Below are 57671 nucleotides of genomic sequence, written 5' to 3' on the forward strand. Positions count from 1 at the left end.
CTGCAGGGGGGACCCTGTGGGAGAGTAGGACGCCGCCGAACAATTTTTAGCCTCAACCCCCGGACCATGTCCGGGGGTTGAGGCATTTTTGCGTTGTGCGTCAGGTCGCTGCCCGATGCCGCAGTCCCGGCGCACCGGCCCGAGCACCTGCTCATATGGCACGAGCCCCTGGACCCAGTGCGCCGCGTAGGCGCCTGCTGAGGCTCTTTAGGGTGAGTCCATGCGCTATGAACTGGTCATCTTCGACAACGACGGTGTGCTCGTCGACAGTGAGCCGATCTCGAACACCATCCTCGCCGGCTATCTGACCGAGCTGGGGCACCCCACCTCGTACGAGGACTCGCTGCGCGACTACATGGGAGCGGCTGTGCACCGCGTGCACGACCTCGTGCTGGAGCGGACCGGCCGGCGACTGCCCGAGGACTTCGACGACACGCTGCATGCGCGCGTCTTCGCCGCTTTCGAGCGGGAGTTGGTGGCTGTCGACGGGGTGACCGAGGTGCTGGGGAAGCTCGTGGCCGAAGGGGTGCCGTATTGCGTCGCGTCGTCGGGGAGTCATGAGCGGATCCGCGTCGGGCATCTGAAGACCGGTCTGGACCTCTGGTTCCGGGAGGGCAATGTCTTCAGTGCACAGGACGTGGGCCGGGGGAAGCCGGAGCCGGATCTGTTTCTGCACGCCGCCGAGCGGATGGGCGTTGCCCCGGAGCGCTGTGTCGTCGTCGAGGACAGCCCGCTCGGGGTGACCGCGGCGAGGGCGGCCGGTATGGACGTCTACGGGTTCACGGCGATGACCGCCGCCGAGAAGTCGGCCGGTGCGAAGGGGTACTTCGGGTCCATGGCCGAGCTGCCCGAACTGCTCGTCTGATCCGACCGATTGGTCGTGTGATCGATCTACCGCTGGGTAGGGCAGCGGCCTACGCTGTCCGGCCATGACGGATGCGCGGTTGGGGCGGCGGTTGCGGCGTGGTCGCGCCTCGTTGGCGTTGAGCTTCTTCGCGCAGGGAGTGGCGTTCGCTCTGCTCGTGACGCGGATACCCGCGGTGCAGGACCGGTACGGGATATCCGACGCCATGCTGCCCGTCTTCCTCGCCGCGGTGCCGATTCTCGCCGGCGTCGGAAGTGTGGTCACCGAGTGGCTGGTGCGGCGGATCGCCCCCAGTGCCGTACTGCGGTGGTCCCAGCCGGTGGTGATGCTGGCGCTGCTGGGGGTGGCCGCCGGGACCGACGTGTGGCAGGTCGCTGTCGCCCTCGGGATCTTCGGGCTCGCGGTCGGTGCACTGGACGCGTCCATGAACATGCTCGGAGTGAGCCTTCAGCGGGCGTACGGGCGCAGCATCATGCTCGGGTTCCATGCGGCGTACAGCCTCGGTGGGATCGCCGGCGCCTCGCTGGCGTGGGCGGGCGCGCACTGGGACCTGTCGCTGCTGGCCTCGTATCTGCCGGTGATGGCTGTGCTGTTGCCGGTGGTGCTGGTGGGGAGCCGCTGGTACGCGGATCAGGAGCCGGTGCCGCGGACACCCACGCGGGCGGGGGAACGCGAGGGGGCAGGCGTCGGGTTCCGGCTGCTGTTGCCGTTCTGCCTGGTGATGGCCTTCGCCTACATCGGGGACTCCACGGTCTCCAACTGGAGCGCGAAGTATCTGCAGGACGTGCTCGGGAGCTCGGAGGAGGTCGCGACCGTCCCGTACAACGCGTACATGGTGACCACGCTGCTGGGCCGGGCGGTGGGTGACCTGGGGGTGCGGCGGTTCGGTGCCGTGGCGGTCGTGCGGTGCGGGACGGTGCTGGCGGCCGCCGGATTCGCCGTGGTGGCGATGGCGCCCGGGGCCGTGGTGGGGATTCTCGGCTTCACTCTGCTGGGGTTCGGCCTGTGTGTGATCGTGCCGCAGACGTTCGCCGCGGCGGGGCGGCGGGCGGTCGAGGCCGGGGGGCCCGGGGCGAGCGATGCGGCGGTGGCCAGGCTGAACGTCTTCAACTACGTCGGCTTCCTGGTCGGTTCACCGCTCGTCGGGGCGCTCGGGGACGCCTGGAGCTATCGGTGGGCGATGGTCGTGCCGATGGTGTTGGTGCTGGTGACGTTGCGGTACGCCCGCTCGTTCGGTGCGGAGCCGGCCGGATACGGTGGCGGGCATGAGCGGCCGCGGATTGTTGATGTGGGACGAGGCGGTAACGAAGTATGACTTCGGGAGCAGCCATCCGATGGATCCGGTGCGGCTCGCGCTGACCATGGGGTTGGTGCGGGCGTACGGGTTGGACCGTGCGCTGGACGTGGTGTCCGCGAAGTCTGCCGGGGACTCCACGCTCCGGCTCGTGCACCGTGAGGACTATGTGGCGGCGGTCAGGGCGGCTTCGGCGGATCCGAGGTCGGCGGACCAGTCGTACGGGCTCGGCACGATGGACGATCCGGCCTTCGCGGGGATGCACGAGGCGTCCGCGCTGATCGCGGGGCAGTCGGTCGGGGCCGCGGAGGCGGTCTGGCGGGGTGAGGCCGCGCACGCGGTGAACTTCGCGGGTGGTCTGCACCATGCGATGCCCGGTTCCGCCTCGGGGTTCTGCATCTACAACGACGCGTCGCTGGCGATCGCGCGGTTGCTGGAGCTGGGTGCGGAGCGGGTCGCGTATGTGGATGTGGACGTGCATCACGGGGACGGCGTCCAGGCGGCGTTCTGGGATGATCCGCGCGTGCTGACGGTCTCGATGCACGAGCATCCGCGGATGCTGTTCCCCGGCACCGGCTGGCCGGAGGAGACCGGCGGGGACGGCGCGGCGGCGGGCAGCGCGGTCAATGTGGCCCTGCCGGCCGGGACCGGCGACGAGGGCTGGCTCCGGGCCTTCCACGCGGTGGTGCCGGAGCTGCTGGCCGACTTCCGGCCGGAGGTCCTGGTGACGCAGCACGGCGCGGACACGCACTTCGAGGACCCGCTGGCGCATCTGGCGGTGTCGCTGGACGCACAGCGGGCGGTCCAGGAGTCGTGCCATGCGCTGGCCCACGACCATGTGGACGGCGGCAGGTGGGTCGCGCTCGGGGGCGGCGGGTACGCGGTGGTGGACGTGGTCCCCAGGTCCTGGACGCATCTGGTGGGGATCGCCGGACATGCGCCGGTGGACCCGGAGTCGGTGATCCCGTCGACGTGGCGGGACGAGGTGTACGCGCGGACGCGGCAGCTGGGGCCGGGACGGATGACGGACGGCCGTACGCCGACGTGGCGCGAGTGGGAGGCGGGGTACGACCCGGCGGACCGCCTGGACCAGGCGGTGCTGGCGACACGGCGGGCGGTGTTCCCGCTCAGGGGGCTGCTGGCGTAGGCGGACCGGCCCCGACCGGCACCGGGCGGTGGGAGCTGCCCGACCGGCACCGGGGGAGCGGCAATGTGCGGCTGCGCGGCAACGAGCGGCCGCGCCGCACTCCACGGTTCGCCCCTTGCCCCGGTTGCTCCCTTACCCCCGTTACGCCAACCGTGCGGTCACTCCCTCCTTTTCGTACGGGCCCGCGTCCGCTGCGGGAGCATCGGGAGCGTGTTGAGTACCGGAGCGCTGCGGGCGCATCTTCTGGCGGCCCGGTTGGCCGGAGCCGTCGCCACGTCGCGGGAGGCGAGTCTGCGCAGTTACCGGCTCTTCGCCGCGCGTGATCCCCGTGCCACCCTCGGACTCCTTCCCGAACGGGACTGGAGCGAGCGGGAATTGATCGCTCTGATGGCCGACAGGTGTGGTGTTTCGGACGATCCCGCCTGTGTCGACGGGTCCGATGTCATCGACCCCGAGCGGACGCTGACCGCACTCGCCGCCTTCGCCGAACGGCTCGGTGCCGTTGCTGCTCGTGGGGGAGTTGTGTTGCTCGGGACCGGGCATCCGCACCGGCTGCTCGGGTTCTACGCCGGGCTGGCAGACGCTTTGTCGGCGGCGGGCTGCGTCGTTCTCACCCCCGCGCAGGGGCGATGTGTCGACATAACGACCCGGTTCGGCGTACGCACGTACAACCTCCAGTACGTACGGGGCGTCGCGATGGTGCGCGAGACCGGCGCTCGGGGCGCCGGGAGTGAGACCGGCGCACACACCCATTCCCCCCTGCCGGTTCGGGCCGCATTGGAGGGTGTCGCGGAGGGCCGGGGGCCCCTGCCGGACCTGGTCGTCGGTGACCACGGCTGGGTCTGTGGGGCAGGTCAGCTGGGGATTGACGCGATCGGGCTCGCCGACACCGACGATCCGGCGCTCTTCGTGGGGGAGGCGGAGGGGCAGGTGTCCGTGGTCGTTCCGCTCGATGACGCTGTGCGGTCCGATTACTACCTCCCGCTGACGCGCTATGTACTCAATCGAGCGTGTCTGTCACAGTAGGCGGCCGAGCGCTGCTCCTCTTCCCCACTCGCACCACCCGCCCCTACTCTGGGGAGTGAGCGCACAGCGACGAAGAGTCACCGGAGGGGAAGCCGGTGTGCGTCATGTGCGGAAGGTACAGGTGGGTCATGGCTGCTGGCAGCGAGAGGCCTCTCAACGAGGTCAAGTTCCTTACCGTGGCGGAGGTCGCCTCGGTGATGAGGGTGTCGAAGATGACCGTGTACCGGTTGGTGCACAGCGGTCATCTGCCGGCCATCCGGGTGGGGAGGTCCTTCCGGGTACCGGAGCAAGCGGTTCACGAATACCTCCGCGAATCCTTTGTGGGGGTGGAATCCGCGTAGCCCGAGCAGGGCGGCTGCCCTCGGATTACAAGCTCGGGGCTGGGGCGGGTAGGCTAGGCCGATGTAGGTCGTGTGGGCCCAGACGCCCCGCACCGAGTGAAGAGAAGTGAGCGAGGGTAGTCGTGGGCTCTGTTATCAAGAAGCGGCGCAAGCGGATGGCGAAGAAGAAGCACCGCAAGCTGCTCAAGCGCACCCGCGTTCAGCGTCGTAACAAGAAGTAATTCGTTACGGCAGCTGTACGTGTCATCGCGGCCCCTCCACCGTTTCGGTGGAGGGGCCGCGGTGCGTCCCTTGGCGAAACAGCGTCGTGCAGTCATCACAGCGCAACACCGAACCGCTACGGTGACGGATAAGGGTGGGGTGGACCTAAGGGAAGGCGCTGATCTTGGGCAAGGTCGTGCTCGTCACCGGTGTGGCCCGGCAGCTCGGAGGGCGGCTGGTACGGCGCATCCTCCGGGATCCCGGCGTGGATCGGGTGATCGGTGTCGATGCGGTGGACCCCGAGCACCACTTGGGCGGCGCCGACTTCGTACGCGCCGACATCCGCCAGCCGGCCATAGCGCGGGTGCTGGCCGAGCACGACGTCGACACGGTCGTGCACATGGACGTGACGGGTACGCCGTTGGGCGCAGGCGGCCGGACGACGGTCAAGGAGACCAACGTCATCGGCACCATGCAGCTGCTCGGCGCCTGCCAGAAGTCGCCGACCGTCAAGCGGCTGGTGATCAAGTCCAGTACGAGCGTGTACGGCTCGGCGCCCCGCGACCCCGCGGTGTTCACCGAGACCACCCCGCCCAAGTCCCTGCCCAGCGGCGGCTTTGCGAAGGACGCGGTCGAGGTCGAGGGATACGTCCGCGGGTTCGCCCGCAGGCGCCCGGACGTCGCCGTGTGCGTCCTGCGGTTCGCGAACATCCTCGGCCCGTGCGCCGACTCCCCGCTCGCCGAGTTCTTCTCGTTGCCCGTCATGCCGACCGTCTTCGGCTACGACCCGCGGCTGCAGTTCGTCCATGAGGACGATGTGATCGACGTGTTGCGGATCGCGCTCGACGAGCCGCGGCGCGGCACGCTCAACAGCGGCACGTTCAACGTCGCGGGCGACGGTGTGCTGCTGCTCTCGCAGTGCTCACGGCGTCTCGGGCGGCCGACACTGCCGGTTCTGCTGCCCGCGGTCACCTGGGTCGGCTCCGCGCTGCGTACGCTCGGTGTCACGGACTTCTCGCCCGAGCAGATCCGCCTGCTGACGCACGGCCGGGTGGTGAGTACGACGCAGATGCGCGAGACCCTGGGCTTCCAGCCGAAGTTCACGACCGCGGAGGCCTTCGCGGACTTCGCCCGCAGCCGCGGGCCTGGGCTGCTGCCTCCGGAGGTCCTGGCGGACGCCGTGGACCGGGTGGCGGCCGCGCTGCCGGTCGGCGCCGGCCGGTCCGCCGGTCCGGACCCCTCCCTCCAGACGACTCAGAGCGACGCCGAATAAGGAGCGCAGCCAACGATGGCGGACGCCAAGGTCATTCCGTTCGACGACGACCGTTCGCGCGGCAGCGCGCAGCGTGCTGCGCGGCGACGCCCCACGGGCGGCACGAGCCGGCGCAAGGCCGATCCCGGCGGTATGCGGGAGATGCCCGTGAGCCCGCTGCCCGCACAGCAGCCGGCGCAGAAGACGTCGGACGCGGCCGACCAGGAGTCGCCGGTGCAGCCGCCGGCCGAGCGGGGTGGCGGCTGGGACCGGCGGATCGCCGGCGGGCTCGCGTTCCTGCGCCGCCGGATCACCGGGGACTACGAGGTCGACGAGTTCGGCTACGACGAGGACCTCACCGACCAGGTCCTGATGTCGATGGTCCGGCCGCTGTACGAGAAGTACTTCCGCGTCGAGGTGAAGGGGATCGAGAACATTCCCTCCGACGGCGGAGCGCTGGTGGTGGCCAACCACTCGGGCACGCTGCCGCTGGACGGTCTGATGATGCAGGTCGCCGTCCACGACAACCATCCGGCGGGCCGTCATCTGCGGCTGCTCGCCGCAGATCTGGTCTTCATGCTGCCGGTGGTGAACGAACTCGCCCGCAAGGCCGGACACACGCTGGCGTGCTCCGAGGACGCCGAGCGGCTCCTCCAGCGCGGTGAGGTCGTCGGGGTGATGCCCGAGGGCTTCAAGGGCATCGGGAAGCCGTTCAGCGACCGCTACAAGCTTCAGCGGTTCGGGCGGGGCGGGTTCGTCTCCACGGCGCTGCGGGCGGGAGCTCCGATCGTGCCGTGCTCGATCGTGGGGGCGGAGGAGATCTACCCGATGATCGGCAACGCGAAGACGCTCGCGCGGCTGCTGGGCTTCCCGTACTTCCCGATCACGCCGACGTTCCCGTGGCTGGGTCCGCTGGGCGCGGTGCCGCTGCCGACGAAGTGGACGATCCAGTTCGGGGAGCCGATCCCGACGGACGGGTATCCGCCGGAGGCGGCGGAGGACCCGATGCTGATGTTCAACCTGACGGACCAGGTGCGGGAGCAGATCCAGCACACGCTCTACAAGCTGCTGGTGCAGCGCCGGTCGGTGTTCTTCTAGGCCGGTGTTCTTCTGAACCAGTCTTCTTCCGGGCCGGTTCCCGGACACACCGGAGGGGGCTGGATTACTCCAGCCCCTCCGGCCTTGCTGTGTGTCAGTTGTCGTCCTCGGCCTCCAGGCCGAGGCCCGGCAGGATTCCCGGCAGCAGCGGCGGGATGGTGATGTCCGGCTGCGGCGGGAGTGGGTCCCTGCCCGAGGGCGAGGGGCTGTCGCCGTTCGTCGGAGGGTCGAACAGATCGCCCGGGTCGCCGCCGAGCAGACCGTCGTCCGACGCCGCGCCGGAACCCGAGGGCTTCGGCTTGCCGGCCTCACCGGGACGGGACTCGCCCGTGCCCGGAGCGGACGGTGTCGTACGACTGCTGCCCGGGCTCGACGGGCGGCCCGAGTCCTGCGAGGAGGCGCCGGGACGCTGCCCGCCGCCACGGCTCTGCTCCGGGGCGCGGGGCAGCAGCGACTGGAGCGGCTCGACCTCTTGGTCTATGGCGTCGAACACGTCGTTGACGTCGTCGCCGACATCGGTCAGTTGGGCCGGCAGCCGGTCCCGCAGCCCGTTCCACGCGTCACGGTGGGCGCGGGAGAACGAGTTGAGCTTCTGGATCGGGCCGAGCGAGCCGTCCCGTTCGTACGCCTCGTGGAGCAGCCGGTGGCCCTCGCCCGCGTCGTGCCGCACGCCGGTGAGGGCGCGGCGGACCTCGCCCAGTGATTCGTGGTCCAGGGCGCCGGCCCGTCCGCGCTCCATGAGGCGGCGGGCCTCACTGAGCCGGGTGGATGCCTGGTCGAGGTACAGCTCGCCGCGGTCGGACTCGCCTTCCGCCATACCGAGCCGGATGTCCTCCATGCCGCGCTTCAGCCCGTACAGCGTGTCACCTGGAAGGGCGTCGGAACTGGCAGCGGCCACTCCGCCGAAGGCCCCCGCGGCGACACCGACGGTCAGACCGCCGGCCGCAAGACCCTTCGACCAGCGGGAGCGTGGTCGCAATTTCCGGAGCGGGGAGGCCCGATGGGCGCCGCGGCCGGTCGTCCGCTGCTCGGGCACCGTAGTGCCCGCGGACCTGCCTCCCGAGGCCGTGCCTTCCTGGAACATGGCTTCCATGGCGGCCACGAGCTGCGCTCGCTGCACCACTTTGACCTCGGGATCCATTACCGGTCCCGGCAGCTCGCCGAGACCGTTCGCCAGCGCCAACAGCCGTCCGTGCTCGGTCGGTTCGACCGCATCATCCGGCTGCTCGGCCGCCTGATCTTCCAAGGCCTGGGCGAAGGCGTTCGCCCGCCGGTGCGCCGAAACGTTCGCGATCACTGGCGGCACCTCCTCTCGTCATGACGGTCGACTCCCCTCGGGGTCCGGAAGGTTGCACACCTTGAGCGCAACCACCCGATCGAGTGAGTGGCTGCGGGCATGGCGTGACCACAGGGAGCCTGCATCCCGCACAACGAGCGTCGCGGCACTTGGGTTACGCGCGAAAGATGATCGGACCAGTGCGTCATCGTGGCGTCACCGATTGTGAGTTGGGTCGGTCAGCGGGCGTCGTCGGGCAGGAGGCGGGCCAGGGTGCGTACGGCGCGGTACTGGAGGGTCTTGATCGCACCCTCGTTCTTGCCCATCACCCTGGCGGTCTCCGCGACCGACAGGCCCTGCAGGAAGCGCAGAGTCACGCATTCCTGCTGCTGAGGATTGAGTTTCTTGACGGCTTCGAGCAGCGCGGCGTTGGACAGGGACTCCAGGACGGAGTCCTCCGGGCTGCGTTCGACCTCGTTGGCGTCGAGCATCTCGCCGGTCGTGACCTCCAGCCGGAATCGGCTGGACTTGAAGTGGTCGGCGACCAGGTTCCGCGCGATCGTCACCAGCCAGGCGCCGAAGTCACGGCCCTGCCAGGTGAAGGTGGAGATGCGGCGCAGGGCCCGCAGGAACGTCTCACTCGTGAGGTCCTCCGCCGTCGCCTTCCCGCCCACCCGGTAGTAGATGTAGCGGTAGACGGTGTCGCTGTACTGGTCGTAGAGACGGCCGAATGCTTCCGCCTCGCCCGCCTGGGCGCGCTCGACCAGCTCCATCATGCGGGCGCTGTCGCTGTCGGCACTGGGCCGGCGTGCGGTGGTCGAGGCACCGGAGCCGCCCCGGCTGCTCCGTCTGCCGACGGCCCGCCCGTCGCCCGACCTCCTCCCCTCGACGACGGCGCTCCGCCCCGGCACCTGTTCGATGCCGTCGGCCAGGGCGTAGCAGGGAGCGGCGGGGCCGCTGGTGGCGAGGCGGGGCATGGCAAGGGCGGGGCCGGCGTACGCGGTGGGGACGAAACCGCGCAGGTGGTCGAGGACCGCCGCGCGGAGCGTAGCCAGGCCCGAGGCGTCAACCCCGACGTGTGGGTACACGGGACTCCCAGAGGCAGAGCTTCCATCACGTGCAGTGCGGGAATGTTCACCCGTCGTGGCGACTGGTGGGTTCCCGTATGCGTTTGAGGAGAATAACGCTTCGTACAGGCAGTGCTACACCCAGTTGCTCAAATCATCGTTTCCGTCGCTTCTGTTACCCCTCGGCGACGGTTCAAGTAGCAGATCGTGAACGCTTGTTGATCGAAAAGCTTCGCGATCTGACTCATCACAGGGTGTGCCGCAGCCTGTTCCTTGCGGTCGGGAGCGTCCCGGATCGTCGCTCTGCGTATCAGCGGCGGCGGCGGTGCAGGGCGACCGCGGCCGCCGTACCACCGGCGATGGCGCCGACACCGGCCGCCGCCGGGATGCCGACCTTGGCCGCCTTGCGGCCGGTCCGGTAGTCACGCAGTCGCCATTCGCGTTCGCGTGCGTGCTTGCGCAGCTTCGTGTCCGGATTGATCGCATACGGATGCCCGACGAGCGAGAGCATCGGGATGTCGTTGTGCGAATCGCTGTAGGCGGCGCAGCGGGCGAGCTCCAGGCCCTCGGCCGCGGCCAGGGCGCGTACCGCCTCGGCCTTCGCCGGGCCGTGCAGCGGCTCGCCGACGAGCTTGCCGGTGTAGACGCCGTCGACGGACTCGGCGACCGTGCCCAGCGCGCCGGTCAGGCCGAGGCGGCGGGCGATGATCGTCGCGGTCTCCACCGGGGCGGCCGTCACCAGCCAGACCTTCTGGCCCGCGTCCAGGTGCGCCTGCGCGAGCGCACGGGTGCCGGGCCAGATGCGGTCGGCCATGTACTCGTCGTAGATCTCCTCGCCGATGCTCATCAGCTCGGAGACGCGGTGGCCCTTGACGATGGACAGGGCGGACTCGCGGACGTCCTGCATGTGCTCGGGGTCCTCGACGCCGGCGAGCCGGAACCAGGTCTGTTGCCAGGCGAATCTGGCCAGCTCACGGCGCTGGAAGAACTTCCGCTTGTACAGGCCGCGGCCGAAGTGGAAGATCGCGGCGCCCTGCATCACGGTGTTGTCGAGATCGAAGAAGGCGGCGGCCCGGTCGTCCCCGAGGACGGGGAAGTCGGGTTCGGCGGGCGGGGCGAAGCCGTCCAGCGTGCCGAATTCGTCGAGCTGCTGCGACGTCTTGCGCGCTGCCTCGGCTGCTGCCTCGCCTGCGAGCACGCTCCTTGCGGTGGCGGAGCGCCTACGGGGGGTGAGCCATCCCAGTGCGGCCATGGCGTGAGCATAGCCAGTCTGTTCGGGACTTCCCGACACGCCGGTGTGCCATGGCGTGAACTCTGCGCGACCGCTTTGTTGAACGGGTGGTGCCAATGTGCCGCGGGGGTGGGGTTCGGGTGGCCGCGCAGGCCGTGCGCGGGCGGACAATGGCTGCATGAGTCCTCTGCTGCGGCGTGCCAAGAAGAAACCCGGCGAGCGAGTGGTGACATTGATCGGCAAACCGGAGTGTCATCTGTGCGACGACGCCCGGACGGTCGTCGAGAAGGTGTGCGCTGAGACGGGCGCGTCGTGGGAGGAGAAGGACATCACCCAGGACGAGGCGCTGCACCGGGCGTACTGGGAGCAGATCCCGGTGGTGCTCGTCGACGGCGAGCAGCACACGTTCTGGCGGGTGGACCCGGGGCGGCTGCGGCGCGCGCTGGGAGCCTGACTCCGGCCGGCGGCCGGCTGCGCGCCCCGCGCGGCCACGGAGGGCCGTTCGGGGGATGCTCCGGCGCTGTCACGGCTCTATCCGGACGCGAGGGGGACAGGGCACAGTAGACGGTCTCGGGGCGTATACGTGAGGAGTGTGTACGGTTTTGCCCCCTTCGGGTCTCCAGCAGGCCGATGCGGTTCGAGGTTCCAGGTTCACGCGAGCGAAATGCGTGACCCCGGTCACTTTGCTCGGACAAAACGGACACCATCTTTGTGCACGCGTTCACAAAGACATAGCCTGCATTCGACGGGGCGGTCTTGGAACACACGGCCGCCTGCAGCCTCGCTCATCCCGCAGGAGCACCGTGGCAACTGGCCGAAATCACCGACCGGCGACCCGTAGCCGAGGAATCCCCGAGGCCACCGTCGCCCGGCTTCCGCTGTACCTCCGCGCCCTCACGGCGCTGTCCGAGCGTTCCGTGCCGACCGTCTCCTCCGAGGAGCTGGCCGCCGCGGCGGGCGTGAACTCCGCGAAGCTGCGCAAGGACTTCTCCTACCTCGGCTCGTACGGCACCCGGGGTGTCGGTTACGACGTGGAGTACCTCGTCTACCAGATCTCCCGTGAGCTGGGCCTCACGCAGGACTGGCCCGTGGTGATCGTCGGTATCGGTAATCTCGGCGCCGCGCTCGCCAACTACGGCGGCTTCGCCTCCCGTGGCTTCCGGGTCGCCGCGTTGATAGACGCTGACCCGACGATGGCGGGCAAGCCCGTCGCGGGCATCCCCGTCCAGCACACGGACGAGCTCGAGAAGATCATCAGCGACAACGGCGTGTCGATCGGCGTCATCTCCACGCCCGCCGGTGCCGCCCAGCAGGTGTGCGAGCGGCTGATCGCCGCCGGTGTCACCTCCATCCTCAATTTCGCCCCCACCGTCCTCTCCGTGCCCGACGGTGTCGATGTGCGCAAGGTCGACCTCTCGATCGAGCTGCAGATCCTCGCCTTCCACGAGCAGCGGAAGGCCGGCGAGGAGGCCGAGGCCGCGGCAGGCCGGAAGGGACCCGACGGGGACATGCCCGCCGTGATGCCGGCATGAGTCTCCTGGTCGTCGGACTGAGCCACCGCAGCGCGCCGGTCAGTGTGCTGGAGCGGGCGTCGCTGTCCGCGGACGCGCAGGTCAAGCTGCTGCACGACACGCTCGCCGCGGAGCCGGCCGTGGAGGCCGCGGTGCTGGCCACCTGCAACCGCATCGAGCTCTACGCCGACGTGGACAAGTTCCACGCGGGTGTGGCCGAGCTGTCCACCCTGCTCGCGCAGCACAGCGCGGTCGGGCTCGAGGAGCTCACTCCCTATCTGTACGTGCACTACGAGGACCGGGCGGTGCACCACCTGTTCTCGGTGGCGTGCGGGCTGGACTCGATGGTCGTGGGCGAGGGGCAGATCCTCGGCCAGATCAAGGACGCGCTCGCGCTGGGGCAGGAACTGCACACCGCCGGGCGGCTGATCAACGACCTGTTCCAGCAGGCGCTGCGGGTCGGCAAGCGCGCCCACAGCGAGACCGGGATCGACCGGGCCGGGCAGTCGCTCGTGACCTTCGGCCTGGAGCAGCTCGCCGAGGGCGCGGACGTCGAGCAGTGGGCGGCGGACAAGCGGGTGCTGGTGATCGGCGCCGGCTCGATGTCCTCGCTCGCCGCGACGACGCTGGCACGCCTCGGTGTGGGCGAGCTCGTCGTCGCCAACCGGACGCTGGACCGCGCCGAACGACTGGCCTCCGTGCTCTCGGAGACGGACGGGGTGACCGCGCGGGCGGTGCCCATGGCGGCCGTCGCCGACGAACTGACACGTGCCGATGCGGTGGTGTCCTGCACCGGAGCGACCGGTCTCGTGCTGACGGCGGAGTCGGTCGCGACCGCGCTGGCGGAGCATGTGGTGCCGGTGGGAGCGGACGCCGCGTCGGCGGTCCAGGACCTGCGGGCGCCCGACGGAAGTCTGGTCGCGCGGCTGGCGGAGTTCGCCGCGCGCGACGGGCGGGTCGCCGACCTGACCGTCGGCGCCGAGCCCCGGGTCCTTGCCCCCGATGCCGCGACGCAGGCCGGGGCCGCGAGCGGCGAGCCCGCCTGTCCCGTGGGACTCGACGAGCTGCACGTCGCCGAGACGCTGGCCCAGCACGGCGCCTGGATGGAGAACGCCGAGCGGACCCTGCCGCGCAACCCCGCACCCGTGCGCACCAACGGCGCGGTGCGCATCGGACTGCTCGATCTCGCCATGCCGCGGGACATCGATCACGCCGTCCACCGGCTCCCCGGTGTACGGCTCGTCGACATCGAATCGCTCGCCGAGGCGTCCGCCGACGCCCCGATGGCCGCCGATGTCGATCAGGTGCGCCGCATCGTGTCCGACGAGGTCGCCGCGTTCGGCGCCGCCCAGCGGGCGGCCCGCATCACGCCGACCGTCGTCGCGCTGCGCACCATGGCCGCCGATGTCGTCGCCGGTGAGATCGCGCGCCTGGAGGGGCGGCTCACCGGTCTCGACGAGAAGCAGCGCGCCGAGATCAACCAGACCGTCCGCCGCGTCGTCGACAAGCTGCTCCACGCGCCCACCGTGCGCGTCAAGCAGCTTGCCAGCGAGCCCGGCGGCGCCGGGTACGCCGACGCACTGCGGACGCTCTTCGACCTCGACCCGGAGACGGTCGCCTCCGTCAGCCGGGCCGACATGAATGACGCAGACGTCAAGAACCGAGGGCGAGTATGACCGAGAGGGCACTGAGACTCGGGACCAGGCGCAGCAAGCTCGCCATGGCCCAGTCCGGGCAAGTGGCTCAGGCGGTGCGCCAGTTGACCGGCCGTGCCGTCGAGCTCGTCGAGATCACCACGTACGGGGACACCTCCCGTGAGCATCTCGCGCAGATCGGCGGTACGGGGGTCTTCGTCACCGCGCTGCGGGACGCCCTGCTGCGGGGTGACGTCGACTTCTGCGTTCACTCGCTGAAGGACCTGCCCACCACGCAGCCCGACGACCTCACGATCGCGGCGGTGCCGCGGCGCGAGGACGCGCGGGACGTGCTGGTGGCGCGCGACGGCCTGAGCTTCGACCGGCTGAGCGACGGTGCCCGCATCGGCACCGGTTCGCCGCGGCGGATGGCGCAGCTGAACGCATACGCCCGCGCGCACCACCTGCGCATAGAGACCGTGCCGATCCGGGGCAACATCGACACCCGGATCGGATATGTACGAAGCGGGGAGCTGGACGCGGTGGTTCTCGCCGCCGCCGGGCTCAACCGCATCGGAAGGAGCGAGGAGGCGACCGACTTCCTGTCGGTCGACTTCGTCCTGCCGGCCCCCGGCCAGGGGGCCCTGGCGATCGAGTGCACCGCACAGAACGCGGAACTCGCCGCCGTACTCGCCGAGCTCGACGACCCGTACACCCGGATCGCCGTGACCGCCGAGCGTTCCCTGCTCGCCGCCCTGGAGGCCGGCTGCAGCGCACCTGTGGGTGCGCTTGCCGACCTGTTGGCCGACGGACAGGTTGTCACCGAAATGCGCCTGCGCGGCGTCGTCGGCACCACCGACGGCTCGACGCTGGTGCAGCTGTCCACCACCGGTCCCGTACCCACGTCGCACGGCGACGCCATCGCGCTCGGTCGCGAACTCGCGTCCGAGATGCTCGCCAAGGGTGCGGCCGGTCTTATGGGGGAGCGAGCACTTTGAGCCCCACCGCCAATCCGACTTCGGCGTTCTCGGCACACGGGCACGTCACTTTCCTCGGCGCCGGTCCCGGCGACCCCGGGCTGCTGACACTGCGCGCCGTCGAGGCACTCGCGGGAGCCGACGTACTGATCGCCGAGCCGGATGTGCTCGATGTCGTACGCGGCCATGCGCGGGCGAGCGTGAGCACGCCTGAACTGACGGTTGTTGACGATGCGTCAGCAGCCGCCGGAATCCCCGTACTCAGGGATGCGGCCAATCTTGTCATGGAGGCCGCGCGCGGCGGCAAGCGGGTCGTCCGTGCCGTGACCGGTGATCCGGGACTGGACACCGACGCAGGTCAGGAGATGCTGGCCTGCGCCGCGGAGGGAATTCCCTTCGAGGTCGTGCCCGGTGTCGCCACCGCGGTGGGCGTACCCGCCTACGCCGGTGTACCGCTGCGCGACGCCCAGGGCACGGACGTCCGGTTCGTCGACGCCCGTACCGCGAGTGAGCGGTGCTGGACCGAGATCGGGGCCAGTGACGGGACGGTCGTCGTCTCCAGCACGCTCGAGACCGTCGCCGCGGCGGCGGGCGAGCTGGTGGCCGCGGGCCGCAAGCCCGACACCCCGCTGACCGTGACGGTCGCCGGTACGACGACCCGTCAGCGGACCTGGACCGCGACGCTCGGCACGATCGCGCAGACCCTCAAGCAGGCGAAGGTGCTGCCCTCGCCCGAGGGGCACCGGTCCGTCATAGCCGTGGTCGGTGAGCGCAGCTCGGCTGCTCAGCGTGACCAGCTCGCGTGGTTCGAGTCCAAGCCGCTGTTCGGCTGGAAGGTGCTCGTGCCGCGGACCAAGGAGCAGGCGGCGTCGCTCTCCGACCAGCTTCGTTCCTACGGCGCGGTGCCGTACGAGGTCCCGACGATCGCCGTGGAGCCGCCGCGGACGCCGCAGCAGATGGAGCGGGCGGTCAAGGGGCTCGTCACCGGACGGTACGAGTGGATCGCCTTCACCTCGGTGAACGCGGTCAAGGCGGTCCGGGAGAAGTTCGAGGAGTACGGGCTCGACGCGCGTGCCTTCGCGGGCATCAAGGTCGCGGCGGTCGGCGAGCAGACCGCGGCGGCGCTGGTGGACTTCGGTGTGAAGCCCGACCTGGTGCCGAGCGGTGAGCAGTCGGCGGCGGGTCTGCTGGAGGACTGGCCGCCGTACGACCCGGTCTTCGACCCGATCGACCGGGTGTTCCTGCCGCGCGCGGACATCGCGACGGAGACGCTGGTCGCGGGCCTGATCGAGCTGGGCTGGGAGGTCGACGACGTCACGGCCTACCGGACCGTGCGGGCGTCGCCGCCGCCGGCGGACACGCGTGAGGCGATCAAGGGCGGCGGGTTCGACGCGGTGCTGTTCACGTCGTCGTCGACGGTGCGGAACCTGGTCGGGATCGCGGGGAAGCCGCACAACGTCACGGTGATCGCGTGCATCGGTCCGGCGACGGCGAAGACGGCGGAGGAGCACGGGCTGCGAGTGGACGTGCTGTCGCCGGAACCTTCGGTGCATCGGCTCGCGGAGGCGCTCGCGGAGTTCGGGGCGCGGAGGCGGGGGGCGGCGCTGGAGGCGGGCGAGCATGTGACGCGGCCGTCGGAGAGACGACCGGGTGGCCGCCGCCGCCGCACGACCTGACACTGCGGGAGGGCCCGCGCCCCTGTCCCGGCTACCGCCGGGGTGGGGGTGCGGGCCCTTTCGCGTGGGGGGCCACGACGACGGTGGTGCGGGTGGCTGTGCGGGGTGCTGCCCCGGGCCCCGGGCCTCGATGGCCGGCGGGGCTGGATGTGCGGGGCACTTTGAGCCCGTCCGGCGATTGAGGACATGCCCGGAGGGCGTGCCTTGCGACGGTGGTGCGGGTGGTTGGCGGGGTGCTGCCCCGGGCCTCGCGCCTCAATCGCCGGTGGGGCTGGATGTGCGGGCGCAGACGATGGCGGGCCGGATGTGCGAGGCGAGTTCAGGCGGTTCAGCCTGTCCGGCGTTTGCGGACATGCCGGAGGGCGTGCTCCGCGACGGTGGTGCGGGTGGTTGGCGGGGCGCTGCCCCGGGCCCTGACCCGACCGACGGAATGTCGGTACGTGGGGCATTCGGACGGGCGTAGCGTAGGTGTCATGACTGCGTACGGATCCTTTCCCGGGGCCCGGCCGCGGCGGCTGCGGGTCAGTCCCGCAATGCGCCGCATGGTCGCCGAGACCCGGCTGCACCCGGCCGATCTGATCCTGCCCGCCTTCGTGCGGGAAGGGATCGGCGAGCCGGTGCCCATCAGCGCGATGCCCGGTGTCGTCCAGCACACCCGCGACACCCTGCGGAAGGCCGCCGTGGAGGCGCGCGAGGCCGGGGTCGCCGGGATCATGCTCTTCGGCGTGCCCGAGGACGCCAAGAAGGACGCCGTAGGGACCGCCGGCACCGACCCGGACGGCATCCTCCAGGTCGCCATCCGCGATGTCCGTGCCGAGGTCGGGGACGAGCTCGTGATCATGTCGGACCTGTGCCTGGACGAAACCACGGACCATGGGCACTGCGGCGTGCTGGACGAGCACGGCCGGGTCGACAACGACGCGACGCTGGAGCGGTACGCGGAGATGGCCCAGGTCCAGGCCGACGCGGGCGCCCATGTCGTGGGCCCGAGCGGCATGATGGACGGCCAGGTCGGTGTCATCCGCGACGCGCTCGACACGATCGGCAAGGAAGACGTGTCGATCCTCGCCTACACCGCGAAGTACTCCTCCGCCTTCTACGGGCCCTTCCGCGAGGCCGTCGGCTCCTCGCTCCGGGGCGACCGCAAGACGTACCAGCAGGACCCCGCCAACGTGCGGGAATCCTTGCGGGAGTTGGCGCTGGACCTCGAAGAGGGCGCCGACATGGTGATGGTGAAGCCCGCGGGCCCCTACCTCGACGTCCTGGCCAAGGTCGCGGAGACCGTGGACGTACCGGTCGCCGCGTACCAGATCAGCGGTGAGTACGCGATGGTCGAGGCCGCGGCCGAGAAGGGCTGGATCGACCGGGAGAAGGCCATCGCGGAGACGCTGCTCGGCATCAAGCGCGCGGGCGCGAGCATGATCCTCACCTACTGGGCGACCGAGGTCGCCCGGGGGCTCGGCACAACCGGCTGACGCAGCGGCCTGCGGGGAGGCGGCCGGGGCTCACCGGAGGGTGAGGCCTGCCCGGACCTCCCCGGGGCGGGCACCGTGTGCCGGGGCCGTTAGAGTCGTTCGCTGTTCGAGGTGCCGGGCTGCCCTCCGGCGAAGCCGGCAGGTGCCCTGGCTCCGGAGAACACCAGGCAGCGACTGCGGAGGACAAGGCGTGACGGGAATGGCAGTGTTCACCTTCGTGCTCTCGGGCCTGCTGCTCCTCATGGCCTGCGTCAAGGCAGATCGTGTCCGCTCCTGGCGGGAGTCATGGAATCCCTCGGCCCCGGACGTCTCGGACGGCGCCTTCGTCGCAGCTCGATTCCTCCTGGTCGCGATGGCCGTCGTCGGAGTCGTCGTCGGAGTGCAGGGCCTCAAGGTCCAGGACGACGTGGGGTGGAGCGACGACGAGTTGACCACGGCGGTCAAGGGCGCCACCGCGTCCCTCGACGGCAGCACCGTCCACGGCGGCCCGTTCGAGGCCGACTCCCCCGCCGACTTCGAGGGTGAATACGCCACCAAGGTCGAGCAGGAGATCGTCGAGTACGGAGACGGCGGCGCCCCGCAGTTCGGCGTGGACGCCGAGCTCGCCGGAGAGCCGACGGCAGATCAGGCGCGCTACGCCATAACGGCCGACGGCGCGGGAGCGTGGTTCTGCATGGACGTCAAGCGCAACCACACGGGCTTTGTCGAGACCGTCGCGCCCGGCGGCCTCGGCCGCACGGTGAAGCTGCCGAAGTTCACGTACGCCGTGTCGAGCCGGACCGGTGAGTGCTGAGTCCCGACGTCAGGCGAGCCCGCCCACGAAGGACGCCCAGGCGGCCGGGTCGAGCGTGAGGCTCGGGCCGCCGGGGTTCTTCGAGTCGCGGACGTGGATGGCGGCGGGGTGTACGGCGACCTCGACGCAGGCGTCGCCTTCGTCGCTGCTGCGGGTGGACTTGCGCCAGTCGTAAGCGACTTCGAGGCACTGCCCGCCCTCGCTGCCGCTGTAGCTGGACTTGAACCACTTCAGTGCGGTGCTCATCTCTCTCCCAGCAGCCGGTCCAACAGGCCCTTGGTTTCTTCGGGGTTGAGGGCCTGTGCCCGCAGCATCGCATACTTGCAGGAGAGGATGCTGACCTCGTCCGGGTCGGAGACGAGTTGGCTGCCGCGCTGGCTCTCGGTGTAGCCGAGCAGCTGGTGATCGGGGGTCTCCAGCATGGTGAACGGGCCGTCGAGGCCCGCGTGGTTGGTGCGGCCGAACGGCATGACCTGGAGTGAGACGCCCGGCAGTTCGGCGCACGCCCGCAAGTGGCGAAGCTGATCCTCGTACACCTCGTCGCCGCCGATGCGGTCCATCAGGATCGCCTCCCACATGACGAAGCTGATCGTCGGCGGGTGCGTCCGGGTCAGGATCTCCTGACGCCGGACACGGTTCGTGATCTGTGTCTCGATGTCGTCCGCGCTGAAGGCGGGTACCCGGCTGCGGAAGACCCCGCGCGCATAGCGCTCGGTCTGGAGCAGGCCGGGCACGACCTGGTTGTCGTACCAGGACAGAGCGAGCGCCTCCCGCTCCAGGTCCATGTACTCCTCCGCCCACGCCGGGATCAGGTCCACCTCCGGCATGTTGTCCACCGCGACCGACAGCGCCCCCTTCGTGTCGAGGCGGTCGTCGAAGCGGGCGGCGAGGTCCGGTTTCAGCGGGCGGCGGCCCTGTTCGATCGAGGCGACGGTCTGCTCGGCGAGGTTGAACTCGGCCGCGAGTCCGCGTTGGGTCAGGCCCGCGGCCTCGCGGAAGCGGGCGAGCTGGCGGCCGACCAGCCGCATCGCCGAGGCGTTCTTCCGTGGGCGTCTCCTGGAGTGCATGTCCGACCAACTCCCCGGACGCGGGCGTACGTTACGCCTGCACGACCCGTACAGATGAAACGTACGGGTTCGCGCAGTGCTGTCACCCCGTCAAGGGACGCGACTCTCGCCGCGTGGACAAGACGATGCAACACGAGGATCTGCGCGAGCTGTTCTGCCGTCGCGAACGCCGATCGGTCGCCGCGGCGCGGGAGTTCGCGCGGGAGGCGCTGAGTGCGTGGGGCTGGGGCGCAAGGGCCGACGACATCACGCTGTGCGTGAGCGAGCTCGCGACGAACGCGCTGGTGCACGGTGTACCGCCGGGACGCGGGTATCTGCTGCGGCTGTGGCTGTACGAGCAGGGAGCGGCGCTGCGGATCGAGGTGCATGACAGCGGTGACGGGCGACCCGCTGTGCGTGAGCCGGACGGGGAGTCGGGGCGCGGTCTGTTGCTGGTGGACGCGTTGACCGACACCTGGGGTGTCGGCCAACGCGATCCGGGCAAGGTGGTGTGGTGCGCTTTCACCCTGCGGTGAGGCGTGGTGTCTACGGCCCGTCGAGCACCGTGCCGGTCACCGCCGGGCCGTCCGGCTTGCCGTCCTCGTCGTTGACGGGCTGGAGGACCAGGTGCTCCGTCTGCTCGGTCACCCTGTCGGCGGCCGTGGGGACGCTGACCTCGGCGCTGGTCTGCCCGGCGGGCACAGCGGCCCACAGGTAGGGCCATTCCAGCCGGGACAGGGGCACGTCATCGTCCGGCGCGCCGCCGAACGTGTCGATGAGCCACTGCCGGTCGACGTCCTCGGTGGTCAACTCGGGGCCGCCCGTGGCGGGGACGATCTTCAGCGTCCTCGTCAGCTCGACGTCGGCGGGCGCCGACAACGCGAGCCGCCACGTCAGGGGCTTCCCCTCGGTCACCCTGTCGGCGACGGGCTTCATGGTGATCGTCGGCATCGCGTCGTCGTTCTCGGCGATGACCCCGCCGACGTGCGAGCCGACGACGGAACCTCGGACCGCCTTCACGAGCACGTCATGGGCCACGTCCCAGGAGTACCGGGTGTTGCCGGTGACCTTCACGGTCAGGTCGGTGACCTGGCCGCCGGGCCGTACGGTCACCAGCTTCTCCTTGGTGGTGCCGGTGGCCGGGTCCAGGGCGAACACCCGTACCGTGCCGTTGCCCTTGCCGGAGATGCGGACGGGCACCTCGTACGTACGGGTGCCGGCGTTGCCCTCCTTGACCTTCAGACGGCCGATGTCGACACGGGTCAGCGGGGCCTCCCGTACCGCGGGGGTGCCGGGGCTCCACGCCCAGGCGTCCATCAGCCACGCCTGTCCGGAGCGGCTGCGCGGGGTCAGTTCCAGGGAGGCGATGCGCGTCAGGTCGAGACCGGCGCGGGTGGCGGCGGTGACCGGTACGCGCACCTCACGTGCCCAGGAGGAGGCGGTGCGGTCGCTGCCCGGCAGCCCGTCCACCCGGACGCGGCCGAGGTTCGCCCGCTTGCCGGAGGCGTCTGTGACGGACACGTCCAGTTGCGTGCCTGTGGAGTTCGCGGGGACGAAGACGCGCAGCGCGAGGCTCTGGGAGCCCTTGACGGACAGCGGCTTGTCGGGCCGCACCTTCACCGCCGTACCGGGGGCCGACCAGCGCATGGCCACCGCCCGGCGGCCCGACTCGCGGTCCGGTCCCCAGCCGGCGAAGTGCGGCGACGGGCTGTCCTTCTCCGGGTTCAGGCAGGCGGTGCGCGGGTCGCTGTCGATCGCGGAGCACAGCCGTCCGCCGGTCACCTTCACGGAGCCGTCCGGGAGGAACCCGGCGCTGCGGTTCGCGCCCACCGCGTGGGTCAGCACGCGCGCGGGGTCGGCGGAGGGGGCGCGGCGGCCGGTGCCGTCGATCAGCTCGCGCACGCGGTCGTCCCCGGCGACGAACAGCCGGGCCGCGGCGGCGATGTAGGTGGCGCCGGCCCGGTGCTGCTGGTCGGCGGTCAGCCGGGTCGCGGTGCCCGGCGAGCACACCGGGTCGGGCTGCTCGGGGTCCTGCCAGAAGTCGTCGTCGGCGGGTGCCTGGGCCTGGCCCGGCGTCCACTCGCTGTTGAAGTAGTTGTGGTTGGCGCCGACCATGTAGACCGCGCTGTGCAGGGCCTTGCCCCGGCTGACACCGCGGGTGCCGTCGGCGTACACCTGGCCCTGGAGGTCGGAGACGTCGCCGTCGCAGCCCGGCAGGATCGTCAGCGACGGTACGTCCGGCACCGGGTTCTGGCCGAAGATCGTCGGGCCGATGAGCACGGTCCCGCGGATGTGCCAGCGCGTCTTTCCGCGGTAGCCGTCCTGGGCGGGCGGGGGCGGGTAGAGGCTGTCCATGGCGGCCCGGTTGACGCCCTCGCCGCCGCGCGAGTGGCCGACGAGCAGGACGCGGGAGAGGTCCGTCTTCGGTGCCTTGCGTACGGCCGCCGGGGCCTTGGCGGGCTTCGCGGCCCAGTCGGCCCAGCGGGCGAGATGCGTGCGCACCAGCGATGAGCGGGCCTGCGCGCCGCCGTCCTCGGCGTTGCCGTCCTGGCCGTTGATGCCGTTGGCGGAGATCGACACGGTCACATAGCCCTGGGAGGCCAGCAGCTTCTGGTCGCGCAGATAACCCCGATGGCTGGGGATGGGCTCGGCACCCTTGGCGCAGGGCCAGTCGATGGACACCTCGTCCTCGGCGCCCGGGACGTAACAGGTGGCGTGCCGGCCGTGCAGGAACAGGGCGACGGGACGCTTGCCGGTCGCGCCCTTCGGAGCGACGACGACGCCGCGCATCTCGACGGGCGCGGGAAAGCCGGGGAGGCGGACCGGATCGAGCGCGTACTCCCCGGTGACCGTGCCGTACGTGCCCGGCCTGCCCGGGTCGACGGACCCGGCCGGGAGTCTCGCCGGCGCTTTCGCGGCGGGCAGGGAGCGCCCGTCACCGGCACTGTCGGGCTTCCGGTCCAGCCGCCGGCCCGCCGCCAGCACCTGGAGGTCGGCCAGATCGGCCGTGCGCGCGTCGTCGAGCGGCAGCCGGAAGGTGCGGTTGTCCTCGGCCGGCTCGGGAACGCCGACCAGTCTGCCGTCGGCGTGGAACTCCACGCGCGCGTCGCCCACCGGCACGGGGCGCGGGGAGCGCCACTCCAGCGCGCGATTCCCGTCGGTCTTCGTGATCCGCCAGCCGGGCGGCAGGTTGTTCTCGCCGTTCGCCGCCGTGGCGGGCCGTGTGTCGGGCGGCTGCGGCAGGGCTTGCGCCGCCGCCGGCGACACCCCCGCCACCGTGATCACCGCTATCGCGGTGGCCCATATCCTGCGGGCACGTAACAACGGTCCCCTCCTCAACCCCATGGATCGGGCGCCCGGTTGGGTCCGGGAGCCTCTCGCACTCGGAGGACGGGGAGAAGATTCTCCGGGTTGCCTGCCGACGGCGGACAACTGTGACCGGTGCGTCCAGGGCGACGGGTGTGACGGTCAGACGGGGGAGAGGGCCCGACATGGCTGACCGCGGGCCGGGGAACATTCTCCCGGCCCGCGGTCGTGTGGGGGGTTTCCTCAGCAGTACAGGTTGCCGCCGGGGGCGACGCCGAGGATCTGGGTGAATTGCTGGTACTTGGTGACGCGGCTCTGGACCTGCGCGGGGTTCTTGCCGTCGCATTCCAGGGAGCCGTTGATGGAGCGGATGGTCTGGCCGAAGCCGGCCTGGTTGACCATGGCGTTGTGCGGGGTCATGGTGCCGGGGCCGTTCTGGGTGTTCCAGTACCAGAGGCCGGTCTTCCAGGCGACGGCGGCGTCCTGTTCGACGCGCCAGGGGTTGCCGAGCAGGTCGATGCCGAGGGCGTCACCGGCCGCCTTGTAGTTGAAGTTCCAGCTGAGCTGGATGGGGCCGCGGCCGTAGTAGGCGGCCTGGCCGGCGGGGCAGCCGTAGGGCTGGTTCCAGTCGCAGTAGTGCGGGTAGTTGGCGGTGTTCTGCTCGACGACGTGGACCAGTCCGCCGGTCTCGTGGGAGACGTTGGCGAGGAACGCCGCCGCTTCCTGCTTCTTCACCGTGTCGCTGCCGGAGTTGGCGAAGCCGGGGTAGGCGCTGAGCGCGGCGGTCAGACCGCTGTAGCTGTAGAAGGAGTTCCGACCCGGGAACATCTGGTTGAACTGCGCCTCGCTGACCACGAAGCCCGACGGCTGCGGGTTGCCGCTGCCACAGGTGTATGGCTCCCAGAACCAGGTGCTGATGACCGGGTCGTAGCCGGGGTTGTCGTGCTCGGCTATGTAGTACCGGCCATCGGTGTATCTGACAACGTTGCCAGTGGTGTACCAGGCGCCCGCCTGCCAGCTGGGCGCGGAGGTGCAGGCGTCAGCGGCAGCAGTGGGGGCTGCCGTGGCGGAGGGCGCGAGGCCCAATGCCGCGATACCGACTCCGGCGACGATCGCGGCGAGCCATACCTTGATGCGCTGTCTCAGCACTCGGTCACTCCTTCACAGCAACGGCAAGGCCGTGGTGGGGGGTTGTGCCGCACACTCAAGCGCTATTGACGTGATCGAGTCAAGGTATAGACCAATGTGAATCACCAGGTGGCGCGATTTCGCCGCTACGCCCGCATCAGGTCGACGAGACGGGAGAGCCCGTCGTCCGCGTGTCCCTCTTGGATCGCCCGGTCCAGGATCGCCTGCAGCGGCTCGAAGAACTCGGTGGTGATGCCCTGATCCCTGAACGCCGCAAGGAAGTTGGGCACGGCCGCCTGATTGACGGCGAGGCTGGAGACGTCGGTGAGATGCTCGCCCGAGTCGACGGCCGCCGCCCACTGCGGCGCACCGGAGAGCATCGCGCCGACCCAGGGCACCAGGAGCTCGGAGAAGTCGGTGGCCGAAATGCCTTCGGTGCGCACCAGGGCGTAGGCCTGGAGGACACCGACGACCATGCCGTACATCCCGGTGAGCAGCGCCAGGTCGTGCAGCGCCGCGAGTCCGGGGTCGGCGCCGGTGAAGGTGGTGCCGCCGAGCGCGGCGAGCGTGGAGCGGTGGGTCTCGAAGACCTGCTCGTCCCCGCTGTAAAGGACATAGGCGTGCGGTCCGCCGATCATCTGGGGGACGGCCATGATGCCGCCGTCGAGGTACCGGATGCCGAGCTCGGCGGCCCGGACGGCCAACTCCCGTGCCTGCGCGGGGGTTCCGTTGGTCAGATTGACGACCGTGCGGCCCGCGGGGCCCTCGCCGAGGGAGTCGAGCAGCTCCCGGACGTTGTCGTTGGTCATCAGGCAGACGACCGCGAGCCCGCCCGCGGTCACGGCCTCCGCCGCCGAGCCGGCCGGCGCCGCGCCCTGAGCGACGAGGGGCCCGGCCTTCGAACGGGTCCGGTTCCAGACGGTGACCGGGTGGCCGGCTCCGAGGAAGGCGGCGGCGAGGGCGGAGCCCATCATGCCGAGACCGAGGACGGACACCGGCGGACGGGACCCGGGCACGGAGGGCCGCGATACGGCGGGCCGGGCGCCGGCCGGCCGGGACGCGGGGTCGGACGGCTGCGGTACGGGGGGCTGGGGCGCGGACACGGCGGGGCTCCTCACAATGTTTCTCGGGACGCCCCTGATCCTTGTCCGGTGCCCGAAAGCTCACAAGTACCGACTATGTGGTGCGGTACTCACCGGAAGGTGCGTACCCCGCCCACGTCCCCGGCGCCGGAAAGTGGTCATCGGCGCTCGCGGGGAGCACCCTGGAAGGGGTACCCGCTGGAGGTGATCGGCCATGGAGACACTCGTCGGATGGCACATCGAGATGGAGTTCCGGGAAGACGGCGACCGGACCCGTGCGGCCGCCATGGTGAGACTCGGCGACGGCACGGAGATCCGGGGCCACGGCAACGCGAACCGTCACCGGTCGGACGAACCACAACTGCTGGTGGGCGAGGAGATCGCGGGCGCACGCGCCTTGATGGACCTCGCCTCACAGCTGCTGCAGAAGGCGCACACGGAGATCGACGAGACCGCTCAGCGGCCCTCGCACGCCCTCATGTGAGGGTTGTGCTGCTCACGCGTCACCAGGTGAGGGCGTCGTTCATGGAGCGCTGCCAGTAGGTGACGGACGTGGTGGTGTCGATGTACGTGCCGGCCGGGAGAGTGATCTCGGCCGGTGCGGCGTCCGTCGAACCGCCGCCGTCGCGCGGGGCGAAGCTCACGGCCAGCTTCTTGGCCGTGCTGCCGTTCGTGCCGCTGCCGTCGGCCGAGGAGAGCATGATCGACGCATAGGCGGACTCGCCGGGCAGCAGCGTCACGCCGGCCTGCGGACGGCTGTCGTCGTTGATCGCGGTGGCGGACTGTGCCTCGTCGAAGCGCAGCAGCGGCGCGTAGTAGGCGTTGCAGGCCCTGGAGCCGGTGTTCGTCACCGTGAGCAGGCCGTGGTTGATGGGACGGCTGACCTTGCTGTAGGTGATCTTCACGCGGTCGCCGCAGGCGGCTGTGACCGCGTCGCCGGAGTCGCCGCCCTTGCTTGCGCCGCCACCGGTCGTACCGCCGGTGCCGGTGCCGCCCGTTCCGCCGCCGGTGCTGGACGCCGTGGCGCCGCCGCTCGCGGGCTGGTCGGCCGCCGGAGTGGAGGGCGGGGTCGTACCCGGGCCGCCTGTCGTGCTCGTGGAGGGCGAGGACGAGCCGACCGCCGCCTTGCCGTCACCCTGGCAGGCGGTCAGCGAGAGTGCGGCGAGCAGGGCGGTGCCGGCGACGACGGTGGTGCGGGTGCGGAAGTTGCGCATGATGATGGGTGTCTCCCCCGTGCGGTGATGCGTGAAGGCATCAGAGATTTCGGATGACTGCCGTGACGACCGCGATCGACGCGATCACCACGAGCACGGCCGCAGCGTCGACGAACATGCTGCGCAGAGGGGTTCGCATGACTGCTCCCCGGTCGGCTGTGCGGTGTGATCACAGACTGCGGGGACCGCTCCCCGGGCCGCAACGCCGCAGGGACCATTGGGGAAGCCGGAACGCCGACGCGTACTGTGACCTGGGGGTAAGGCCCTTGCCTGGAACGGCATTCCGGGACGGACGAGTGCGATGACGAGGGGATGTACGAGGTGGCGGCGACGCCCGAGGCCGCGGAACTGGCGGCACAGCTCAGGAAACTGAAGGACCGCTCGGGGCGGAGTTACGGAGTCCTCGCCGGCAAGCTCCACGTCAGCACCTCGACGCTCCACCGGTACTGCAACGGCGAAGCGGTACCGAACGAGTTCGCGCCGATCGAGCGGTTCGCCCGGGCGTGCGGGGCCGGTTCCGAGGAACTGGTGGCCGTGCACCGCAAGTGGATCCTCGCGGACGAGGCACGCAGACGGGGGAAGGGGACGCCGGCGGCCTCGGTCGCGGGGGAGGAGCCGAACCGGGTCTTCGAGCCGGAGCCCGAACCGGGCCGGGGGCCCGACACCAGCCCCGCCCGACCCCCGGCTGCCGCCGCGCCGACGGACCCCACCGCGACCACCGACCCCGCCCCGGCCACAGCAACCGACGCCCGCCGCAAGCGCCTTGCCGTCGCCGTCGCAGCTGCCGCCGTCGTCGCGCTCGCCGTCCCGGCCGCCGTCGTCGCGAGTCAGGGAACCGGCTCGGGGAAGGCGGACGACGACCACAAGGGCGCGGCCGGTGCCGTGAACCCCGACGGTCCCGCGTCCCGCTCCGCCTCACCGTCCGCGAGCACCTCGCCGAGCGGCAGCCCCTCCGCGAGCGCGCCCCGGAAGTCCGCGACCCCGTCGGCGCCGGCGCCCCGTGAGCAGACGCCGCAGGATCCCGCCGCGGGCGTACCGGTGCGCGCCGGCGTCAGCTCGTACAACTGGGACTCGCCCTGCGGGCAGTACTACCTGCTCGAACAGAAGCCGGGCGGGGTGCCGCGCCCGCCCTCGCCGCAGGACCACCGCAGCTGGTCCCAGGCGCTCGGCGGTGTCGACGCGGGTGGGATGCGGCTCCAACTGACCGTCACCGGGAAGGCGCAGGAAGCCGTCGTCCTGAACGCCGTGCATGTGCGGGTGGTCGCGCGCAACGCGCCGCTTCCGTGGCAGGTGTACTCGATGGGCGAAGGCTGCGGCAGCGGTGTCACCCCGCAGACGTTCGCCGTAGACCTGGACAAGACCCGTCCGATCGTGCGGCCCGTCGCCGGACAGCAGGGCGACACGGTCGTGCCCGCCAAGGACTTCCCGTACAAGGTCTCCGCGAACGACCCGCAGGTGCTCGACTTCGACATCCGGACGAAGGCCCACGACGTGAGCTGGTACCTGGAGGTCGACTGGAGCAGCGGTGACCGCCGCGGGACCGTACGCGTCGACGACGGCGGTGAGCCGTTCCGGGCGAGCGCGCTGGAGGGACGGCCGATGTACGACTACTGGCCGGAGAAGAGCGAGTGGAAGGCTCGCTGACTCCGGCCAGTGGGTCCTGCGTCGGTCAGAGGCGCTCGGGGGTGCGAATGCCCAGCAGCGCCATGCCCTGGTGCAGCGTGCGGGCGGTCAGGTCGGCGATGAACAGCCGGTTCTCCGCGACCTCCCGCGGCGGCGCGGGCTTGACCACCGGGCACTGGTCGTAGAACGTCGTGAACAGCGACGACAACTGGTAGAGGTACGCGGCCAGCTTGTGCGGTTCGAAGGACGCGGCCGCCTCCGCGACCGTCTCGCCGAACCGGTCCAGGTGCAGGCCGAGCGCCCGCTCGGCCGGCGCCAGTTCCAGCTCCGGGTGCGCGACCGGCTCGATGCCGCCGGCCTTGCCGAAGATCGACTTGATCCGGGCGTGCGCGTACTGGATGTAGACGCTGGTGTCGCCGTTCAGCGACACCATCTGGTCCAGGTCGAACTTGTAGTCCCGCGAAGCGGACGTCGACAGGTCGGCGTACTTCACCGCGCCGATGCCCACCTGGGCACCACGCTCGGCGATCTCCTCCTCGGTGAGGTCCTTGGCCTTCTCCCGCACCACCGCGGTCGCCCGGTCCACCGCCTCGTCCAGCAGGTCCACCAGCCGGACCGTCTCGCCCTCACGGGTCTTGAACGGCTTGCCGTCCTTGCCGAGCACCGTGCCGAAGGCCAGCTGCACCGCGTCGACCTTGTCGTTCAGCCAGCCGGCCCGGCGCGCGGTCTCGAAGACCATCTTGAAGTGCAGGGACTGCCGGGCGTCGACCACGTAGAGCAGCGTGTCCGCTGCCAGGTTCTGCACCCGGTCGCGGATCGCGGAGAGGTCGGTAGCCGCGTAGCCGTAGCCGCCGTTCGACTTCTTGACGATCAGCGGGGTCGGATTGCCGTCCGGGCCCTTCACATCGTCGAAGAAGACGCAGAGCGCGCCCTCGGAGCGGACGGCGACGCCCGACTCCTCCAGCAGCCGGCAGGTCTCGTCGAGCATGTCGTTGTAGCCCGACTCGCCGACCACGTCGGGGTCGTTGATCTCCATGTCGAGCTTGCTGAAGACCGAGTAGAAGTAGATCTTCGACTCGTCGACGAACTTCTGCCACAGCGCGAGGGTCTCCTCGTCGCCCGACTGGAGCGCCACGACCCGGTCCCGTGAGCGGGCCTTGAACTCCTCGTCGGAGTCGAAGACCGCACGCGAGGCCTTGTAGAGCCGGTTGAGGCTCGACATGGCCTCCTCGCCGGAGACCTCGCCGCCCTGGTGGTCCAGCTCGTGCGGGTGCTCGATCAGATACTGGATGAGCATGCCGAACTGGGTGCCCCAGTCGCCGATGTGGTGACGCCGGATCACCGTCTCGCCGGTGAACTCCAGGATCTCGACCATCGCGGCGCCGATCACGGCGGACCGCAGATGGCCGACGTGCATCTCCTTGGCCACGTTCGGCTGGGCGTAATCGATCACCGTGGTGCCGGCGTTCGCGGAGTGCGGCACACCGAGCCGGTCGTCGGCGGCGCGGGCCGCGAGCGCCCGCACGATCGCCTCGTCGGTGACCGTGATGTTCAGGAAGCCGGGTCCGGAGACCTCGATCTCCTTCAGCACGTCGTTGTCGGCGATCGCCGCGACGACCTTGTCGGCCAGCTCGCGCGGGTTGCCCTTGAGCTTCTTGGCGAGCGCCAGGATGCCGTTGGCCTGGAAGTCGGCCCGGTCGCTACGGCGCAGCATGGGGTCGGCGGAACCGGCCTCCGGCAGTGAAGCCGAGAGGGCGTCCGCGATGCGCTGCTGCACGGTCGAAGCGAGGGAAGGGACCGAGGCCATGAGCTTCCGTTCCTGGGGTCGAGGTCTATATCGATTGTCAAGTGTCCCATGGGCGGGCAACCTCTTTGTCCTACGTGGTCGGGGCGGGAGCGGGCAACCGCAGGCGGGTCGATCCGTCTGGGACAATGGCCTCGCCAAGCTTCGAGAAAGAAGGACGTGCCGACAGTGGCTCAGAGCAGCACCGAGACCGACTGGGTCTCCCGTTTCGCGGACGATGTCATCGCAGATTCGGAGCGGCGTGCGCCTGGGAAACCGGTTGTCGTCGCGTCCGGTCTCTCCCCCTCCGGCCCCATTCACCTGGGCAATCTCCGTGAGGTCATGACCCCGCACCTGGTCGCCGACGAGATCCGGCGCAGGGGTTACGAGGTCCGGCACCTGATCTCCTGGGACGACTACGACCGCTTCCGCAAGGTGCCGAACGGCGTCGAGGGCGTGGACGCCGGCTGGGCCGAGCACATCGGCCGCCCGCTGACGTCCGTGCCCGCCCCGAAGGGTTCGCCGTACGCGACCTGGGCCGAGCACTTCAAGGCCGCCATGGAGGCGTCGCTGGCCGAGCTGGGCGTCGAGTACGACGGCATCAGCCAGACCGAGCAGTACACCTCGGGCGTCTACCGCGAGCAGGTGCTGCACGCGATGAAGCACCGCGGTGACATCGACGCGATCCTCGCGCAGTACCGGACGAAGAAGGCCCCGCCGAAGAAGGGCCAGAAGCCGGTCGACGAGGCCGAGCTGGAGGCCGCCGAGGGCTCCGGCGCCGCGGCCGAGGACGACGGCACGAGCTCGGCCGGGTACTTCCCGTACAAGCCCTACTGCGGAGGCTGCAACAAGGACCTGACCACGGTCACGGCGTACGACGACGAGACCACCGAGCTGACGTACCAGTGCTCCGCGTGCGGCTTCTCGGAGACGGTCCGGCTGAACGAGTTCAACCGCGGCAAGCTGGTCTGGAAGGTCGACTGGCCGATGCGCTGGGCCTACGAAGGAGTGATCTTCGAGCCCAGCGGTGTCGACCACTCGTCGCCCGGTTCCTCGTTCCAGGTCGGCGGGCAGATCGTCGGGATCTTCGGCGGCGAGCAGCCGATCGGGCCGATGTACGCGTTCGTCGGGATCTCCGGCATGGCGAAGATGTCGTCGTCGCGGGGCGGTGTGCCGACCCCGGCCGACGCGCTGAAGATCATGGAGGCTCCGCTGCTGCGCTGGCTGTACGCCCGCCGGCGGCCGAACCAGTCCTTCAAGATCGCCTTCGACCAGGAGATCCAGCGGCTGTACGACGAGTGGGACAAGCTCGAGTCCAAGGTCGCCGACGGCAGCGCCCTGCCGGCGGACGTGGCCGCGCACTCCCGCGCCGCCCGTACGGCCGCCGGTGACCTGCCGCGCACCCCGCGGCCGCTGCCGTACCGGACGCTGGCCTCCGTCGTCGACATCACCGCGGGCCACGACGAGCAGACCGTCCGCATCCTCAGCGACCTGGACCCGGCGAACCCGCTGTCCTCGCTCGACGAGGTGCGCCCGAGGCTGGACCGCGCCGAGAACTGGATCTCCACCCAGGTCCCGGCCGAGGCGCGGACCGTCGTGCGCTCCGAGCCCGACGTCGAGTTGCTCGGCTCCCTCGACGACGAGGGCCGCGAGTCGCTGCGCCTGCTGCTGGAGGGGCTGGACTCGCACTGGTCGCTGGACGGGCTCACCACGCTCGTCTACGGCGTGCCGAAGGTGATGGCGGGCCTGGCGCCGGACGCCAAGCCGACGCCGGAGCTGAAGACCGCGCAGCGGTCCTTCTTCGCCCTGCTGTACCGGCTGCTGGTGAGCCGGGAGACCGGCCCGCGGCTGCCGACGCTGCTGCTGGCGGTCGGCGCGGACCGGGTGCGCAAACTGCTCGGCGCGTAGTCGTCGCACACGGAGGGCCGTTTCGCGCAGCGCGCGGGGCGGCCCTCCGGTTGTGTCTGCATCCTTCGGCCTACCGGCGGTTCCGCCGTGCGCACGATGTGCCGGACCCCGCGGCCGGAGAGCGTGGAGTCATGAAGAACGAGACCATCGCGATCATCGGCTGGATCACCGCCGTGCAGGGCGCCCTCGGCGCGGGTGGCCGCCTCTACGGGGACGGGCCCTGGGGCCTGCTCCACCCGTGGTGGGACATCCCCACCGCCGGCTATGTCGTCCTCTTCGCCGTGGGCGCGGTCATCGCGCTCGTGGGCGAGACGGGACGCAAGCGCGCCAAGGCGTGAAGCGGGGCCGGGGGCGGGACAAGGTCCCCCGTCTCAGGCGATGTGCTCGGCCTCGAGGTCGGCCTGGAAGCGCTTCTTGAACTCGGGCATCAGCTGGCGCAGCAGCGCCGCGCTGCGCGGGTGCCGGATGCCGTGGGCGTCCGAGAGATGTATGTCGAGCTGCTCGGTGCTCGGCCAGTCGCTGTGCTCCTTCACATACGACTCGAACACCGGATAGGCCGCCTCGCGGAAGTCCGCGGCGTCGGCCGGCTGCTCGGCCGCCCCCCCGTCCGGCCGCGCCTGCTCCTGCGGCTGGCTCTCGGACCGCGGGCCGGGGACGACACCACCGAGCGGGCGGGTGCGGTTGGGGCCCGCCGGGACCCGTACGGCACTGGACTCCAGGCCCTCGGCGGACGGCGGCGTGAAGCCGTTGTCGTACGCCTCCTGGTAGGCCTCCTGCGGCACCTGGGGAGCCGCGAACCACGGGCTCTCATGGCCGGCTGCCTGCGCCTGCTCCGGGTACTGGCCCGGGGCCTGCTCCTGGTACTGCGGGTACTGCTGCGGGCCGCGCTGCTGCGCGGGACCGTACGGGCCGGGCTCGGCGTACTGCTCGTACTGCTCGTGCTCGTACGGCTCGTTCTCGTACTGTTCCTGCGAGGGCTCCGGGTACTGCTCGTGCTCCTCGGGCCACTCCTGCGCGGGCGGCAGCTCCGGCTGCGCCGTGCCACGCGCCTGCCGAGCGGGCTGGGGTTCCAGCTGCGCCTGCGGCTGGAGATCGGGCTGGGGCGACGGGGGCAGGAGCGCCGGTTCGATGCCGGCGGCGGCGAGTCCGGCCGGGGCCGTCTCGGCGAGCGGCACACCGTACTTGGCGAGGCGCAGCGGCATCATCGACTCGACCGGGGCCTTGCGCCGCCAGGAGCGTCCGTAGCGGGCCTGGAGCCGCGCCTGGTAGATCAGCCGGTCCTGCTCCAGCTTGATGACCTGCTCGTAACTGCGCAGCTCCCACAGCTTCATGCGGCGCCACAGCTTGAACGTGGGGATCGGGGAGAGCAGCCAGCGCGTGATGCGCACGCCCTCCATGTGCTTGTCGGCCGTGATGTCCGCGATCCGGCCCACCGCGTGGCGGGCGGCCTCGACGGAGACGACGAACAGCACCGGGATCACCGCGTGCATGCCCACGCCCAGCGGGTCCGGCCAGGAGGCCGCGCCGTTGAACGCGATCGTGGCCACGGTGAGCAGCCATGCGGTCTGGCGGAGCATCGGGAAGGGGATGCGCAGCCAGGTCAGCAGAAGGTCGAGCGCGAGCAGCACACAGATGCCCGCGTCGATGCCGATGGGGAAGACGACGGCGAAGTCGCCGAAGCCCTTGCGCTCGGCGAGTTCGCGCACGGCCGCGTACGAACCCGCGAAACCGATCGCGGCAATGATCACCGCGCCACTCACCACGAGCGCGATGAGTATGCGGTGCGTGCGTGTCAGCTGCATCGCGGCCACCCGCGATCCCCTCCCGTGTCAGTGACGCATGTGCCCTCCGAGGGGGCACAGCCTGGCACATGCCGGCGGAGTCCGCGCTCGCGGGGAGCGGCGGACTCCGCCAACAGGCCGTGGCCTGAACCTACTTGCCGAAAGTCACATGTTCGCAGCGTTACTTGTTCGCCGCGGTCACGGAGGCCACGGCCTCCTTGGCCGCCGTGATGGCGCCCTCCATCAGGTCGGCCGCGGCCGGCGGCTCGGCGCCCGCGTAGCCCGTGCCGTTGTAGGTCAGCGTGATCACGACGTTGTCCGTGCGGGTCACGATGGTGGCGTAGGTGAAGTCCTCGTCGGTCTTCTTCAGTTCGTAACCGATCGCCTTCGCGTCCTCGCCGACACCGGCCGCGGGAGAGGTCCGCAGGTTCTTCGCGCCCTGCGCGGCCTGGGCCTTGGCGACTTCCTTGGCGAAGTTGTCCTCGGCCCGCTTCTGGCCGCTGACGCCCAGGGACGACTCCGACTCGTAGCGCAGGAAGGAGACATCGAGCCAGCGGTACTGCGAGCCCTTGACGCCCTTGTCCTCCAGGCCGTTCCAGGAGCAGCTGCCGCGCGTGGTGGTGTCCGAGGTCTTGCCGGCCGTGCCGTTCTTCGTCTTCGTCTCCGGGACCAGCGTCTCGATCGTCTTCGCGGTGACCGCGTCGCAGGCGTCGGGGAGCTTGGCGAACTTCGCCGGCTCGATGTTCTGCGGCTTCGGCGCGGCCGTGGGGTCCTGGGAACTCGCGGCGGCCGGCTTGTCGGCGCCCGACTCCTTCTTGCCGTCGGAGTCCGACGAGCAACCGGCGACGACGAGCATCACCGGGACGGCTGCACAGGCGAGAATGCGGGTGAGTCGCGAGGCTGAACGGTGCATGGTTCCTTCACTCGATAGTCGTACGGTCACTCCGGTCGGCGAGGCCACGGTACGCGGACACGGCACGGCCGCGTGTGTGTCCCGGGATACGTATGCCGTCGCCCGACCGGTCCCGCACGGGCCTCAGGCGCTGAACTGCTCCACCAGGTTCCGGGCGAGACTCTGCGCCTTTTCCTGCAGTTCCTTGCTGTCGGGGACCTCGGTCGTACGCGCCGGCTGCTCCCGGTACACGATGGTCACGATCACGTTGGATGTGCGGAACACCACGCTCACGGTCCGCCGCTGGGCGGTGGATCCGGCGCCCGCGGGGTTCAGGACGTCGTCCAGGAAGGCCGCGTCGCCGAGGCTGTCGAGGACCCGGGGCTCCAGCCCCTCGGGGGTGGCCGACGGATCGTTCGTCCCGGTGCTCGCGCCCGGCGAGGGACTGTCGCTCGGGGACGCGGTCCCGGAGGGGGTGCCGGCCGGCGGCGAGGCCTGGCCCTTCTCGTCGCGCGGGTCCTCGGCGACCGGCAACGAGGCGCCGGCCTGCTTCTTCGCGAACACCTCCTGCGCCCGGTCGTCGTCGCTCACCGAGGTGTCGTACGACACCACACGCTCGAAGTCGAGGCTCAGGGAGTGCGAGGCATCGGGGGAGTCGGCCTTCCAGTTGCAGCCGACACGGCGGTCGGTGTCATAGGTCACGGCCGCCGTGCCGCGGAGGATGCGCTGCTGCTGCTCGTCGGGGAGCTCGGCGGTGCCGGGCAGCAGGTCCTTGAGCGTGCCGCGCTCGACGGAGCCGCACGGTTCGAGCAGCGTGCGGTACTTGCCGGGCTCCGCGACGGACTGCGTGCCCTCGCCGGCCTTGGAGTCCGTGGCCGAGCCGTCGCCGCCGTCCCCGGCACTGCAGCCTGCGACCAGCACCGCGAGCAGCGCCGCAAGGCTGGGCACGTACGCCTTTCGTTGCACGGTTCCCAGGCTCCCTTCGAACGAAAAGCTGTTGTCGCGCGCACGCGACCGATGGACACAATGTGTATCGCACGCACTGCCGTGCATGCCGGTCCGGCGAGTCTTTCGCGGGCATTGGCGAGGCTTTTGCGTTTCATGCAATTTCGGGGGAATTGAGGAGTCATGTCGTATGTAGAGATGCCGGGTGCGCAGGTCCCCATCCGGATGTGGACGGACCCCGCCTCGGTCGAGGACGTCGCGATGCAGCAGCTGCGCAATGTGGCCACGCTGCCGTGGATCAAGGGCCTCGCCGTCATGCCGGACGTCCACTACGGCAAGGGCGCGACGGTGGGCTCCGTCATCGCGATGCACGGAGCGGTCTGCCCGGCGGCGGTCGGCGTCGACATCGGCTGCGGCATGTCCGCGGTGAAGACGTCTCTGACGGCGAACGACCTGCCCGGTGACCTCTCACGACTGCGCTCGAAGATCGAGCAGGCGATTCCGGTCGGCCGGGGTATGCACGACGACCCGGTGGACCCGGGCCGCGTGTTCGGCTTCCCGACGGGCGGCTGGGACGACTTCTGGACCCGGTTCGATTTCGTGGCGGACGACGTCAAGTTCCGGCGTGAGCGCGCGACGAAGCAGATGGGAACCCTGGGCAGCGGAAACCACTTCGTGGAGTTCTGCCTGGACGAGTCGGGCGCGGTGTGGCTGATGCTGCACTCGGGCTCGCGGAACATCGGCAAGGAGCTCGCGGAGTACCACATGGGCCAGGCCCAGAAGCTGCCGCACAACCAGGGCCTGATCGACCGGGACCTCGCGGTCTTCATCGCGGACACGCCGCAGATGGGGGCGTACCGGAACGACCTCTTCTGGGCGCAGGAGTACGCGAAGTACAACCGCGCGATCATGATGGGCCTCTTCCAGGAAGTGGTCCGCAAGGAGTTCCGCAAGGCGAAGGTCACCTTCGACCCGGTCATCTCCTGCCACCACAACTACGTGGCGGAGGAGCGGTACGAGGGCATGGACCTGCTGGTCACCCGCAAGGGAGCGATCCGGGCGGGCAGCGGGGACTTCGGCATCATCCCGGGCTCGATGGGCACGGGCTCGTACATCGTGAAGGGCCTGGGCAACGAGAAGTCGTTCAACTCGGCGTCGCACGGCGCGGGTCGGCGGATGAGCCGCAACGCGGCGAAGAAGCGCTTCTCGACGAAGGACCTGGAGGAGCAGACGCGGGGCGTGGAGTGCCGTAAGGACTCGGGCGTCGTGGACGAGATCCCGGGGGCGTACAAGCCGATCGAGAAGGTGATCGACCAGCAGAGGGATCTGGTGAAGGTCGTGGCGAAGCTGAAGCAGGTCATCTGCGTGAAGGGGTGAGGGGCGGCACGCCACCTGAACGAGGGCCCCGGGCTCAAGGAGTCCGGGGTCTTCGGTGTCGGTGCTCCGCTGTCGGTGCTTCGCCGGCCGGCCGGGAACGGGCGGCTCGGACCGGAAAGCCTCGGTCCAACCCTGAAGGGCTGTGCACGCGGCGCTCCGGCAACCATGTCGGTGCTGTGCGTTGCCGTTCAGACCTCGGGCGGTCGGCCCCGCCACCACCGGTTCTGTAGGGCTTTCGTCCTCAGGGGCGTTGACACACTGACGGTCTCAGTCGCCGGACGCCTGCCCCCGGCGCGGGACCTGGGTCGACATCGCAGCCTCGGCCTCCGCCTTGGCGTCGCTCACCGCGGCGGCGGCCTGCTTCTCGGCCTCGTCAGCGGCTGTGGCGGCGTCGAGCGAAACCGTCGAGCCCGCATCGAGCTCCGGAACCCGGCTTCCGTGCGGCGTCTCAGCGTCGGCGGTGGCTGTCTCCTCGGATTGCACAGGTCTGGCAGGAGGACCCGCCGTCGACTGATCACCGAACGCACTGGTGACGGTCCGGACTGCCTCGGTCAGCTCCCCAGGGATCACCCAGAACGTGTTGTTGTCGCTGCTCGCCAGGTGCGGGAGTGTCTCGAGGTACTTGTAGGCCAGTACCTTCGGGTCGGCGTTGTTGCGATGCACGGCCTGGAAGACGAGTTCCACGGCCTTCGCCTCGCCGTCCGCCCGCAAGATCATGGCTTGTTGCGTGCCCTGTGCCTCCAGGATGTCCTTCTGCTTCGTGCCTTCCGCGGTAAGGATCTTGGCTTGCCGCTCTCCCTCGGCGTGCAGGATGGCCGCGCGCTTGTCACGCTCGGCCCGCATCTGCTTCTCCATCGCTTCCTTGATGGTGTGCGGTGGATCGATGGCCTTGATCTCCACACGGTTGACGCGTATGCCCCACTTGCCGGTGGCGTCGTCGAGGACCGCGCGGAGCCGGGAGTTGATCTCCTCTCGCGAGGTGAGCGTCTCCTCCAGGTCCATGCTGCCGATGACGTTGCGCAGCGTGGTGACGGTGAGCTGATCGATCGCCTGCAGGTAGTCGGCGACCTCGTAGGCCGCCGCCCGTGGGTCCGTGATCTGGTAATAGAGCACCGTGTCGATGTTCACCACGAGGTTGTCCTCGGTGATCACCGGCCTGGGGTCGGACGAATACACCTGCTCACGCACGTCGAGTTTGGTGTTGACGCGGTCCGCGACCGGAAGGACCAGGTTCAGCCCGGGTTGCAGCGTCCGGCGATATCGACCGAACCGCTCGATGTTGTAGCGACGCGCCTGCGGGACGATCCGTACAGCGGAGGCCACGAAGAACACGACAACGATGGCCGCCACGAGAATGGGGATGACAACCGGGTCCACAGTGCCTCCGTTGCTGTCCGTTCAGTCGTTCATGGCAGGAGCGCGCGGGGGTAGACGATGGCCGTGGCGCCTTCGATCTCCATGACATCCACCAGCGCCCCCGCCGGGATCACGAGACTCTCGTCGAGGGCTCGGGCAGACCACTCTTCGCCGGAGAGTTTGATCAGGCCCCGAGTCGCGGTGACCTCCTGTATGACCTCGGCCCGCTTGCCGATCAGCGCATCGCTGCCTTCGCGTGAGAGGGGCTGTTGTGCCATGTGCCGTAGCGCGACGGGGCGCACGATGAGGAGACCCGCTGCCGTTGCTGCTCCGAAGGCAACGAGCTGGCCGAGAAAGCCGATGCCCACACCAGCTACCACCGCGGCAACCAGCGCAGCGCCCGCGAGCAACCCGAAGACCAGTGTCAGGGTGAAAAACTCCGCGACGCCGAGCGCCGCGGCCGTGAACAGCCAAACGAACCACGGCATCGAATCGCCCTCCTGTTGGGGCCTTCTCCACCAAGCTACCTCCAGTGGTGCCGGGCAGAACAGGCGCGGAGACAGGGTTCGTGACGCTGAGGTGTTCCTCAATGGGCAGTGTGTGGACAGCTGAGTGCACAGTACGTCGGCGCGCCAAGAGCGAGCGACAAAGGGGCCGTAGGCAGTTCGACCACGGCGCCTCTGTCGGGCTCTCGGCGACGCCATCCGTCACCGCGGCCCGGAGGTGATCTCAGCGCCCACGGGAGCGATTGCCGGGCTCCTCCCGCCCCGCCAACTGCTCGCGGCAGTCAGGTTTACGGCAGGGATCCGGACCCCACACGGGTACGTAGACCCCCAGCGTCTTGTGCCGTCGTTTGACGACCATCTGCAGAGGCTGCTTGCACACCGGGCACACCAGCATCCCCTGAGGGCCAGTTTCATGCTGGGTTTTGCTCATTCTTTAATAATAGATTACCCGGCCTATGAACGCGACGGATGCGCGGTCAGTCATCGTCCAGCCTCTCCGAGCCGCCCTGTTCACGCTCAGGGGGCGAAGAGCCGACCGGGCCTGGGCTCTCGGCATCGGCGTCCGAGCGCGGTGCCGAGTCCTCCTGCGCGGCGGGAGCGGATTGGGGTGGGACGGGTCGCCGCAGACTGAGTACGACGGATACGGCCAGCACGACGACGATGACCGCGAGACTGATCGGCGAGGGAACTTCGGGAACGCTCGGGCTGATCATCTTGTGGGCTGCCTGGAGAACCAGCTTGACGCCGATGAACCCGAGGATGACCGCGAGCCCGACGCTCAGGTAGTGGAAGCGGTCGAGCAGGCCCGCGAGCAGGAAGAACAGGGCGCGCAGGCCCAGGATGGCGAAGGCGTTGCTGGTGTAGACGATGAAGAGGTCGTCGCTGACGGCGAGTACGGCGGGGACGCTGTCGACAGCGAAGATCAGGTCGGCCGCCTCGATCGCGGCGACCACCGCGAGCAGCGGAGTGGCCACCCGTTTGCCGGCCTCTTTGACGAAGAACTTCATGCCCGCGTACTCGTCACGCACAGGAACGACTTTGCGGAGCATCCGCAGGGCGAAGCTCTTGCCGGGGTCGAAGCCTTCCTCGTCGCCCTTGATCAGCTTGTAGGAGCTGTAGAAAAGCACCGCCGCGAACGCGAAGAGCACGGCGGTGAAGCGGCTGACCACCGCGACACCGAGCGTGAGAAAGATCCCGCGGAAGACGAGGGCGCCCATCACGCCGAAGAACAGGACGCGGTGCTGGTAGGCGCGGGGCACTTTGAAGTAGGCGAAGATCACCGCGAAGACGAAGAGATTGTCCACGGACAGGCTCTTCTCCAGCAGCCACGCGGTGGTGTACTCGGTGCCGGCCGTCGTGCCGAGGACAAGGAAGACAACCGCTCCGAACACCAGAGCAAGCCCTACCCACAGGGCGCTCCAGGCGGCAGCTTCCTTGAAGCCGATGACGTGTGCGGCACGGTGGGCGAGCAGGTCGATCGCCAGCGACACCACCACCGTCGTGGCAAACGTCGCCCACAACCAGAGCGGCACTTCCAGCACGCCGGTCACCCCCTCCGCGTCTTCCAGGAGCAGGCCCTCATACAGGAGTCTCCGGCATACCACCGCACCGGGCGACTTCAGGAAACGCAGCGGGATCCAAGCAACCGCCACGCCATGCGGGAGATGCCATCTCTCGGACCGTGAGCGGAGCTGGGCATTCTCAGCGCGCCCGTTATCGCATCCTTCGGTGGCGTGAGGGGCTGCGAGCCCCTGATTCCAGGGGTCGTTGACGCGATCTCTGTCCGGAACAGAGGTTCTGCTGTGCGGTCGGGTCAGTTGCCGTCGGGGTCGCGCAGAGCGAGGAAAGCCTGGTCGACGAGGTCCGGCAGTTCTCTGGCCCCCTCGCTCTCGACCCACAGGGTCAGTGCCGTCGTCAGGGCCGCGAGGGCGGCGCCCGCGAGGACCCGGACGGCCAGGTCGCTCTGGCCGCGTCGCCGGCCGCCGAGGGCGTCGGCGAACAGTTGCTGGGTGGCGTACTGGTTCTCCCAGGCCCGCGCCCGCAGGGCCGGAGTGGTGAGAACGAGCCGGGTGCGGGTGAGCAGGGCTTCCCCGTCCGCGGCGTAGACGGCGCGCAAGCCCTCGCCGAGAGCGTGGTGGAGAGCGGTCAGGCAGTCCTCGTGTGGCGGGCGGGAGCCGATGAGATCGACGATCATCGGGTCGTAGTCGTCGGATTCGACCACGGCTTCCTTGGTGGGGAAGTGCCGGAAGAAGGTCATGTGCGACACGCCGGCCTCTGCGGCGATCTGCTCCACGGTCGTTCCGTCGTACCCGTTCTCCAGGAAGAGCCGCAGCGCCACCTCCTGGATCGTCCGCCTCGTCTGTGCCTTCTTGCGCTCACGCAGGCTCGTCGGCGCGGTCGGGGACGTGGTCATGGACGTCTTCCTTCGATCGGAGAAGGTCAGCGGGCACCGCCGCGTTCGAGTATGCGGGTCAGGGTCAGGTCGAGGTCCGCAGGGGAGCTCCCTCTCCACGCGAGGTGGCCGTCGGGTCGGACAAGCATGGCCGGAGCGGGGAGGCGAGACGCGGTCAGCGAAACGGCGGCGCCCTCTCCGAGGCGGCGGCCCACCACCGTCATGTGGCCGGCGGCGTCGGGGGCCATGACGAGGAGCGCCCAGGCCGGGCCCAGTTCGCTGTGGAGGCGTGTCCGGAGTCCGTCCTCGCGCACGCAGTCCAGGTCAGGAACGCGATCGCCCACCCTCAGGCCCCGGCCGGGGAGAGCCCGGCCTGCGAGCGGTCCTCGGCGGTAGGTCACTTTCAACTGTGACGACTTCTCCCACAGCGCCCGTTGCACCGAGGGCCGGTTCATCAGTGGAACGAACAGGTGGTTGCGCAGAACGCGTGCGATACGGGTGTCACCCACGACCAGGCGGGTCATGGCGCTGGTGGAGGCAAGCACCTCCTCGGCGATGGGGCGGCGCTCCGCCTCGTAGGTGTCCAGGAGCGACTGCGCTGCTCGGCCCTCGGCCACCAGCGCCAACTTCCACGCGAGGTTCTCTGCGTCGCCGAGCCCCGTGTTCAGGCCCTGGCCGCCGAACGGACTGTGGATGTGCGCCGCGTCACCGGCCAGTAGGACATGGCCTTGACGGTAGGTCGAGGCAAGGCGGCGATGGATCCGGAATGTTGAGGTCCACAGGCTTTCGGCCACCGCGACGCCCGCGATGCCGGAATGCGCCCTCAGCGCCTCCATCAGGACGTCCTGCACCTCTGCCGGGTGGACATCATCCTGGGAATCCGCGGGCGCGGGCGCCATGAGCCGCCACACATCGTCTCCGGGCAGCGGAAAGACACCCACCATCCTGTCGCCGCGCAGCCATACGCAGACCGTGTCGCGGGGCAAAGGCAGCCGCGCCCGCACATCCGCGAGGAGGAAGCGCTCGATGACGGGCACGCCGGGGAATCCGATCCCGGCGGCTTTCCGTACGCGGCTGTGTGCGCCATCGCAGCCCAGCAGCCAGCGGGCGCGCTCCGACCGGCCGTCGGCGAAGCCGACGTTCACGCCATCCGCGTCCTGCCGGACAGAGGTGAGTTCGCGCCGCCATTCCACCTCCGTGCCGAGCTCGACGAAGCGTCGGCGGAGCCGAGCTTCCACCTCGGCCTGGGAAATGATCAGCCCTGGCCTGGTCACGAGCTTGGTCCTCCGGCCCACCTGGAGCCGGGCGACCGGCTTCCCGTCGACGTACGTCACCACCTGGCCGATGGCCACGCCCCGCACGGGGAGATCGTCGAGTGCTCCGAGCCGGTCGAGCACCTCGATTCCACGCGGCTGCAGCCCCAGCGCACGAGAGGTCGGGGACGGGCCCGGTGCCCCGTCGATGACTCTGACTGCAAGCCCTGCCGCGCGCAGCGCGCAGGCCGTGGCGAGACCGGTCGGCCCGGCCCCGGCCACCAGGACGGTGGTTTCTTCCTGCACCGGAGCTCCAGAGGTTATCGAGTAACTTTTGTTACACGCTAACGTCACTCTCCGGCGGTGACAACAGCACGGGCGAGCCCACGTGCCACGCCGTGTGCGGCAGAGAAGGGCGGCAACCGGTCACGGCGGCAGTCGACCGCCACCGGGCTCGAGTCCACAGACGGCCGGTCGAGCAGACCGCAGCGACCGGTCCCCCGACAGCGCGCATCCTGGTGGTCACAGGTCACAGGTCACAGGTCACAGGTCCGAACCGGGCAGTGGTGGGGGGCCGGGGTCCATGGCGATGACGTTGCGCACGGCGAAGCCGACGGCGACCGCCGCGTCGGTCACGGAGGTCCGGCGTCCTGCTTCGCGTCGATCTCTGCGACGAGGCCGTCGATGAGTCCCCTGATCTCGTCCCGGATGGGACGGACGGCGTCGACACCCTGGCCGGCCGGGTCCTCCAGGACCCAGTCCAGGTACTTCTTGCCGGGGAAGTACGGGCAGGCGTCGCCGCAGCCCATGGTGATGACGTAGTCGGACGCCTGGACGGCCTCGGTGGTCAGCACCTTCGGCTTCTGGTCGGAGATGTCGATGCCCAGCTCGGCCATGGCGGCCACGGCAGCCGGGTTGACCTGGTCACCGGGCAGGGAGCCGGCGGAGCGGACCTCGACCCGGTCGCCGGCGAGGTGGCGCAGGAACCCTGCCGCCATCTGGGAGCGGCCCGCGTTGTGGACACAGACGAAGAGGACTGAGGCGGCAGGAGCGAAGGACATGAGTTCTTCCCAGGGGTTGAGACAAACTGCGGTGGGGATGTGGTGGCTCAGGCCCCAGCGGTCAGGCGTTCGTCCGGCAGGAAGGACGATGCGGACGTAGGCATGGCGTTCCAGGAGCCGGTACGGTCGGCCCGGACTGGTGTCAGCCCCAGCTGATGTGAAAGTATCAGTCCATGATGATGTCAGTCGACACTGATCTGATCCGGGTTCTGGCCGACCCTCTCCGGCTTCGGATCGTGACCCTTCTCGCCCGGGAAACGCTCTGCACCACCCATCTCGTCGAGGAGACGGGGGCCAGGCAGACGAACCTCTCCAACCACCTGAAGGTGCTCCGCGAGGCCGGGGTCGTGGAGACGGAACCCTGCGGACGGTTCACCTACTACCGCCTGCGCCCGGACGTCATCGACGCGCTCGCCGGTCAGTTCGCCGACCTCGCCCGGACCGCGCGTGCCACTTCCGACGCGAACCTCAAGCGGTCCTGCCCCTAGCCTTCCGCGCCCAGCCTCACCTGCCCCGGGAGTACCTGCCTTGACCGCCACCGAGCCCATCGGCACCGCCCGCACTGCGGAGTCCGTGCCGGCCATCGACGTGCCTCAGCCCGCACCCGGCGCCACACCGCCGCGCACTCCGATGATTTCCCGTGCTGCCGCGGAACTCGTGGGCACCGCAGCCCTCGTCGCGATAGTCGTCGGCTCCGGCATTCAGGCCACCAACCTGACGGAGGACGTGGGACTTCAGCTGCTCGCCAATTCCACGGCCACCGTGTTCGGACTCGGCGTGCTGATCGCGCTGCTCGGTCCCGTCTCGGGCGCGCACTTCAACCCGGCGGTGACACTCGCGGAGTGGTGGACGGCCCGTCGCGGCGGAGCCGGCGTCAACGCCCGCGAGGTGGCGGTGTACGTGCCGTCGCAGATCGTGGGCGCGGTCGTGGGCGCCGTCCTGGCGGACGCCATGTTCGGTGAGCCGCTGGTGAAGTGGTCCACACACGACCGCTCGGCCGGGAATCTGCTCCTCGGCGAAGTCGTCGCCACCGCCGGTCTGATCCTGCTGATCTTCGGCCTGGCCCGCACCGACCGGCTCCGCTTCGCCCCGGTTGCCGTCGCCTCCTACATCGGCGCGGCTTACTGGTTCACCTCCTCCACGTCCTTCGCGAATCCGGCCGTGACGATCGGCCGGGCGTTCACCGACACCTTCGCGGGCATCGCCCCGGCTTCCGTTCCGGCGTTCGTCGCCGCGCAGCTCGTCGGCGCGGCAGCGGGACTTGCCCTGGTGGCGGTCGTCTTCATGCGCGGCAAGCCGGACGCCGGTACGCCTTCGGCGTGACGCGACTAGCTGGGTGAAGGCGAGCGAAGGCGGGCCGGGGGTGGCGATCCGGGCTGACGGCAGAGGCCCGGACGCTCAGGTGCGCAGGTCCAGCATGGCCGCCATACCCGCGACCACGGACGGGGCCACCCGGTAGTAGACCCACGTCCCGCGACGTTCGGACGTGAGGAGCCCTGCCTCGCGCAGCTTCTTCAGGTGATGCGAAACGGTCGGCTGCGAGACGCCCACGTCCGAGATGTCGCAGACGCACGCTTCTCCGCCCGCGTAGGAAGCGATGCGCGAGAACAAGCGCAGCCGCACCGGGTCGGAGAGTGCCTTGAACATGGCCGCCATCTTCTCCGCGTCGGCCTGGGACAACTCCCCTGCGGTGAGCGGCGGGCAGCACGGCACGGCGTCCTCGGCGTCCAGGAGGGTCAGCTCCGCATTCTGAGACTTCGACATATGCCTATGTTCACACTCGTCGAAGCAAGTGCCAAGCTCCAGCGGCCTCGACCGGATCACCGTGCCGAGCAAGACCGTCAAGGACTCGAACGAACCCATCGCCCTGGGAAAGAAGGACCCCGGCGAGTTCACCGTCGTCCGGGAAACTCCGGCGTTCCGTCACGTCGGCGCGTTACCTCCGTCAGCGGCTCTGGGCCACCGTGAACGCGACGAGGAGTCCGGCCAGTCCCGCCCAGACGATTCCTTCGCCGCCGGCGTGCAGCCATGCCGGCGCTCCCAGGGCCACGGCGGTGATGGCTCCGGCCGAGACCGCGTGGGGGTCGGCGGGGAACATCCACTGCCGCCGGCCGCTGCCGGGCTCTTTGCGTTCGGCGAGAGCGGTTCGCACGACCAGGGCCGCGACGACGATCGCCACGGCCAAGAGGGTCGCTCCCACGTCTGCTCCCGGTGCTCAGGTCCGGTGGGAAGCTGCCGCCTCCTCGGTCCGGTCGTCCTTCTGGTAGATGTCGGGGATACCGTCCCCGTCGGCGTCCACCGATTCCTGTTCGCACAGACGCCGGTAGAGCTTGTTGCGGCGTCGCAGGAGGACGGCCGCCACCGCGGCCGCGGTGAGTGAGGCGACGAGGACAGCCGCCTTGACGTGCTCGCCGGTCTCCTGGCCGGGGAAGGCGAGTTCGCCGATGAGCAGCGCCACCGTGAAACCTATCCCCGCGAGGACCGAGAGGCCGAGGACATCGGCCCAGGCGAGATCGGGGTTGAGCCGGGCCCTGGTGAAGCGGGCGGCCAGGTAGGTGCCGGCGAAGATACCGACCACCTTGCCGACCACAAGTCCGACGACGACGCCGAGCGGCTCGGGACTGGTGAACACCTTGGCCAGCGCGGGGCCGGAGATGCTGACGCCCGCGGCGAAGAGGGCGAAGAGGGGCACCGCCACCCCCGCCGAGAACGGATGGAGCAGGTGGGAGACCCGGCCGGCCGGGGAAATACTCTCCTCCTTGTCGCGGGTGGTGCGCAGGATCAGTCCCATCGCGACACCGGCGACGGTGGCGTGGACGCCGCCGTTGTACATGGCAGCCCAGATGGCGACGCCGAGCGGCACGTACCACCACCAGCCGCGTATCCGCAGGCGCTGGAGGAGGTAGAAGACGCCGAGCCCGGCCACCGCGGCACCCAGCGCCCACAGGTTCAGATCGCTGGTGAAGAAGATCGCGATGATGAGGATGGCGCCGAGGTCGTCGACGACCGCGAGGGTGAGGAGGAAGGCGCGCAGGGCGGCGGGCAGATGGGTGCTGATCACCGCGAGTACGGCGAGGGCGAAGGCGATGTCGGTGGCCATCGGCACGGCCCAGCCGTCGAGGCTGCCGCCTCCGAGCCCGGCCGTCAGCGCGTACAGGGCTGCGGGCACGGCCATGCCGCAGAGGGCCGCGATGACCGGAAGGGCCGCCGTGGCGGGTGTGCGGAGCTCTCCGACGACGAGTTCGCGCTTGAGCTCGATGCCGGCGACGAGGAAGAAGACGGCGAGGAGACCGTCGGCGGTCCAGTGGCCGACGGACAGGTCGAGGCCGAGGGCGGGTATCCCGAAGTGGAAGTCGCGTATCTGCTCATAGAGGTCACCGAGCGGGCTGTTCGCCCAGATCAGTGCCAGCAGGGCGGCGCCGAGGAGGACCAGACCGCCGACGGTCTCGGTGCGCAGCGCGGAGGCGATGGCCTGTCGTTCGGGCCAGGGCAGAATGCCGAGGAACGGTGCGCGCTCGCGAGGGGCGGCCATGATCGTTGTACCTCCGGGGCTTCGGCGGAAGAGGGCACACTGCCCCTGGACGCCGACCAGACTTCCCGGCACACCCCGCGCCCGGCTGACCAGCAGCTGTCTTGACGCGTTCTTTACACCCTAACCGGGTGCTGCCGGTCTCACCAGGGGGCCTCCCACCTGCTTGAACGGGGAAGGAATGACTGATCGGGCCCGTCTCCCACCAAGGGCGCGAGGTGGGCGACGGGCCCGATCGAAGGAGCCGGGCCGCAGGGCGGTCAGACGGTGGTCTTCACCGACTCCTGGTCATCGTCCCTGCGGTCGCCGGCGTCGCGGCGGCGGACGTAGTCGAGGAAGTTGTTCAGCTCACGCTTGACGACCGGGGCCAGCAGGTAGAGGCCGATGATGTTGATGACGGCCAGCATGAACAGCACCGCGTCGGCCATGTCGATCAGCGTCTGCAGCGTGAGCAGCGAGCCGGCGACCGCGAAGACGGTGTAGAGGACCTTGTAGGTGAGCTCACTCGCCTTGCTGCGGCCGAAGAGATGCGTCCACGCCTTCAGGCCGTAGTAGCCCCAGGTGAGCACGGTCGAGATGGCGAACAGCAGCACCGCGACGGTGAGGATGTACGGGAACCAGGGCAGGACGGTGCCGAAGGCGTCGGAGGTGATGGTGACACCACCGATCGACTCGTCCTCACGTGCCGCGGCCCAGCTGGCCGGATTGGCGATCACGATGGTCAGCGCGGTCATGGTGCAGATGACCACGGTGTCGATGAACGGCTCCAGCAGCGCGACCAGGCCCTCACTGGCGGGGTGCTTGGTCTTGACCGCGGAGTGCGCGATCGGCGCGGAGCCGAGACCGGCCTCGTTGGAGAACGCGGCCCGCTTGAAGCCGATGATCAGCGCGCCGAGGACACCACCGGCGACACCCTCGGGGTTGAAGGCACCCTCGACGATGCTGGAGACGGCGGCCGGGACGGCGGAGACGTTCACCAGGATGACGACGAGACAGGCCGCGATGTAGATGCCGGCCATGGCGGGGACGAGCCTGCTGGTGACCGACGCGATGGAGCGGATGCCGCCGAGGAGGACGATGCCGACGAGAGCGGCGATCAGGATGCCGAAGAAGAGCGCGCCGGTGGAGGAGCCGACCATGCCGTCCTCGCCGCCGGCGACGGCCACCAGCTGGGCGTAGGACTGGTTGACCTGGAACAGGTTGCCGCCGAAGAGCCCGAAGAAGAGGATCATGATGGACGCGAGCACGCCCAGGACCTTGCCGAGGGTCTTGCCCTTGGCGCCGAAGCGTTCGGCCAGACCCTTGGGCAGGTAGTGCATCGGGCCGCCCGAGACGGTCCCGTCGGCGTGGACCTCGCGGTACTTCACACCGAGGGTGACCTCGACGAACTTGGTGGCCATGCCGAGCAGGCCGCAGAGGATCATCCAGAACGTGGCACCGGGACCGCCGATCGATACGGCGACGGCGACACCCGCGATGTTCCCGAGGCCCACCGTTCCGGAAACGGCGGCGGTCAGGGCCTGGAAGTGGTTGACCTCACCGGCCGACCCCTTCTCGTCGTACTTGCCGCGCACCACGTTCACCGCGAGCCGGAACTTGCGTATCTGGACGAGACCGAACCAGCCGGAGAAGACGAGGCCGGCCACGACGAGCCAGGCGACGATCAGCGGGAGTTCGGCGCCTCCCACGGGCACGGAGTAGAAGACGACTTCACCGAGCCACTTGGCTATGGGCTCGAAGAATCCGCTGACGGCTTCGTCGACGGACTTGGTGATGGAGTCGAGTGACATCAGGCTTTACCTCGATGGCGCTGAACCGCCGCAGTGAGGTGCGGCGGTATGAAGGCGGGGCATGAGCGAACGCCGTTGTCCGATCGGCGACCCTGGGCATCTCGGTCCGCGGACTCGGACCGTGACTTTCCTGGGCCGTGCACAGCCGGTGCGTGCCGGCATTCCGCGGTCCGGCGAGGGGTGGGCCGGAAGCGGAGTTGGGCATTCTTAGCACGCCCTTTACGCATCCTTTAGTGGTGTGCGTCACATGAGGGGCTACGGGCCCCTGATTCCCGGGGGTCGGTGACGCGATCGTTATCCGGAACTGAGGTTCTGCTGAGCGAACGGTCGGCTGCCGTGGGGGTCGCGCAGAGCGAGGAAGCCCCGTCGACGAGGTCCGGCAGCTCTCTGGCCCCCGTCGCTCTCGATTCACTGTGGTGTGGACGAGCCGGGTGCGGGTGAGCAGGGTGTCCCCGTCCGTGGCGTGGACCGTCCAGAGGCCTTCGCCGAGTGCGTGGTGCGGGCCACCTGTCGTCACGCAGCGTCTCCGGGCAGCGGGAAGCCACCCGCCGTCCCGTCGCCGAGCGCGACCATCCCGAGATCTCGGTGATCGCCGACAGGCTCGGATGCCACCGGCAGCCTGATCCGCGAGGCCGGCCACTCCCTGCCGCTGCGCCCGCCGGAACGCCGCCGAACCACTGCTCGCGCATGACCGCCCCACGCCATACGCGAAACCCCGGGTCGCTGCCCCGATCCGGCTTTTCCCTCAACCCGAAGCGACCCCCTGTCACACATTTCACATCTTCTTGGTCATTCGTGTGAAAGCGGGCAAGAGCCCGCCGAACGCAAGGAGTGCAAGCATGACCAAGCCCGTTCTGGAGCCCGCAGCTGCGGAGTTCGCCGACGCGACGGCCAAGCCGCCGTTCCTCTACGAAATCGGTCCCGAGGCTGCCCGGAAGGTCCTGGACGACGTGCAGGCGGCGCCGGTGGCGAAGCCGGACGTCGAGGAGGAGTGGATCACTGTGCCCGCCGAGGTGGGTGATGTGCGGATACGCGTCGTCAAGCCCGTCGGTTCCCGGGGTCCGCTTCCGGCCGTCCTCTACGTCCACGGCGGCGGCTGGGTCCTCGGCAACGCCGGCACCCATGACCGTCTGGTGCGCGAGCTCGCCGTCGGGGCGGACGTCGGCGTCGTGTTCGTCGAGTACGACCGTTCCCCGGAGGCCGCCTACCCGGTCGCCATCGAGCAGGCGTACGCGACTGCTCGATGGATCACCGCGAGGGGTGCCGAGGTGGGCCTGGATCCCTCCCGGCTGGCCGTGGCCGGCGATTCCGTCGGCGGCAACATGGCCGCCGCACTGACCCATATGGCCAAGCAGCGCGGCGACGTGACCTTCGTGCACCAGTCGCTGTACTACCCCGTCACCGACGCGGCTCAGGACACCGCAAGCTACCGGGAGTTCGCCGACGGCCCCTTCCTCACCGCGAAGGCCATGGCCTGGTTCTGGGACTGCTACACCACCGACCCCGCTCAGCGGGCGGAGATCACCGCCTCGCCGCTCCGGGCGAGCCTGGAGGACATGCAGGGCCTGCCGCCGGCGCTCGTCGTCGTCGACGAGAACGACGTGCTGCGGGACGAGGGCGAGGCGTACGCCCGCAAGCTGACCGAGGCCGGCGTGCCCACCACGAGCATCCGCATCAACGGCACCCTGCACGACTTCATGATGCTCAACCCTCTGCGCCCCACCCAGGCCACAACTGCTGCGATGGCGCAGGCCGTTCACACTCTGCGTGTCGCCCTGCGCGGCAACTGAGGTTGCTGCCCCGTTTCGTTACTGAGATCGGCACCGCCTCGGCGCGCGTGCGCGGGGACCACCCATGCACGGACCCGCCGAATCCGATCGGTTCACCTGGCCGATCTCCGGCCGTGGCCCGCTCCTGCCGGCAAGCCCCGGACGTGTTCCCGCTTGCCGCTCGCGGTCCGGCCTCCCCCTGAACTGCGGCAACACCTGCCGTACCCCGGCCATGCCCACCTGTCCGGACATGGCTGAACCCTGAGCCTCGAAAGGGCCTCTCATGTACCGTCACTCGCGCCTTCGGCGTGCCCGTACCCCCCTCACCCTGCTGGCCACCGCGACCGTCGCCACCGCGCTGCTTGCCACGTCGGTCAGTCCGGCGGGCGCCGACAGCACCCCTTCCAAGGGCAGCAAGCCGACCGTCGTGCTCGTCCACGGAGCGTTCGCCGACTCCTCCAGCTGGAACGGCGTCATCAGCGAACTGAAGAAGGACGGCTACCCGGTGGTGGCCGCGGCCAACCCGTTGCGCAGCCTGAGCAGCGACACCGCCTCCGTCAAGAACCTGCTGGCCGCCATCGAAGGACCCGTGGTTCTCGTCGGGCACTCCTACGGTGGAACGGTCATCACCAACGCCGCCCACGGCTCCGACAAGGTCAAGGCACTGGTGTACGCCGACGCCTTCCTCCCCGACAAGGGCGAGAGCGCCAACGCGCTGGTGAGCAAGTTCGAGGGCAGCGTCATCGGCAAGGTTCTGCGTCCCGTCCCGATCACCCACCCCGACGGCTCCAAGGACTTCGACTTCTCCATCGACCAGTCCGAGTTCCGCCAGGCGTTCGGTGCGGACGTTCCCGCGGAAAAGGCCGCCCTGATGGCGGTCACCCAGCGTCCCGGGACCGGCGCGGCGCTCAACGAACCGTCTGGTGAGCCTGCCTGGAAGACCATCCCCTCCTGGGCTCTCGTGGGCTCCGACGACCGGATCATCCCTCGGGATGCCCAGGTCTTCATGGCCGAGCGCGCCAAGGCCCACATCAAGGAGATCGAGTCCTCCCACGCCGTGAGCGTGTCCCACCCGCAGGCCGTCACCGACATCATCGAAAAGGCGGCACAGACAGTCCGCTGACCGGTATCCCTGTGAACCCCCGGGACCCGTAGGCCCCGGCACGGCGGGGCGGCGAAGGTGCCGCCCCGCCGTCACGCTCGGACGAACGGCATCGACACGTCCACCGGTGGTGACGGGGCTTCATCAGGACCGGCGCCACGAACGCATACGGTCGGTACCGCTGCTCACAGCGCCCCTGACTCCGTTCCCACGACGTAGGAGTTCTCGACATGACTGATGAGCCGATTCTGGTGCTTGCCGCAACCGGCCGACAGGGCGGTGCCGTGACCGACGCGTTGCTGGGCCGCGGCGCCAGGGTGCGGGCAACTGTCCGGGACCTGGAGCGGGAGTCCGCCCGCCGACTGGCCGATCAGGGTGTCGAGGTGGTCGCGGGTTCCTTGAACGATCGCGCATCCCTCGCCGCCGCGATGGACGGCGTGGCCGGGGTCTTCGCCTACACCACCCCCTTCGAGGCAGGTGTGGACGCCGAAGTGGCCCAGGGGCAGGTCATCCTGGCAGCCGCGAACGACAAGCGCGTACCGCATCTGGTGTTCAGCTCGGTGGCGGGGGCCGACCAGGGCAGCGGGGTTCCGCATTTCGAGAGCAAGGCCCGTATCGAGGCCGAGTTGGCCTCCGGTGCGGTGCCCTACACGATCCTGGGCCCCACGTATTTCTTCGACAACGCCATGAGCGGTGCGGAGCGCATCCGCGCCGGGTTCCTCGACCTGCCGCTGCCCTCCGACCGGCCGTTGCAGCAGCTCGACCGCTCCGACCAGGGGGCCTTCGCGGCCGATGTGCTGCTCAACCCTGCCCCGTACAGGGGGCAGCGCATCGAGATGGCGAGCGACGCGCCCACCCCGGCCGAGATGGCAGCCGCACTGAGCGTGACCCTGGGTCGGGAGGTCCGGCATGAGTACCTACCGCTGGAGACGGTCGGCGAGCCGGACATGCACGCCATGTGGTCGTTTCTCAACGGGCCCGGCTACCAGGTCGACATCCCCGCGCTGCATGCGGCGCATCCGGGGATCGCCTGGAGCGGCTTCGCCGACTGGGCACAACGCGCGTTCGCTGCCGCGCGCTGAGCGCGTTGAGCGGGCTTCGAAATCCCGGCCCCGCACGCCCGCCCGGCACCGGCATGCCTCCACGCGGAAGGGTTCACCGGTGCCGGGCCACGGTCACCGTCGTCGAGTCACCTTACGGAGCGAGGCGGTAGGCGTTCGTGATCGTCTCGCGCACGGTGTTGCCGCCCTTGTCCTTCAGATCCACCTGGAAGGACACGGCCTTCGCGGCCGCCGGGTGCTTCACGACCACCGACCGTGCCCCCTTCGCGTCGGTCGTCACGGCGAGAGCCTTCCAGGTCAGGCCGCCGTCGAACGAGACCTTCACGGTCAGCGCGGCGACCTGCCCGGCCGCGGCGGCCGCGCCGCTCAGCTTCAGCGGCACCGCGAGCGCGCTGCCCGCCCGAGCCGTGCCGCTCAGGCTCAGCATCGGCGTGAACCGCACCGTCGACAGCGGCAGTTCGACGGTGCTGCCCCCCGCCGGCCGGGCCGAGGTGAACGTCCACACCCCTGCCACCTTCGTGCTGGTGGACGTGTCCTCGGTGGAGCGGCTCGCCTCGACCGTCAGACGGTACGGGGCGGAGGCGGCGGGAACCTCGGCGGCCAGCCAGTCCGAGGCCTGGCCCTCGGCGAGGACCCGTCCGCCGGATTCCAGCTTCGCGGAGCCACTGGTGACGGTCGAGGATCCCGGGTTGCCGCTGCCGTCGTTGAACAGCGGGATCCTGGCGCTGATGTGGTCGCCGGTCCGCTCGGCGCCCTGCTCTCCCGGAGTCCCCGCCGCGAGATCCGGGCCGACCACACCGGTGTTGAAGTTCAGCGTGTGGCTGGAGCCAGGCTTGTACGCCACCCCCGGCTTCGAGTAGATCATGCGCGGCTCGCTGAGGGCGTTGAGCTGGGTGGCCGTCCAGGCCCAGCGCACACCGGCCGCGCTGAGGTAGTGCGTGGTGGCCTGCGGCAGCTTCTGCTCCTGCGGTTCCTGGATGCCGATGCTCGTCCCGAGGTCGTCCAGCGGCGTGATGTGGACCTGGCCCCTGGCCCCGGTGACGGAGGCTCCGAAGCCGAGCTTCACCTCGGCGACATCGGCCCGGGTGAGGGTACGGGTCAGGCCGGTGAAGAAGCTCCCCTTGCGGTTGAAGGCGAGCCGGTGGTCGACGTTCTTGCCGGCCGCGCCGGGCGTCTTCCACACGCCGTTGAACTGGGCTCGCATCGTCGGGGACTCCGGGCCGAGGGAGGCGGTGCGGATCGGCGGTACGCCGTTGGTGGACCAGGAGTTGCCTGTGCCGAGGGCTTGGTCGTAGTAGCCGACGGTGGAGGTGACGAGCTTCGCGGCCGGATCCATGGCCTTCACGGCGAGCGGCTTCGCCTTGCGGGAGTCGAGGGTGACCGCGACCTTTCCGGTCACCTTCAGCACCGGCTGGACGAAGAAGCCCAGTTCGTTGTCCGCGGCGAAGACCAGGCTCTGCAAGTGGTAGGTGCCCTTGGGCAGTCGCTGGACCACTGTGCCGTTCGCGCTCTCCGGGAGCTCCACATACCGACCGCCACCGTCGGCGGCGCTGATCGTCGTCAGGTACGTGGCCGGGTTCGCCCCGTCGGCGTCGATGTGCCGCACGGTGACGTCGTACGACTCCACCTCCCGCTCGGCCACGACACCGGTGCGCACCTGCTGGCCGCCTCCCGACGCCAGCACCGTGCCGCCGAAGACGCCGTCGGCGGTGCCCCTGCGGGTGTCGACGGTGACGGTGGTCGTCGCGGTGCCGCCGGCCGGAACGGTGAGCTGGGCGTCCTTGACGGTGAACATGCCGGCCGGCGCGGGGCCTCCCGACGGGTCGACCCCGGAGACGCTCAGCCGCAGAGTGACGGCCCGGGTGCCGTAATTGCGGTAGGTGACGGCCTTGGAGGCCGGCTTGTCGTCGGCGTGCGGCCAGGCCTGGAGGCCGAAGTCCAGGGAGCCGGGCTCGGAGACGACGAGGGCGGTGGCGGCGCGTTCCAGGTCCACCCGGCCCGCGCCCTGCTGGTAGGCGTTCAGTACCGGGTTGGGCTTGGCCGAACCGGTCAGCAGCGACTTCAGCCGGGCTCCGCTCCAGCCGGGGTGCTGCTGGAGCACCAGGGCGGCGGCACCCGCGACGTGCGGGGAGGCCATCGACGTGCCGGACTGCGAGATGTAGTCCTCGCCCGAGGGCTCCTCGCTCTGCGTGGTCAGGGCAGCGGTGATGTCCACGCCGGGGCCGGTGATGTCCGGCTTGGGCGTGCCGTCGAGGTTCGGGCCGCGGCTGGAGAAGTCGGCTATGCGGTCCTGTTTGTCCACGGCGCCGACGGTGAGCGCCGCGGGCGCGCTGCCGGGCGTCCAGATCGTGCGCCCCTCGCCCGAGTTGCCCGCGGCCACCACGAACAAAGCCTTGCCGGAGAGCCGGGCGATGGCCGCCTCCATCGGGTCGACGCCCGGGGTGTCGATGGAGCCCAGGCTCATGTTGACGACCTGCGCGCCCTGGTCGACGGCCCACTGCATACCGGCGACGACGCCCGAGACGTCGCCGGAGCCGTTGTCGCCCAGGACCTTGCCGTCCAGCAGTCTCGCGTCGGGAGCCACGCCCTTGTTGCGGCCGCCGGACTTCGCACCGCTCCCGGCGATGGTGGAGGCGACGTGTGTGCCGTGCCCGTAGCGGTCGTCGGCGACGGGGGACTGGGTGAAGTTCTTCTGCGCCGACTCGACGCCCTGGAGATCCGGGTGGGTCTGGTCCACGCCCGAGTCCAGAACCGCCACCTTGACGCCCTTGCCGGTGTAGCCCGACTTCCACATGGCGGGCGTACCGATCCGCGGCACGCTCTCGGCCAGGGTCGCCCGGACCTTCGCGTCCAGCCAGACATGCGTGACGGGCCGCGCGGCCGAACCGCCTGACGTACGGGCCGAAGAGCGGCCGGTGACGGCCGCCCACAGCGCCGGCGCCCCGGACTTGGGTGTCTCGAAGGCCTCACCGCCGACCGCGGGAAGCGCGCGGCGTTCCCGGACGGCCACGCCCGCGAACGGGTCACCGGCCGCGGCCCTCGCTCCGGCGCCGCCCTGCCGGTAGCCGACGATCAGCGGCAGCGTGGTGCGGTGCGCGTCGTCGTACCCGTCCCTGACCAGCTGTGCCACGTCGAACAGCCGCCGGTCGAGCACACCGTCGGCGACCAGGCGCAGGGCGTCCTGCGGGACGACGTACGTGTGCCCGTCCGCGCGCCGCACCGAGAAGCCGATCCCCTCACGGCCCTTGCCACGCACGAGGCGAACCACCCGCCCGTCCGACCCGACGTCCACGCGGTCGCCGCTGATCAGCGTGACCGTCGCCGGTGGTTCCGCCTTCGCCGGAGCCTTCGTCCCCTCGTGCGCGGCGGAGCCGACGGCCTGCGCCGTCTGCCCGCCGGCCGAAACGGCCCCCGTGACCAGCGCCCCGGCCACTACGGCGGCAAGCGCCGCCGTTCTCGCGCGTGCTGTGGATCCCACTCGTGTCCCCCACCTCGTGTGCATGCCAACGCGTTCACCGGTACTACGCACGGGCGACGGCTTCGGTTGCCTGCGGAGACCGCCAATCGAAAGGGCGGGGACGTGCACGAAAAGGCACTGGTCCGGAACGAGTTGACGGGTGGGCCCCGGGCGATGACGGTCCGGGTCCCGCTGCTGTGGCCCGGGGGAGCACTCGGCGCGCTGAGGCAGGAGCCGCCGCTTCCTGCGGCTTCAACGTCTGCGTCCGCCCCCTCACCGGGCCCGGCTGCACCCTGTGGGGTGGCCGACCGACGTACGGCGACGAAGGGCGGCCACCACCGCGAACGCAGCCGGCCGCCGACAACCGTCGGCGGCCGGCTGACGTCCGTCCGGACCTCACGGTCCCCCCGAGCCGCCGGATGCAGCCGCCCCGCGCGCTCCGTAAACTCGCACGTGTGGCAGCCCCGGCGGGCCGTCCGGCGCTACGGTGTCTACGCGGTCATGCCGGCCGCCGACCAATCCTGAACGACGTCGATGTCGACGCGTCGGACGTGAGGCTCTCATGACCACCCCGCGGGATCTGTTGATCGTCGCCATGGACGTTGCGGGCACCCGCGACGTCGGACCCGGTGACCTGTCGCTCGCGCTCGCCGGAGCCGAGTTGATCGAGCTGCTGCGTACGCCGACCATCCGGCTGGACGGCGGTCGCATCGTGCCGGGGCACCTGCCGTTGCCGGCGGATCCCATCCTCGTGGAGGCCGCCGCCGTACTGATGATGGAAGAGCCGTACGAGTTGGTCGGCGACTGGCTGTGGCGCAGAGGTGACTCCCTGGCCGAGGCGTACATGGCCGCCTTCGAGGCCGACGGGCTGGTCGTGCGGCAGGGCAGCCGCCCCTTCCGCGGCGGGCAGAGAGTCCTGGTCGATTCGCCGTCGCGCCGCAAGGCGATGGAGCGCTGGGAATCCGGCGAGCCGGTCCTTCTCAGCCTGGTGGAAAGTCTCGGGATCGAGCACGGGTCCGCGGAACCGTCGGAGATCGCGGACTACTCCGTGACGATGGTGCTCGGCGCGGTCAACGACGCGCTGCTGGAACTGGAGGGCGAGCGGCAGAAGCGGGGCATCGAGCAGGCCGCCTTCGACAACGTCTGGCGTGGCTTCTGACGGACCCCGCGGTGCTCTGCCGGCCGGCCCGCCCGCCGGCGAGCCACCGTGCGTTGCGCCGAGGATCGCCCGCCGACAGGCCTTGCACGGCTCTGGGCCCGCGCGCCGACGGGCGCCGAAAGGCCCCGTCCGGACAGCCGCACACCGTCCGCGATCCGGGTGGTCCGGTGCCGGTCGCTGTTTCGCCGCGGCACCGGCGGGGATTGCGTGGAGCATGTTCCGAAGCCTGCTGCGCGGCGCGGCTGCGGGGGCCACCGCCCTGAGTGCCGTGGGCTATGCCGACATGG

At 70.0% G+C, this 57671-nt stretch carries 51 protein-coding genes; 27 read left to right on the plus strand and 24 right to left on the minus strand.

Annotated features, from left to right (window positions below; all coding sequences use genetic code 11):
- The first annotated feature begins 220 nt into the window (after positions 1-220).
- The 8 genes from ABTX78_RS05405 (at position 221) to ABTX78_RS05440 (ending at position 7224) form a co-directional block, all read left to right on the plus strand.
- Positions 221-865, plus strand: coding sequence for an HAD family hydrolase (locus ABTX78_RS05405; RefSeq protein WP_352205512.1), 645 nt, complete (start codon positions 221-223; stop codon positions 863-865).
- Positions 866-929: 64 nt separating this feature from the next.
- Positions 930-2180, plus strand: coding sequence for an MFS transporter (locus ABTX78_RS05410; RefSeq protein WP_352205513.1), 1251 nt, complete (start codon positions 930-932; stop codon positions 2178-2180).
- A complete protein-coding gene (locus tag ABTX78_RS05415) occupies positions 2131-3306 on the plus strand; it encodes an acetoin utilization protein AcuC (RefSeq protein ID WP_352205514.1) in 1176 nt (391 codons plus the stop codon). The genes ABTX78_RS05410 and ABTX78_RS05415 overlap by 50 nt, the downstream gene beginning before the upstream one ends.
- Before the next feature lie 210 nt (positions 3307-3516).
- A complete protein-coding gene (locus ABTX78_RS05420) occupies positions 3517-4332 on the plus strand; it encodes a phosphatase (RefSeq protein WP_352205515.1) in 816 nt (271 codons plus the stop codon).
- 128 nt (positions 4333-4460) lie between these two features.
- The gene (locus ABTX78_RS05425; RefSeq protein ID WP_014046653.1) at positions 4461-4673 is read left to right on the plus strand and encodes a helix-turn-helix domain-containing protein; all 213 of its coding nucleotides are present in this window, start codon (positions 4461-4463) and stop codon (positions 4671-4673) included.
- A 122-nt stretch (positions 4674-4795) separates the two neighbouring features.
- A complete protein-coding gene (locus ABTX78_RS05430; RefSeq protein ID WP_003948845.1) occupies positions 4796-4894 on the plus strand; it encodes a 30S ribosomal protein bS22 in 99 nt (32 codons plus the stop codon).
- A 164-nt stretch (positions 4895-5058) separates the two neighbouring features.
- On the plus strand, positions 5059-6147 hold the full coding sequence (locus tag ABTX78_RS05435) for an NAD-dependent epimerase/dehydratase family protein (protein ID WP_352205516.1): 1089 nt from the start codon (positions 5059-5061) through the stop codon (positions 6145-6147).
- 15 nt (positions 6148-6162) lie between these two features.
- Entirely contained in the window at positions 6163-7224 is a 1062-nt protein-coding gene (locus ABTX78_RS05440; protein ID WP_352205517.1) for a lysophospholipid acyltransferase family protein, read from the plus strand.
- A 94-nt stretch (positions 7225-7318) separates the two neighbouring features.
- On the opposite strand, the gene ABTX78_RS05445 is transcribed toward ABTX78_RS05440, so the two are convergent.
- The 3 genes from ABTX78_RS05445 to ABTX78_RS05455 all read right to left on the minus strand — a co-directional run bounded on the left by ABTX78_RS05445 (position 7319) and on the right by ABTX78_RS05455 (position 10819).
- A complete protein-coding gene (locus ABTX78_RS05445) occupies positions 7319-8521 on the minus strand; it encodes a DUF5667 domain-containing protein (RefSeq protein ID WP_352205518.1) in 1203 nt (400 codons plus the stop codon).
- Between the two features lie 218 nt (positions 8522-8739).
- Entirely contained in the window at positions 8740-9588 is an 849-nt protein-coding gene (locus tag ABTX78_RS05450; RefSeq protein WP_352205519.1) for an ECF subfamily RNA polymerase sigma factor, BldN family, read from the minus strand.
- Between the two features lie 289 nt (positions 9589-9877).
- The gene (locus ABTX78_RS05455; protein ID WP_313944891.1) at positions 9878-10819 is read right to left on the minus strand and encodes an HAD family hydrolase; all 942 of its coding nucleotides are present in this window, start codon (positions 10817-10819) and stop codon (positions 9878-9880) included.
- 157 nt (positions 10820-10976) lie between these two features.
- Between ABTX78_RS05455 and ABTX78_RS05460 the strand changes: the two genes are divergently transcribed.
- From ABTX78_RS05460 to ABTX78_RS05490, 7 genes are all read left to right on the plus strand, one after another.
- Positions 10977-11252, plus strand: a complete 276-nt coding sequence (locus tag ABTX78_RS05460; protein WP_352205520.1) for a glutaredoxin family protein — start codon at positions 10977-10979, stop codon at positions 11250-11252.
- Between the two features lie 349 nt (positions 11253-11601).
- Positions 11602-12330 carry a redox-sensing transcriptional repressor Rex gene (locus ABTX78_RS05465; RefSeq protein WP_142214354.1) on the plus strand — a complete coding sequence of 243 codons (729 nt, stop codon included), beginning with the start codon at positions 11602-11604 and terminating at the stop codon, positions 12328-12330.
- Complete coding sequence (locus tag ABTX78_RS05470) at positions 12327-13985, plus strand: glutamyl-tRNA reductase (RefSeq protein WP_352205521.1); 1659 nt, start codon at positions 12327-12329, stop codon at positions 13983-13985. The genes ABTX78_RS05465 and ABTX78_RS05470 overlap by 4 nt, the downstream gene beginning before the upstream one ends.
- Entirely contained in the window at positions 13982-14941 is a 960-nt protein-coding gene (hemC, locus tag ABTX78_RS05475) for a hydroxymethylbilane synthase (protein WP_352205522.1), read from the plus strand. Before ABTX78_RS05470 ends, hemC begins: the two co-directional genes overlap by 4 nt.
- A complete protein-coding gene (locus ABTX78_RS05480; RefSeq protein ID WP_352205523.1) occupies positions 14938-16596 on the plus strand; it encodes a bifunctional uroporphyrinogen-III C-methyltransferase/uroporphyrinogen-III synthase in 1659 nt (552 codons plus the stop codon). The genes hemC and ABTX78_RS05480 overlap by 4 nt, the downstream gene beginning before the upstream one ends.
- Before the next feature lie 473 nt (positions 16597-17069).
- The gene (gene hemB, locus ABTX78_RS05485) at positions 17070-18071 is read left to right on the plus strand and encodes a porphobilinogen synthase (RefSeq protein ID WP_352205524.1); all 1002 of its coding nucleotides are present in this window, start codon (positions 17070-17072) and stop codon (positions 18069-18071) included.
- A 199-nt stretch (positions 18072-18270) separates the two neighbouring features.
- Positions 18271-18864, plus strand: coding sequence for a hypothetical protein (locus ABTX78_RS05490; protein ID WP_352205875.1), 594 nt, complete (start codon positions 18271-18273; stop codon positions 18862-18864).
- 9 nt (positions 18865-18873) lie between these two features.
- On the opposite strand, the gene ABTX78_RS05495 is transcribed toward ABTX78_RS05490, so the two are convergent.
- Both ABTX78_RS05495 and ABTX78_RS05500 read right to left on the minus strand, forming a co-directional pair.
- On the minus strand, positions 18874-19110 hold the full coding sequence (locus tag ABTX78_RS05495) for a DUF397 domain-containing protein (protein ID WP_352205525.1): 237 nt from the start codon (positions 19108-19110) through the stop codon (positions 18874-18876).
- Positions 19107-19931 (minus strand): helix-turn-helix domain-containing protein, encoded by an 825-nt coding sequence (locus tag ABTX78_RS05500; protein WP_352205526.1) that lies wholly within the window; start codon positions 19929-19931, stop codon positions 19107-19109. The genes ABTX78_RS05495 and ABTX78_RS05500 overlap by 4 nt, the downstream gene beginning before the upstream one ends.
- Before the next feature lie 113 nt (positions 19932-20044).
- Here ABTX78_RS05500 and ABTX78_RS05505 point away from each other — a divergent pair, with 113 nt between their 5' ends.
- On the plus strand, positions 20045-20446 hold the full coding sequence (locus ABTX78_RS05505) for an ATP-binding protein (RefSeq protein WP_352205527.1): 402 nt from the start codon (positions 20045-20047) through the stop codon (positions 20444-20446).
- Between the two features lie 10 nt (positions 20447-20456).
- Here ABTX78_RS05505 and ABTX78_RS05510 read toward each other — a convergent pair whose 3' ends face one another.
- The 3 genes from ABTX78_RS05510 to ABTX78_RS05520 form a co-directional block, all read right to left on the minus strand.
- Positions 20457-23234, minus strand: a complete 2778-nt coding sequence (locus ABTX78_RS05510) for an alpha/beta hydrolase family protein (RefSeq protein ID WP_352205528.1) — start codon at positions 23232-23234, stop codon at positions 20457-20459.
- Between the two features lie 225 nt (positions 23235-23459).
- Positions 23460-24365 (minus strand): glycoside hydrolase family 19 protein, encoded by a 906-nt coding sequence (locus tag ABTX78_RS05515; protein WP_352205529.1) that lies wholly within the window; start codon positions 24363-24365, stop codon positions 23460-23462.
- Between the two features lie 125 nt (positions 24366-24490).
- Positions 24491-25447, minus strand: a complete 957-nt coding sequence (locus ABTX78_RS05520) for an NAD(P)-dependent oxidoreductase (RefSeq protein WP_352205530.1) — start codon at positions 25445-25447, stop codon at positions 24491-24493.
- Positions 25448-25640: 193 nt separating this feature from the next.
- Here ABTX78_RS05520 and ABTX78_RS05525 point away from each other — a divergent pair, with 193 nt between their 5' ends.
- Positions 25641-25910, plus strand: coding sequence for a DUF1876 domain-containing protein (locus tag ABTX78_RS05525; protein WP_352205531.1), 270 nt, complete (start codon positions 25641-25643; stop codon positions 25908-25910).
- Between the two features lie 19 nt (positions 25911-25929).
- Here the strand turns inward: ABTX78_RS05525 and ABTX78_RS05530 are convergent, their stop codons facing one another.
- Positions 25930-26640: a DUF4232 domain-containing protein gene (locus ABTX78_RS05530; RefSeq protein WP_352205532.1), complete on the minus strand. Its 711-nt coding sequence runs from the start codon at positions 26638-26640 to the stop codon at positions 25930-25932.
- Positions 26641-26952: 312 nt separating this feature from the next.
- Here ABTX78_RS05530 and ABTX78_RS05535 point away from each other — a divergent pair, with 312 nt between their 5' ends.
- A complete protein-coding gene (locus ABTX78_RS05535; RefSeq protein WP_352205533.1) occupies positions 26953-28284 on the plus strand; it encodes a helix-turn-helix domain-containing protein in 1332 nt (443 codons plus the stop codon).
- Between the two features lie 25 nt (positions 28285-28309).
- On the opposite strand, the gene argS is transcribed toward ABTX78_RS05535, so the two are convergent.
- On the minus strand, positions 28310-30070 hold the full coding sequence (argS, locus tag ABTX78_RS05540; protein WP_352205534.1) for an arginine--tRNA ligase: 1761 nt from the start codon (positions 30068-30070) through the stop codon (positions 28310-28312).
- 156 nt (positions 30071-30226) lie between these two features.
- Here argS and lysS point away from each other — a divergent pair, with 156 nt between their 5' ends.
- Positions 30227-31954, plus strand: a complete 1728-nt coding sequence (gene lysS / locus ABTX78_RS05545; RefSeq protein WP_352205535.1) for a lysine--tRNA ligase — start codon at positions 30227-30229, stop codon at positions 31952-31954.
- Positions 31955-32085: 131 nt separating this feature from the next.
- Positions 32086-32292: a hypothetical protein gene (locus tag ABTX78_RS05550; protein ID WP_352205536.1), complete on the plus strand. Its 207-nt coding sequence runs from the start codon at positions 32086-32088 to the stop codon at positions 32290-32292.
- Between the two features lie 33 nt (positions 32293-32325).
- On the opposite strand, the gene ABTX78_RS05555 is transcribed toward ABTX78_RS05550, so the two are convergent.
- From ABTX78_RS05555 to ABTX78_RS05565, 3 genes are all read right to left on the minus strand, one after another.
- Positions 32326-33765 (minus strand): DUF2637 domain-containing protein, encoded by a 1440-nt coding sequence (locus ABTX78_RS05555; protein ID WP_352205537.1) that lies wholly within the window; start codon positions 33763-33765, stop codon positions 32326-32328.
- Positions 33766-33916: 151 nt separating this feature from the next.
- Complete coding sequence (locus ABTX78_RS05560; protein WP_352205538.1) at positions 33917-34648, minus strand: DUF3558 family protein; 732 nt, start codon at positions 34646-34648, stop codon at positions 33917-33919.
- 123 nt (positions 34649-34771) lie between these two features.
- Positions 34772-35593, minus strand: coding sequence for a DUF3558 domain-containing protein (locus ABTX78_RS05565; protein ID WP_352205539.1), 822 nt, complete (start codon positions 35591-35593; stop codon positions 34772-34774).
- Positions 35594-35755: 162 nt separating this feature from the next.
- On the opposite strand from ABTX78_RS05565, the gene ABTX78_RS05570 reads away from it, so the two are divergent.
- A complete protein-coding gene (locus tag ABTX78_RS05570; RefSeq protein WP_352205540.1) occupies positions 35756-36949 on the plus strand; it encodes an RtcB family protein in 1194 nt (397 codons plus the stop codon).
- A 267-nt stretch (positions 36950-37216) separates the two neighbouring features.
- Here the strand turns inward: ABTX78_RS05570 and ABTX78_RS05575 are convergent, their stop codons facing one another.
- The 6 genes from ABTX78_RS05575 to ABTX78_RS05600 all read right to left on the minus strand — a co-directional run bounded on the left by ABTX78_RS05575 (position 37217) and on the right by ABTX78_RS05600 (position 43517).
- Positions 37217-38326: an SPFH domain-containing protein gene (locus ABTX78_RS05575; protein ID WP_352205541.1), complete on the minus strand. Its 1110-nt coding sequence runs from the start codon at positions 38324-38326 to the stop codon at positions 37217-37219.
- Positions 38327-38355: 29 nt separating this feature from the next.
- Positions 38356-38793, minus strand: a complete 438-nt coding sequence (locus ABTX78_RS05580) for an NfeD family protein (protein WP_352205542.1) — start codon at positions 38791-38793, stop codon at positions 38356-38358.
- A gap of 494 nt (positions 38794-39287) precedes the next feature.
- Positions 39288-40352, minus strand: a complete 1065-nt coding sequence (locus ABTX78_RS05585; RefSeq protein ID WP_352205543.1) for a TerC family protein — start codon at positions 40350-40352, stop codon at positions 39288-39290.
- Positions 40353-40624: 272 nt separating this feature from the next.
- Positions 40625-41224 (minus strand): TetR/AcrR family transcriptional regulator, encoded by a 600-nt coding sequence (locus ABTX78_RS05590; protein WP_352205544.1) that lies wholly within the window; start codon positions 41222-41224, stop codon positions 40625-40627.
- 26 nt (positions 41225-41250) lie between these two features.
- The gene (locus ABTX78_RS05595) at positions 41251-42762 is read right to left on the minus strand and encodes an FAD-dependent monooxygenase (protein ID WP_352205545.1); all 1512 of its coding nucleotides are present in this window, start codon (positions 42760-42762) and stop codon (positions 41251-41253) included.
- Positions 42763-43088: 326 nt separating this feature from the next.
- On the minus strand, positions 43089-43517 hold the full coding sequence (locus ABTX78_RS05600) for an arsenate reductase ArsC (protein ID WP_352205546.1): 429 nt from the start codon (positions 43515-43517) through the stop codon (positions 43089-43091).
- 173 nt (positions 43518-43690) lie between these two features.
- Between ABTX78_RS05600 and ABTX78_RS05605 the strand changes: the two genes are divergently transcribed.
- A complete protein-coding gene (locus ABTX78_RS05605) occupies positions 43691-44005 on the plus strand; it encodes an ArsR/SmtB family transcription factor (RefSeq protein WP_352205547.1) in 315 nt (104 codons plus the stop codon).
- A gap of 40 nt (positions 44006-44045) precedes the next feature.
- A complete protein-coding gene (locus tag ABTX78_RS05610) occupies positions 44046-44840 on the plus strand; it encodes an aquaporin (protein WP_352205548.1) in 795 nt (264 codons plus the stop codon).
- Between the two features lie 75 nt (positions 44841-44915).
- On the opposite strand, the gene ABTX78_RS05615 is transcribed toward ABTX78_RS05610, so the two are convergent.
- The 4 genes from ABTX78_RS05615 to ABTX78_RS05630 all read right to left on the minus strand — a co-directional run bounded on the left by ABTX78_RS05615 (position 44916) and on the right by ABTX78_RS05630 (position 48836).
- Positions 44916-45281, minus strand: coding sequence for an ArsR/SmtB family transcription factor (locus tag ABTX78_RS05615; RefSeq protein ID WP_352205549.1), 366 nt, complete (start codon positions 45279-45281; stop codon positions 44916-44918).
- Between the two features lie 181 nt (positions 45282-45462).
- Positions 45463-45717 carry a hypothetical protein gene (locus ABTX78_RS05620; RefSeq protein ID WP_352205550.1) on the minus strand — a complete coding sequence of 85 codons (255 nt, stop codon included), beginning with the start codon at positions 45715-45717 and terminating at the stop codon, positions 45463-45465.
- Positions 45718-45732: 15 nt separating this feature from the next.
- Positions 45733-47049: a Na+/H+ antiporter NhaA gene (gene nhaA, locus ABTX78_RS05625; RefSeq protein WP_352205551.1), complete on the minus strand. Its 1317-nt coding sequence runs from the start codon at positions 47047-47049 to the stop codon at positions 45733-45735.
- Positions 47050-47306: 257 nt separating this feature from the next.
- A complete protein-coding gene (locus ABTX78_RS05630) occupies positions 47307-48836 on the minus strand; it encodes an alanine/glycine:cation symporter family protein (RefSeq protein WP_352205552.1) in 1530 nt (509 codons plus the stop codon).
- An 839-nt stretch (positions 48837-49675) separates the two neighbouring features.
- On the opposite strand from ABTX78_RS05630, the gene ABTX78_RS05635 reads away from it, so the two are divergent.
- From ABTX78_RS05635 to ABTX78_RS05645, 3 genes are all read left to right on the plus strand, one after another.
- On the plus strand, positions 49676-50626 hold the full coding sequence (locus tag ABTX78_RS05635) for an alpha/beta hydrolase (RefSeq protein ID WP_352205553.1): 951 nt from the start codon (positions 49676-49678) through the stop codon (positions 50624-50626).
- Positions 50627-50888: 262 nt separating this feature from the next.
- Positions 50889-51728 carry an alpha/beta fold hydrolase gene (locus ABTX78_RS05640; RefSeq protein WP_352205554.1) on the plus strand — a complete coding sequence of 280 codons (840 nt, stop codon included), beginning with the start codon at positions 50889-50891 and terminating at the stop codon, positions 51726-51728.
- 209 nt (positions 51729-51937) lie between these two features.
- Positions 51938-52789: an NmrA/HSCARG family protein gene (locus ABTX78_RS05645; protein ID WP_352205555.1), complete on the plus strand. Its 852-nt coding sequence runs from the start codon at positions 51938-51940 to the stop codon at positions 52787-52789.
- Positions 52790-52901: 112 nt separating this feature from the next.
- On the opposite strand, the gene ABTX78_RS05650 is transcribed toward ABTX78_RS05645, so the two are convergent.
- Positions 52902-56246: a S8 family peptidase gene (locus ABTX78_RS05650; RefSeq protein ID WP_352205556.1), complete on the minus strand. Its 3345-nt coding sequence runs from the start codon at positions 56244-56246 to the stop codon at positions 52902-52904.
- A gap of 541 nt (positions 56247-56787) precedes the next feature.
- Here ABTX78_RS05650 and ABTX78_RS05655 point away from each other — a divergent pair.
- Complete coding sequence (locus ABTX78_RS05655) at positions 56788-57384, plus strand: GOLPH3/VPS74 family protein (protein WP_352205557.1); 597 nt, start codon at positions 56788-56790, stop codon at positions 57382-57384.
- Positions 57385-57671: the final 287 nt, after the last annotated feature.

The sequence above is a fragment of the Streptomyces sp. NPDC096193 genome, assembly GCF_040302905.1.
In the GTDB taxonomy this organism is placed as follows: Bacteria; Actinomycetota; Actinomycetes; order Streptomycetales; family Streptomycetaceae; genus Streptomyces.

Excerpts from the sequence above, each read along its gene's own strand:
- ABTX78_RS05635 (WP_352205553.1), top strand. The coding sequence starts at position 49,676 with ATGACCAAGCCCGTTCTGGAGCCCGCAGCTGCGGAGTTCGCCGACGCG.
- ABTX78_RS05455 (WP_313944891.1), bottom strand. The coding sequence starts at position 10,819 with ATGGCCGCACTGGGATGGCTCACCCCCCGTAGGCGCTCCGCCACCGCA.
- ABTX78_RS05425 (WP_014046653.1), top strand. The coding sequence starts at position 4,461 with ATGGCTGCTGGCAGCGAGAGGCCTCTCAACGAGGTCAAGTTCCTTACC.
- ABTX78_RS05570 (WP_352205540.1), top strand. The coding sequence starts at position 35,756 with ATGTCGTATGTAGAGATGCCGGGTGCGCAGGTCCCCATCCGGATGTGG.
- ABTX78_RS05605 (WP_352205547.1), top strand. The coding sequence starts at position 43,691 with ATGATGATGTCAGTCGACACTGATCTGATCCGGGTTCTGGCCGACCCT.
- ABTX78_RS05655 (WP_352205557.1), top strand. The coding sequence starts at position 56,788 with ATGACCACCCCGCGGGATCTGTTGATCGTCGCCATGGACGTTGCGGGC.
- ABTX78_RS05440 (WP_352205517.1), top strand. The coding sequence starts at position 6,163 with ATGGCGGACGCCAAGGTCATTCCGTTCGACGACGACCGTTCGCGCGGC.
- hemC (WP_352205522.1), top strand. The coding sequence starts at position 13,982 with ATGACCGAGAGGGCACTGAGACTCGGGACCAGGCGCAGCAAGCTCGCC.
- ABTX78_RS05600 (WP_352205546.1), bottom strand. The coding sequence starts at position 43,517 with ATGTCCTTCGCTCCTGCCGCCTCAGTCCTCTTCGTCTGTGTCCACAAC.
- ABTX78_RS05580 (WP_352205542.1), bottom strand. The coding sequence starts at position 38,793 with ATGCCGTGGTTCGTTTGGCTGTTCACGGCCGCGGCGCTCGGCGTCGCG.
- ABTX78_RS05530 (WP_352205532.1), bottom strand. The coding sequence starts at position 26,640 with ATGCGCAACTTCCGCACCCGCACCACCGTCGTCGCCGGCACCGCCCTG.
- ABTX78_RS05645 (WP_352205555.1), top strand. The coding sequence starts at position 51,938 with ATGACTGATGAGCCGATTCTGGTGCTTGCCGCAACCGGCCGACAGGGC.
- ABTX78_RS05410 (WP_352205513.1), top strand. The coding sequence starts at position 930 with ATGACGGATGCGCGGTTGGGGCGGCGGTTGCGGCGTGGTCGCGCCTCG.
- ABTX78_RS05615 (WP_352205549.1), bottom strand. The coding sequence starts at position 45,281 with ATGTCGAAGTCTCAGAATGCGGAGCTGACCCTCCTGGACGCCGAGGAC.
- ABTX78_RS05470 (WP_352205521.1), top strand. The coding sequence starts at position 12,327 with ATGAGTCTCCTGGTCGTCGGACTGAGCCACCGCAGCGCGCCGGTCAGT.
- ABTX78_RS05495 (WP_352205525.1), bottom strand. The coding sequence starts at position 19,110 with ATGAGCACCGCACTGAAGTGGTTCAAGTCCAGCTACAGCGGCAGCGAG.
- ABTX78_RS05640 (WP_352205554.1), top strand. The coding sequence starts at position 50,889 with ATGTACCGTCACTCGCGCCTTCGGCGTGCCCGTACCCCCCTCACCCTG.
- ABTX78_RS05490 (WP_352205875.1), top strand. The coding sequence starts at position 18,271 with ATGGCAGTGTTCACCTTCGTGCTCTCGGGCCTGCTGCTCCTCATGGCC.
- ABTX78_RS05560 (WP_352205538.1), bottom strand. The coding sequence starts at position 34,648 with ATGCACCGTTCAGCCTCGCGACTCACCCGCATTCTCGCCTGTGCAGCC.
- ABTX78_RS05590 (WP_352205544.1), bottom strand. The coding sequence starts at position 41,224 with ATGACCACGTCCCCGACCGCGCCGACGAGCCTGCGTGAGCGCAAGAAG.
- ABTX78_RS05500 (WP_352205526.1), bottom strand. The coding sequence starts at position 19,931 with ATGCACTCCAGGAGACGCCCACGGAAGAACGCCTCGGCGATGCGGCTG.
- ABTX78_RS05525 (WP_352205531.1), top strand. The coding sequence starts at position 25,641 with ATGGAGACACTCGTCGGATGGCACATCGAGATGGAGTTCCGGGAAGAC.
- ABTX78_RS05460 (WP_352205520.1), top strand. The coding sequence starts at position 10,977 with ATGAGTCCTCTGCTGCGGCGTGCCAAGAAGAAACCCGGCGAGCGAGTG.
- nhaA (WP_352205551.1), bottom strand. The coding sequence starts at position 47,049 with ATGGCCGCCCCTCGCGAGCGCGCACCGTTCCTCGGCATTCTGCCCTGG.
- ABTX78_RS05630 (WP_352205552.1), bottom strand. The coding sequence starts at position 48,836 with ATGTCACTCGACTCCATCACCAAGTCCGTCGACGAAGCCGTCAGCGGA.
- ABTX78_RS05405 (WP_352205512.1), top strand. The coding sequence starts at position 221 with ATGCGCTATGAACTGGTCATCTTCGACAACGACGGTGTGCTCGTCGAC.
- ABTX78_RS05550 (WP_352205536.1), top strand. The coding sequence starts at position 32,086 with ATGAAGAACGAGACCATCGCGATCATCGGCTGGATCACCGCCGTGCAG.
- argS (WP_352205534.1), bottom strand. The coding sequence starts at position 30,070 with ATGGCCTCGGTCCCTTCCCTCGCTTCGACCGTGCAGCAGCGCATCGCG.
- hemB (WP_352205524.1), top strand. The coding sequence starts at position 17,070 with ATGACTGCGTACGGATCCTTTCCCGGGGCCCGGCCGCGGCGGCTGCGG.
- ABTX78_RS05415 (WP_352205514.1), top strand. The coding sequence starts at position 2,131 with ATGAGCGGCCGCGGATTGTTGATGTGGGACGAGGCGGTAACGAAGTAT.
- ABTX78_RS05535 (WP_352205533.1), top strand. The coding sequence starts at position 26,953 with ATGTACGAGGTGGCGGCGACGCCCGAGGCCGCGGAACTGGCGGCACAG.